The organism is Rhodococcus sp. KRD175 (assembly GCF_017168275.1).
Classification (GTDB): domain Bacteria; phylum Actinomycetota; class Actinomycetes; order Mycobacteriales; family Mycobacteriaceae; genus Rhodococcoides; species Rhodococcoides fascians.
In genome coordinates, this window is the sequence record NZ_JABFAQ010000004.1 from 737,291 (window position 1) to 778,879 (window position 41,589).

39 protein-coding genes (1 of these 39 running past the window's edge) are annotated in these 41,589 nt (G+C 64.0%); 16 read left to right on the forward strand and 23 right to left on the reverse strand.

Going from position 1 to position 41,589, the window contains the following annotated elements:
- A protein-coding gene (locus J1M81_RS07930) for a tripartite tricarboxylate transporter permease (protein ID WP_032381592.1) crosses the window boundary here: on the forward strand, positions 1-1,167 show its 3' portion. Its footprint begins 339 nt before the window's first position; the window shows 1,167 of its 1,506 coding nt (coding positions 340-1,506); its start codon lies off the left edge, out of view; its stop codon occupies positions 1,165-1,167.
- Positions 1,168-1,264: 97 nt separating this feature from the next.
- On the opposite strand, the gene J1M81_RS07935 is transcribed toward J1M81_RS07930, so the two are convergent.
- Together J1M81_RS07935 and J1M81_RS07940 are read right to left on the reverse strand one after the other, a co-directional pair.
- Positions 1,265-2,338, reverse strand: coding sequence for an alkene reductase (locus J1M81_RS07935; protein ID WP_027495761.1), 1,074 nt, complete (start codon positions 2,336-2,338; stop codon positions 1,265-1,267).
- 98 nt (positions 2,339-2,436) lie between these two features.
- Positions 2,437-4,617, reverse strand: coding sequence for a glutamine synthetase III (locus tag J1M81_RS07940; RefSeq protein ID WP_094621566.1), 2,181 nt, complete (start codon positions 4,615-4,617; stop codon positions 2,437-2,439).
- 195 nt (positions 4,618-4,812) lie between these two features.
- Between J1M81_RS07940 and J1M81_RS07945 the strand changes: the two genes are divergently transcribed.
- Together J1M81_RS07945 and J1M81_RS07950 are read left to right on the forward strand one after the other, a co-directional pair.
- Positions 4,813-5,280: an SRPBCC domain-containing protein gene (locus tag J1M81_RS07945; RefSeq protein ID WP_094718041.1), complete on the forward strand. Its 468-nt coding sequence runs from the start codon at positions 4,813-4,815 to the stop codon at positions 5,278-5,280.
- Positions 5,281-5,301: 21 nt separating this feature from the next.
- Positions 5,302-5,739, forward strand: coding sequence for an SRPBCC family protein (locus J1M81_RS07950; RefSeq protein WP_027495758.1), 438 nt, complete (start codon positions 5,302-5,304; stop codon positions 5,737-5,739).
- Between the two features lie 31 nt (positions 5,740-5,770).
- Here J1M81_RS07950 and J1M81_RS07955 read toward each other — a convergent pair whose 3' ends face one another.
- Positions 5,771-6,610, reverse strand: a complete 840-nt coding sequence (locus J1M81_RS07955; RefSeq protein WP_206497867.1) for a class I SAM-dependent methyltransferase — start codon at positions 6,608-6,610, stop codon at positions 5,771-5,773.
- A gap of 145 nt (positions 6,611-6,755) precedes the next feature.
- Here J1M81_RS07955 and J1M81_RS07960 point away from each other — a divergent pair, with 145 nt between their 5' ends.
- Entirely contained in the window at positions 6,756-7,643 is an 888-nt protein-coding gene (locus J1M81_RS07960) for a DUF5996 family protein (RefSeq protein WP_206497868.1), read from the forward strand.
- Between the two features lie 122 nt (positions 7,644-7,765).
- Positions 7,766-9,118: an MFS transporter gene (locus J1M81_RS07965; RefSeq protein ID WP_027495755.1), complete on the forward strand. Its 1,353-nt coding sequence runs from the start codon at positions 7,766-7,768 to the stop codon at positions 9,116-9,118.
- An 85-nt stretch (positions 9,119-9,203) separates the two neighbouring features.
- Here J1M81_RS07965 and J1M81_RS07970 read toward each other — a convergent pair whose 3' ends face one another.
- The 4 genes from J1M81_RS07970 to J1M81_RS07985 form a co-directional block, all read right to left on the reverse strand.
- Entirely contained in the window at positions 9,204-10,646 is a 1,443-nt protein-coding gene (locus tag J1M81_RS07970; protein WP_206497869.1) for an acyl-CoA desaturase, read from the reverse strand.
- Positions 10,647-10,670: 24 nt separating this feature from the next.
- On the reverse strand, positions 10,671-11,768 hold the full coding sequence (locus J1M81_RS07975; protein ID WP_045842078.1) for a ferredoxin reductase: 1,098 nt from the start codon (positions 11,766-11,768) through the stop codon (positions 10,671-10,673).
- A 99-nt stretch (positions 11,769-11,867) separates the two neighbouring features.
- Positions 11,868-13,361, reverse strand: a complete 1,494-nt coding sequence (locus J1M81_RS07980; RefSeq protein ID WP_206497870.1) for an FAD-dependent oxidoreductase — start codon at positions 13,359-13,361, stop codon at positions 11,868-11,870.
- A gap of 53 nt (positions 13,362-13,414) precedes the next feature.
- A complete protein-coding gene (locus tag J1M81_RS07985) occupies positions 13,415-14,320 on the reverse strand; it encodes a diiron oxygenase (RefSeq protein WP_206497871.1) in 906 nt (301 codons plus the stop codon).
- A gap of 154 nt (positions 14,321-14,474) precedes the next feature.
- Here J1M81_RS07985 and J1M81_RS26795 point away from each other — a divergent pair, with 154 nt between their 5' ends.
- The 8 genes from J1M81_RS26795 to J1M81_RS08025 all read left to right on the forward strand — a co-directional run bounded on the left by J1M81_RS26795 (position 14,475) and on the right by J1M81_RS08025 (position 22,720).
- Positions 14,475-16,031 carry an adenylate/guanylate cyclase domain-containing protein gene (locus tag J1M81_RS26795; protein WP_206497872.1) on the forward strand — a complete coding sequence of 519 codons (1,557 nt, stop codon included), beginning with the start codon at positions 14,475-14,477 and terminating at the stop codon, positions 16,029-16,031.
- Between the two features lie 115 nt (positions 16,032-16,146).
- Positions 16,147-16,812, forward strand: a complete 666-nt coding sequence (locus tag J1M81_RS07995; RefSeq protein ID WP_032374847.1) for an HAD-IA family hydrolase — start codon at positions 16,147-16,149, stop codon at positions 16,810-16,812.
- Between the two features lie 57 nt (positions 16,813-16,869).
- Positions 16,870-18,081, forward strand: coding sequence for a sedoheptulose 7-phosphate cyclase (locus J1M81_RS08000; protein WP_206497873.1), 1,212 nt, complete (start codon positions 16,870-16,872; stop codon positions 18,079-18,081).
- Positions 18,078-18,887: an O-methyltransferase gene (locus J1M81_RS08005; RefSeq protein WP_230592884.1), complete on the forward strand. Its 810-nt coding sequence runs from the start codon at positions 18,078-18,080 to the stop codon at positions 18,885-18,887. The genes J1M81_RS08000 and J1M81_RS08005 overlap by 4 nt, the downstream gene beginning before the upstream one ends.
- Complete coding sequence (locus J1M81_RS08010; protein ID WP_032389083.1) at positions 18,884-20,170, forward strand: ATP-grasp enzyme; 1,287 nt, start codon at positions 18,884-18,886, stop codon at positions 20,168-20,170. The genes J1M81_RS08005 and J1M81_RS08010 overlap by 4 nt, the downstream gene beginning before the upstream one ends.
- On the forward strand, positions 20,170-21,195 hold the full coding sequence (locus J1M81_RS08015) for a D-alanine--D-alanine ligase (RefSeq protein ID WP_027495746.1): 1,026 nt from the start codon (positions 20,170-20,172) through the stop codon (positions 21,193-21,195). The genes J1M81_RS08010 and J1M81_RS08015 overlap by 1 nt, the downstream gene beginning before the upstream one ends.
- Positions 21,192-21,944, forward strand: a complete 753-nt coding sequence (locus tag J1M81_RS08020; protein ID WP_206497874.1) for a TauD/TfdA family dioxygenase — start codon at positions 21,192-21,194, stop codon at positions 21,942-21,944. Before J1M81_RS08015 ends, J1M81_RS08020 begins: the two co-directional genes overlap by 4 nt.
- Before the next feature lie 50 nt (positions 21,945-21,994).
- Positions 21,995-22,720: a YoaK family protein gene (locus J1M81_RS08025; protein ID WP_045842079.1), complete on the forward strand. Its 726-nt coding sequence runs from the start codon at positions 21,995-21,997 to the stop codon at positions 22,718-22,720.
- Positions 22,721-22,735: 15 nt separating this feature from the next.
- On the opposite strand, the gene J1M81_RS08030 is transcribed toward J1M81_RS08025, so the two are convergent.
- Complete coding sequence (locus J1M81_RS08030; protein ID WP_051365040.1) at positions 22,736-23,350, reverse strand: TetR/AcrR family transcriptional regulator; 615 nt, start codon at positions 23,348-23,350, stop codon at positions 22,736-22,738.
- An 80-nt stretch (positions 23,351-23,430) separates the two neighbouring features.
- Here J1M81_RS08030 and J1M81_RS08035 point away from each other — a divergent pair, with 80 nt between their 5' ends.
- A complete protein-coding gene (locus J1M81_RS08035; protein WP_237606161.1) occupies positions 23,431-24,363 on the forward strand; it encodes a DAPG hydrolase family protein in 933 nt (310 codons plus the stop codon).
- Positions 24,364-24,381: 18 nt separating this feature from the next.
- On the opposite strand, the gene J1M81_RS08040 is transcribed toward J1M81_RS08035, so the two are convergent.
- The 3 genes from J1M81_RS08040 to J1M81_RS08050 are packed head-to-tail and all read right to left on the reverse strand — an operon-like array spanning position 24,382 to position 26,692.
- Positions 24,382-24,957, reverse strand: coding sequence for a hypothetical protein (locus tag J1M81_RS08040; protein WP_051365039.1), 576 nt, complete (start codon positions 24,955-24,957; stop codon positions 24,382-24,384).
- Between the two features lie 40 nt (positions 24,958-24,997).
- Positions 24,998-25,339 (reverse strand): GNAT family N-acetyltransferase, encoded by a 342-nt coding sequence (locus J1M81_RS08045; protein ID WP_032366803.1) that lies wholly within the window; start codon positions 25,337-25,339, stop codon positions 24,998-25,000.
- 54 nt (positions 25,340-25,393) lie between these two features.
- Positions 25,394-26,692, reverse strand: a complete 1,299-nt coding sequence (locus tag J1M81_RS08050) for a glycoside hydrolase family 16 protein (protein ID WP_032367295.1) — start codon at positions 26,690-26,692, stop codon at positions 25,394-25,396.
- Between the two features lie 454 nt (positions 26,693-27,146).
- On the opposite strand from J1M81_RS08050, the gene J1M81_RS08055 reads away from it, so the two are divergent.
- Positions 27,147-28,388: an acetyl-CoA carboxylase biotin carboxylase subunit family protein gene (locus J1M81_RS08055; protein ID WP_027495739.1), complete on the forward strand. Its 1,242-nt coding sequence runs from the start codon at positions 27,147-27,149 to the stop codon at positions 28,386-28,388.
- A gap of 41 nt (positions 28,389-28,429) precedes the next feature.
- Positions 28,430-30,436: a hypothetical protein gene (locus J1M81_RS08060; protein ID WP_032389164.1), complete on the forward strand. Its 2,007-nt coding sequence runs from the start codon at positions 28,430-28,432 to the stop codon at positions 30,434-30,436.
- On the opposite strand, the gene J1M81_RS08065 is transcribed toward J1M81_RS08060, so the two are convergent.
- From J1M81_RS08065 to J1M81_RS08120, 12 genes are all read right to left on the reverse strand, one after another.
- Positions 30,418-31,626 carry a ricin-type beta-trefoil lectin domain protein gene (locus J1M81_RS08065; protein WP_230595365.1) on the reverse strand — a complete coding sequence of 403 codons (1,209 nt, stop codon included), beginning with the start codon at positions 31,624-31,626 and terminating at the stop codon, positions 30,418-30,420. The two genes, J1M81_RS08060 and J1M81_RS08065, sit on opposite strands and share 19 nt — an antisense overlap.
- Positions 31,627-31,818: 192 nt before the next feature.
- Positions 31,819-32,034 carry a DUF2945 domain-containing protein gene (locus J1M81_RS08070; protein ID WP_027495736.1) on the reverse strand — a complete coding sequence of 72 codons (216 nt, stop codon included), beginning with the start codon at positions 32,032-32,034 and terminating at the stop codon, positions 31,819-31,821.
- A 64-nt stretch (positions 32,035-32,098) separates the two neighbouring features.
- On the reverse strand, positions 32,099-33,094 hold the full coding sequence (locus tag J1M81_RS08075) for an alpha/beta hydrolase family protein (protein ID WP_206497907.1): 996 nt from the start codon (positions 33,092-33,094) through the stop codon (positions 32,099-32,101).
- A 110-nt stretch (positions 33,095-33,204) separates the two neighbouring features.
- Positions 33,205-34,362: an RNA polymerase sigma factor gene (locus J1M81_RS08080; protein WP_206497875.1), complete on the reverse strand. Its 1,158-nt coding sequence runs from the start codon at positions 34,360-34,362 to the stop codon at positions 33,205-33,207.
- A 6-nt stretch (positions 34,363-34,368) separates the two neighbouring features.
- Positions 34,369-34,779, reverse strand: coding sequence for a YciI family protein (locus tag J1M81_RS08085; protein ID WP_206497876.1), 411 nt, complete (start codon positions 34,777-34,779; stop codon positions 34,369-34,371).
- 93 nt (positions 34,780-34,872) lie between these two features.
- A complete protein-coding gene (gene fbaA, locus J1M81_RS08090; protein ID WP_032367298.1) occupies positions 34,873-35,895 on the reverse strand; it encodes a class II fructose-bisphosphate aldolase in 1,023 nt (340 codons plus the stop codon).
- Between the two features lie 32 nt (positions 35,896-35,927).
- A complete protein-coding gene (locus J1M81_RS08095) occupies positions 35,928-36,938 on the reverse strand; it encodes a LacI family DNA-binding transcriptional regulator (protein WP_206497877.1) in 1,011 nt (336 codons plus the stop codon).
- Positions 36,939-36,974: 36 nt separating this feature from the next.
- Positions 36,975-37,625 (reverse strand): nucleoside/nucleotide kinase family protein, encoded by a 651-nt coding sequence (locus J1M81_RS08100; RefSeq protein ID WP_206497878.1) that lies wholly within the window; start codon positions 37,623-37,625, stop codon positions 36,975-36,977.
- Entirely contained in the window at positions 37,615-38,541 is a 927-nt protein-coding gene (locus tag J1M81_RS08105) for a PfkB family carbohydrate kinase (protein WP_206497879.1), read from the reverse strand. The genes J1M81_RS08100 and J1M81_RS08105 overlap by 11 nt, the downstream gene beginning before the upstream one ends.
- Positions 38,519-39,301 carry an ATP-binding cassette domain-containing protein gene (locus J1M81_RS08110; RefSeq protein ID WP_027495729.1) on the reverse strand — a complete coding sequence of 261 codons (783 nt, stop codon included), beginning with the start codon at positions 39,299-39,301 and terminating at the stop codon, positions 38,519-38,521. The genes J1M81_RS08105 and J1M81_RS08110 overlap by 23 nt, the downstream gene beginning before the upstream one ends.
- Positions 39,298-40,287 carry an ABC transporter permease gene (locus J1M81_RS08115; RefSeq protein ID WP_206497880.1) on the reverse strand — a complete coding sequence of 330 codons (990 nt, stop codon included), beginning with the start codon at positions 40,285-40,287 and terminating at the stop codon, positions 39,298-39,300. The genes J1M81_RS08110 and J1M81_RS08115 overlap by 4 nt, the downstream gene beginning before the upstream one ends.
- Before the next feature lie 34 nt (positions 40,288-40,321).
- Positions 40,322-41,320: a substrate-binding domain-containing protein gene (locus J1M81_RS08120; RefSeq protein WP_027495727.1), complete on the reverse strand. Its 999-nt coding sequence runs from the start codon at positions 41,318-41,320 to the stop codon at positions 40,322-40,324.
- Positions 41,321-41,589 lie beyond the last annotated feature (269 nt).

Consider the following 41,589-nt stretch of genomic DNA (forward strand, 5'->3'; position numbering starts at 1 on the left):
GCCATCGGCGCGTTCATCGGCGGCATCGTCGCGACGACCCTGGTGGTGTTCTTCGCCCCGACGCTCGCATCGTTGGCGACCAACTTCGGTCCGGCCGAGTACCTCGCGCTGGCAGTGTTCGCCTTCATCGCCACCTCCGCGGTGGTCTCCGACTCCGCTCTCAAGGGGTTGACCGCACTGCTGATCGGTCTCACTTTGGCCGTGATCGGTATCGACGGTCCGTCGGGCGCTTCACGATTCACCTTCGAAGTACCTGCCCTGTTCGACGGCATTCACATCGTCGTGATCACGGTCGCGATGCTCGCACTCGGTGAGGTCATCCACATCGCCTCGAAGATCGGCCGCCCCGAGGACCGGTCGTTGATCAAATCGCAGGGCCGCCCCTGGCTGAGCAAGGCCGAGTTCCGCGACGCACTGCCGGCCTGGCTGCGCGGCACGGCATTCGGCGTGCCGTTCGGTGTCATTCCTGCCGGAGGTGCGGAAGTGCCGAGTTTCCTCGCGTACGGCACCGAGCGCAGGCTCGACCGCAAGCGCGAGAAGCCGATGTTCGGCAAGGGTGCCATTCGCGGTGTCGCAGGACCGGAGGCCGCTGGAAACTCCACAGCCGGAACGGCAATGGGAGCGCTACTGGCGCTGGGGCTGCCGACGTCGGCGACAGCGGCCATCATGTTGGCTGCATTCCAGCAGTACGGCATGCAGCCCGGACCACTGTTGTTCGAGCGCAGCGGCGACATCGTCTGGGCCCTACTGGCGAGCCTGTTCGTGGCCATGATCGTGCTGCTGATCCTCAACCTGCCGTTCGCACCGTTGTGGGCGCAGCTGCTGAAGATCCCGAAGAACTACCTGTACGCGGGTATCTCGGTGTTCGCCGCCCTCGGCGTCTATGCGTCCAGTGCGTCGATCGTGGATCTGATCTTCATGCTCGGGCTCGGCATCGTCGGATTCATGATGCGGCGCTACGACATTCCGCTCGCACCGGTGTTGATCGCCGTGATCCTCGGCCCACTCGCCGAGGAATCACTTCGACGCGCACTGGCCGTCAGCGAGGGCGACCCGTCGATTCTGGTCAGTAGCGGCATCACCATCGTGCTCTACGCACTGATGATCATCGCCGTGGTGTTCTCGATCGTCAGCAAGATCCGCGCCCGCAAGACCGCCGACTTCTGAGTGCCCTCCGCGCAGTGGTGTGGCTCTGTTCTCGGGTCGTTCCGCAGGCTCCACTCCTGCGCGCCCGCAGGCGCATAACCACACCACTGCGAAGCACTCAGTGCTGCAGAGCCGGGTAATCCGTGTAGCCCTTGGCACCGTCGGTGTAGAACGTGCTCTGGTCCGGCTCGTTCAGCGGCAGATCCTCACGCCAGCGGTAAGCGAGATCGGGGTTCGCGATTGCCGGACGTCCGACCACGACGGCGTCGCCGACATTGTCGTCGAGCAGCGACAGCGCTTCGTCGCGAGTGGTGATCTCACCGAAGCCGCTGTTGACGAGCACGGCGCCGCCGAACGCCTGCCGCAGATCCTGTACCAGCTCGCCCGACGGATCCTTGTGCAGCACACTGAGGTACGCCAGACCGAGCGGTGCGAGCCGCTCGACCAAGGCGCGGTAGGTGGCACGCACGTCGTCGGAGTCCGTCTCGAGCGCATCCTGAATGTTGTGCTCGGGCGAAATGCGGATGCCGACCTTGCCGGCTCCGAGCGCCGCGGCCACGGCCTCGACCACCTCGGCCACGAACCGTGCCCGGTTCTCCGGTGAACCGCCGTACTTGTCGTCACGCTGGTTCGAGGCGGGCGAGAGGAACTCGTGCAACAGGTAACCGTTGGCACCGTGAACCTCGACGCCGTCCATACCGGCAGCGACCGCATTCTTCGAGGCCTGTACGAAATCGGCGATCACCGAGGGCAGTTCGTCCTCCCGCAGTGCACGCGGGGTGGGGTATGCCTTCTTTCCCTCGTACGTGTGAGTCTCGCCGTCGATGGCGATGGCACTGGGCCCGACGACCTCACGGCCACCCGTCGTCGCCTCGTGGGTCACGCGCCCGGCATGCATCACCTGAGCGAAGATCAGCCCGCCGTCGGCGTGCACTGCGTCGGCGACATTGCGCCACCCCTCGATCTGCTCGTCGGTCACCAGACCGGGCTGACCGGGGAAGCCCTGGCCCGCATGGCTCGGGTAGGTGCCTTCACTGACGATGAGACCGAGGGATGCCCGCTGCTTGTAGTGCTCGACCACCAGCGGACCCGGCACTCCGTCACGTCCTGAGCGCACCCGCGTCAGCGGAGCCATCACCAACCGGTTGTCGAGCTTCAGGTCACCGAGCGTCAACGGGGAAAACAACTTCATGGATCTCTATCTCCTTACGAGTGCGTGCACAGTCCTTGCCACTGATCACTCGAACCACCGAGATCCATGAAGCTATTCCGATCCGAGACATTGCTCACTCACAGGATGTACAGCATCTCCTGGTACGTCGGCAGCGGCCAGAGATCGTCGGCCACCATTGCCTCGAGGGTGTCGGCCGCAGAACGGACAGCCGCCATTGCAGGCAACAGTTCGTCCTTGGCGTGGGTGGCCTCGGCCAGAGCGTCGCCGCCCGGATCCGCTTCGAGGGCGGCCTTCAATGTCGCCAACGCTGCGCGCAGCTCCGACAGTGGAGCCGAGACTGCGTGCAGCGCAGTCATGTCCACGTCGTCGACGCCCGCGCCCTTGAGCGCACTGACGTTCTGCGCCAATTCCGTCTGGTATCGCACGGCAGCGGGCAGGATGGATGTCTGACCCATCTCCAGCGTCAACCGCGCTTCGACGAACACCGTCAACGCGTACTGCTCGAGCCCGATTTCGTAGCGCGAGTGCATCTCTCGGTGGTTGAACACCTTGTACTTCTCGAACAGTTCCATCGCCGACTCGGAAATCAACTCCGGCAACGCGTCGAGCGTCGTACGCAGGTTCGGTAGGCCGCGTGCCTCGGCCTCGATCTGCCAGTTGTCGGAGTAGCCGTCGCCGTTGAACACCACCGCGCCGTGTTCGGTGATGATCTCGGTCAGCAGATTCTGCACGGCGGTGTCGAAATCGGTGCCGTCGGCGACGGCCGCTTCGAGGTTGGTCGCCATGTAGTCGAGCGCCTCGGCCATGATCGTGTTGATCGTGACCATCGGGCCGTTGACGGTCTGCATCGAACCGGGGGCGCGGAACTCGAACCTGTTGCCGGTGAAGGCGAACGGGCTGGTTCGGTTGCGGTCGCCGGGATCGGTCGGCAGTACGGGCAGGGTGTCGGCACCGATCATCATGGTGCCCTTGCCTTTCGAGGATGTGGCTGCGCCCTTGGCGATCTGGTCGAACACGTCGGCGAGCTGATCGCCGAGGAAGATCGAGATGATTGCCGGCGGTGCCTCGTTGGCACCGAGGCGGTGATCGTTGGTCGCCGACGCCACGGATGCGCGCAGCAGACCGCCGTACTTGTGTACCGCGCGGATGACAGCGGCACAGAAGACGAGGAACTGCGCGTTGTCGTGCGGATTGTCGCCGGGCACCAACAGCGATCCCAGGTCGGAGTTGCCGAGCGAGAAGTTGACGTGCTTGCCCGAGCCGTTGACGCCTTCGAAGGGCTTCTCGTGGAACAGGCACTCCATGCCGTGCTTCTTGGCGATCGTCTTGAACGTCGTCATCAGCAGTTGCTGGTGATCGGCCGCGATGTTGCCGCGCTCGAACATCGGGGCGATCTCGAACTGTCCGGGTGCGACCTCGTTGTGCCTGGTCTTGGCCGGGATGCCGAGCTTGAACAGCTCCCGCTCGGTGTCCATCATGAAGCCGAGCACGCGCTCGGGGATGGCACCGAAGTAGTGGTCGTCGAATTCCTGGCCCTTGGGCGGCTTCGAGCCGAACAGGGTGCGACCTGCATTGAGCAGGTCGGGACGGGCCAGGAAGAAGTGCCGGTCGACGAGGAAGTACTCCTGCTCCGGGCCACAGAACGAGACGATGTTCTCGATGTTCTCGTGTCCGAACAGCTTCAGGATGCGCTCGGCATGTCCGCCCATCGCCTGCTGCGAACGCAACAGCGGCGTCTTGTGGTCGAGGGCCTCACCGGTCATCGAGACGAACACCGTCGGGATACACAGGGTGTTACCGTTCGGGTTCTCGAGGACGTACGCCGGGCTGGTGACGTCCCAGCCTGTGTATCCGCGTGCCTCGAACGTGTTGCGCAGGCCGCCGTTGGGGAAGCTCGACGCGTCGGGCTCGCCCTGAATCAGCGTCTTGCCTGCGAATTCGGCGAGCGCACTGCCGTCACCGACGGGATCGAAGAAGCTGTCGTGCTTCTCGGCCGTCAACCCCGTGAGCGGGTAGAAGACGTGCGCGTAGTGCGTTGCGCCCTTCTCCAGAGCCCAGTCCTTCATCGCCGACGCCACCGCGTCGGCCACCATGGGGTCGAGCTTCTTGCCCTTGTCGATCGTGGCCATCACCGACTTGAAGACCGACTTGGGCAGTCGCTTCTGCATGACGACCTTGCTGAAGACGTTCTCACCGAATATCTCGCCCGGCTTCTCGTCTCCGACGAAGCTGACCGCAGGCGGCACGTACGCCTCGACGTCTTTGATCGCCTGCAGGCGGACGGTATTTCCACTCATGGCTACCCCTTGGCAAGGTGCGCTCCGCACCTGGTGTGTGCGGAGTCCGACTCGGCGACTGTACGAATGCCTCGTGGCGGTGGTGTTTCGTCGCTGTGTCCACTGCAATGCAAAACCGTCGGAAGGCAGGAGTTTCCTTCCCCGCAGACGGGGGTAACTGCGTAGCCAGCGTAATCAACCGGAAAGCGTGGCCCCATGACCGACGAACTGACCGTCCGCCGCGTGATCGACGCTCCTCCCGCCTCCGTCTTCACCGCGCTCGCCGATCCCGAGGTCCAGGCCGCGGTCGACGGCTCGGACATGCTGCGCGGTCCGATCGATCCGACGCCGCTGAACGCGGTGGGCGACACCTTCACGATGGGTATGTATCAACCGGAACTGGGCGAGTACGTCATGGAGAACACCGTGTTCGTGTTCGAGCAGGACCGACGCATCGGTTGGATTCCCAATCGCCAGGGCATGGAACCCCGTGGCACGCGGTGGTCCTGGGAACTCGAGGAGGTCGCCCACGACAGGACAGCACTGACGCAGGTCTACGACTGGTCCCGCGTCACCGATCCGGAGTTCCGAAAGATGGCCGGCTTTCCGAGGGTGACCGAAGAACAGATCGTCGGCACGATGCGCCGTCTCGCAGAACACCTCGGCGTCACCGTCGAGAACTGATCCATCGAAAGAGAGAACCTCATGGTCGACGTCACCCGAACCTTCACCGCCGCTGTCGCGCTCGACAAGGCCGCCGCATTCCTGCGCGACTTCTCCAATGCGTCGGCGTGGGATCCGGGAACCGAGAGCTGCACCCAGGTCTCCGACGGCCCGGTGGCCGTCGGAACGCAGTGGCACAACGTCTCGAAGTTGTTCGGAGTCACTACCGAACTGACGTATACGTTGGTCACCGACGAGCCCGATCACGTCGTGCTCGAGGGGAAGAACAAGACGGCAACCAGCGTCGACGACATCACGCTGACAGCCGAGGGCCCCGGGTCGACCCGGATCGACTACCACGCGCACGTCGAATTCAACGGTGCGGCAAAGGTTGCCGGCCCGTTCCTGAAGGCGGGCTTCGAGGCAAAGGTCGCTCCGGAGACCGTGGAGAAGATGACCGCCGCGCTGGAAAGACTGTGACCTCGGCGCTTCCGAGCTCAGTACCTCGAAGTCACTTTCGTTCCAGCGCAGGCTTTTTCGCGAGGACGGTGAAGTTGTCGGCCGCGGACTCGTGTCGGTCCGGCGCGATGCGTTCGCCGTCGTCGCCGTAGACGGCGATCAGTTCGAGGCCTGCGGCGGCCACCAGAGTGCGGACGTCGTCGAGGGTCGAGAAGTGCATGACGAGTGCGAATTCGTGGGCTTGCAACGGGGCCAGAGCCCACGATCGGTGATCCTCGGCTTTCGACCGATTGACGAGCCAGTTCCGCACACCGCGCACCTGCGCAGACGGATCGAGCAGACGACGTCCGACGGCGACGAGAAGTGCTCGCAGCGAGAACTGTGGCCGAGTCGTCGGTCGCCGTAACTGAAACGGGCTCTCCAGATACGACCGGCCACCTCGATTGAGCGTCGAGAAGACCACGACGCCTGTCTCGTCGGTCACCCGCGCGAATTCGGCCAGTACGCGGCGGCGTTGCTCGTGGGCCACGGTATCGAGTCCGTTGTTGCTGAAGACGACCAAGCCGAACTCACCGTCCTCGAACGCCGCCAGGTCACGAGCGTCGGCGACGTGCGCAGGCAGATCGGGAAAATTCTTCCGGAAAGCGTCGATCATGTTGGGGGCGTAGTCGATTGCCACGTAGCGGTCGGACAGCAGTCGCAGCAGCGGCGTGGTGCGGCCGCTCCCCACACCCACGTCCAACACCGGAACCCCGCGGGCCAGGTCTGCGGCGGCGACCAAGGCTGCGGCCTCACCGCGATCGAGAAATCCGTCGGTGGGTCCCATGAATTCCACGTACGTGGCGGCGACCCGAGCATCGTCGAAAACACCCCGGTTGGAGTCGGTGGACAACTCGGACACCTCCCCGTTCACGAGCTGCGGACGTACCGCAACTGCCGACGACCGTACCGACGAATCCTGAGGCGCGCCTGAGGTGCTGCCCCGGCGTCTCGGCACAGGTATGGTCTGGTTCCCCTCGTCCGTGCATCATCGACATATGACGAATTCGTACGACGCGTGGCCCGAACTTCGAGTCGACAGCTGGGCGGACACGCGCGACACGGTGCAACTGTGGACCCAGATAGTCGGCAAGACCCGAATGGCGTTGTCTCCCCCGCTCAACCACTGGTGGGGAGTTGCGCTGTACGTCGACGCCTCGGGCCTGACGACGTCGCTGATGCCACTCGGCGATCGAGGCCTCGAGATTCGCTTCGACTTTCTCGCACACCAGTTGATCCTCGCCACCACCGATGGCGAGCGCCGAACCATGAAGCTCGAGCCTCGAACCGTTGCCGACTTCTACGCCGAGTACACCGATCTGCTTTTCGGGCTCGGCGTGGAGGCTCCGATCGTGGCAGTGCCGGTCGAACTGCCACACGCGACACCGTTCGCCGAGGACGTCGAGCACGCGTCGTACGACGCCGATGCCGTCCAGAAGTTCTGGCGAGCGCTCGTCAGCGCTGATCGGGTGTTCTCGGAGTTTCGAGCCGGCTTCCGCGGCAAATCCAGCCCGGTCCACTTCTTCTGGGGCGCTTTCGATCTCGCTGTCACACGATTCTCCGGAAGGCCTGCACCACAACATCCCGGTGGTGTTCCGAACTGTCCCGACTGGGTGATGCACGAGGCATACAGCGACGAGGTGTCGAGCGCCGGGTTCTGGCCGGGCGGGGCCGCGGAGGGCGCGTTCTACGCGTACGCCTACCCGAACCCGGACGGCTACGACAGTCATCCGGCCGTCACCGCCCCCGCGTACTTCGATCGTGATCTCGGCGAGTACGTACTTCCGTACGAGTCCGTCCGCACCGCCGAGGACCCCGACGCACTTCTGCTCGCCTTTCTCGAGAACACCTATCGCGCTGCTGTCGAGACCGCCCACTGGGACTAGCTCGGGTGGGGGCGGTCATCGTTCCCCCCATTCGGGGGTATCCCACGGGTGACCCGGATCACTACCGTTCGTCGCATTCGGTATCGCACATATACCCGATACCCGACAAAAACGGAGGAACCATGACCGCTGTCTCGCCCGAGGATCCGGGCGTCGCCACTCCGACCCCACCGGCGGTGCAGACGAAGACGAGCGTCCGCCGAGTAGCGGTTGCCAGTGGCATCGGCACCACGATCGAGTTCTACGACTTCTTCATCTACGGCACTGCCGCCGCACTCGTCTTCCCCACGATTTTCTTCCCGGCGCTCGGATCGACCGCGGGCACCGTGGCGTCGTTCGCGACGTTCGCCGTCGCGTTCATCGCCAGGCCCGTCGGTGCGGTGCTGTTCGGCCACTTCGGCGACCGCATCGGTCGTAAGAAGACCCTGATCTCGACCCTGCTGTTGATGGGCGTGTCCACCTTCGCGATCGGTCTACTGCCCGGCGCAGCCACCATCGGAGTCGCAGCCCCGATCATTCTGGTACTGCTCAGATTCGGGCAGGGATTTGCCGTCGGCGGAGAGTGGGCGGGTGCCACGCTGCTCACTGCCGAGTACGCACCGGCCGGCAAGCGTGGGTTCTATGCGATGTTCCCGCAGCTGGGACCCTCGGCCGCGTTCATCTTCTCCAGTGCGACCTTCCTCGCCACCGGCCTGCTGTTCGGCGATACCAACGAGACCTTCCTCAACTACGGGTGGCGAATTCCGTTCCTGCTCAGCGCTGTTCTGGTCCTCATCGGCCTCTACATGCGGTTGGCCATCGAAGAGACCCCGGTCTTTCGAGCCAACAAGCTCGCCGAGGAGCACGCTCCGGCGAACTCGGCACCGACCAAATTGCCGATCTTCGACGCTTGGCGCATCCAGAAGCGCGAAATCATCACTGCGGCAGGTGCATTGGCGTCCCTCTTCGCCTTCTTCTACATGGGCACCGCATACCTGACGAGCTACGGCACCAAAACCCTCGGGTTCGACCGCCCGTTCGTGTTGGTCACCGGGATAGGCGCTGCGGTGATCTTCGGTATCGCCATCGCCACCTCGGCAACCTATTCCGATCGCGTCGGCCGACGCCGGGTCATCATGGCGGCGTGCATCGTCGCGGTGCCGTGGTCGATAGCACTGTTCCCCTTGCTGGACTCGGGCTCACCGGTCGCGTTCGTGATCGGCATGTGCGTGACGCTCGCAATCTTCGGTGTTGCGTACGGGCCGACCGGAGCTCTGCTTCCGGAGCTCTTCCAGACCCGATTCCGTTACACCGGAGCCGGTTTGGGCTACAACCTCGCCGGCGTTCTCGGTGGCGCGATTCCGCCGATGCTTGCCGCACCGCTCACGGCTGCGTTCGGCAGTATCTCGATCGGCGTGATGCTGGCTCTGCTGTCGGTGCTGAGTCTGGTCTGCACCAAGAGACTGATCGAGACCAAGGATGTCGACATGGCGTAAGGGCCCACAACCGACATACACAAAGAACCGCGGCCACCCGGAAGTCGGGTAGCCGCGGTTCTTGTCAGCTGTCCTGGTACGAGACTCAGTCGTCGCCACGGGGCGGCGGCTGAACGTCGACGCCACCGGAGTTGTGCTCCGGTCCCGCCGCGGGGTGCTCGGCCGGTACGCGACCGCGAGTCTTGGCGGCCTCACTGTCCTTGGTGGCACCCTCGGCGAACTTGCGACGCCAGCTCTCCTCGGGACGGTAGGGGCCCGGCTTCGGCCGAACCTTGCCACCCGGGAAGGCCAATCGCGCGATGGTCCGCTGGACCATGCCCCACTGCTGAAAGAACGGCCCGGTGTTGTACGGCAATTCGTAGCGCTCGCAGATGTCCTTGATCTTCGGCGCGACGTCCGAATACCGAGTGCTGGGCATGTCCGGGTACAGGTGGTGTTCCACCTGGTAGCTCAGGTTGCCGCTCATCAGGTGGAACAGCGGTCCGCCGTCGATGTTGGCGGCACCGACGAGCTGGCGGACGTACCATCCGCCGCGGGTCTCGTTCTCGACCTCTTCTTGGCTGAAGGTGTAGGCCTGGTCCGGGAAGTGACCGCAGAAGATGATGGCATTCGACCAGACGTTACGAATGATGTTGGCAGTGAAGTTCGCGACGACCGTCGAGAGGAACGTGCTCTCGACACCGCTGAGGCGACTGTCCAACAGGGCGGCCGTCCGGCGGTTCTTGCCGAAACGCGCGGATCCCCGCAGCTTGGACGCGAGGCGAGACCTCTTGCTCTCGGGTAGACGACCACCCGCGGCGAGCTGCGCCAGCGCGAATGCCCCGGCACTGATCAGCGGCCAGCCCACGTAGTCCTTGACGAACTGCTTCCGTGCCTTGACGCCGATGCCCTTGAGGTCCTCGACGAGCTCCTTGACGGGCTTCTCACCGCGACGGATAGCCTCGATGTCGAGATCGTGCAGGGCGACGCCCCACTCGAAGAACGCCATCAGCAGCACGTTGTAGAACGGCTGGGCCAGGTAGACGGGGCTCCACTTCTGACGCGGATCGATACGCATGATCTCGTAGCCGAGATCCTTGTCCTTGCCGCGAATGTTCGTGTACGTGTGGTGCACGTAGTTGTGGGAGTGCTTCCACGAGTTGGCGGTGGACGCGGTGTCCCAGTCCCACACGGAGGAGTGGATTTCCGGATCGTTCATCCAGTCCCACTGGCCGTGCATGACGTTGTGGCCGATCTCCATGTTCTCGAGGATCTTCGCGATGCCGAGGCATGCGGTGCCGGCCAGCCACGCCGGCTTGCTGGTGGAGCCGAGCAACAGCACGCGGCCGGCAACCAGCAGCTGACGCTGGGCTGCGATCACCGAGGTGATGTACTTGCGGTCCTTGTCACCGAGGCTGGAGTACACCTCGTCGTGAATGGCGTCGAACTCCTTGGCGAGTTCGGCGATCGTCTCGTCACTCAGGTGCGCCAGCGGGTTCACCGGCTCATCGGTGTCGGTGACGCGCCTGGTGGTTTCGTCGATAGACATACATTCCCCTGTTCGAATGGAAGATCAGAGTTCGATTTCGATGTCGCCCTCAGCAGTGTTGACACAGATCCGAACCGCTTGCCCCGTAGGTTCGGAGATATCCCCGTTACGTAGGTCACGTAAACGCCCCTTCCTCAGGGTACCTACGCACGTATGGCAGATGCCGATTCGGCAGCCGTACGTCAGATCCAGGCCGGCTTCCTCGCCCGCGGCGAGAATCGTTGTGCCGCCGTCGCACTCGACGTCCTTCTCGCTGTTGACGAAGCGCACGGTTCCGCCCTCACCGGCGTCGTCTCCACCGCCGATGACGGGCTGGAAACTCTCGTAATGGAAGCGTTCCGACTCGCCCTGGTCTTTCCAGTACGAGCGCAGATCGTCGAGATGCTCACCCGGACCGGAGCAGAATGCTTCTCGCTCACGCCAATCCGGGACCAGTTCGTCCAGTTCCGACGCCTTCATTCGACCTTCGTCACTGGTGATGCGTAGCTTCACCGTCAGCCCGCCGTGCTTGGCTTCCAGTTCCTCGAGCGTGTCCGCGAACATCAACTGTTCACGGTTGTGCACCGAGTGCACCACGACCACGTCGCGGACCTGGTCGTGATGATCGAGGGAGCGCAACATGCTGATGATCGGCGTGATGCCACTACCGGCGCTGATGAACACCATCTTGTCCGGAACCGGACTCGGAATCGTGAACTCACCCTCGACCTCGCTGAGCCGGACGATATCGCCGGTTCTGATGGTGCCCACCAGATAAGGCGACACGGTCCCCGACGGCACCAGCTTGGGACTGACGCTGACCAACCCGTCCTCGGGGTCCGGATCGGACGTCAAGGAGTACGCCCGCCAGTGATAGCGGCCGTCGATGAGCACCCCGAGCCGTACGTACTGGCCCGGCGTGTGACCCTGCCACTCGAAACCGGGACGGATGTACACCGACACGGCCTCGGATCCCTCGGGAACCACACGTTCGACCTTGCCGCGGAGCTCACGAGTGGTCCACAGCGGATTGATCATCGACAGATAGTCGTCGGGCCGGAGCGGATTGAACAACGATCGGACTGCGCGCAGCATCGTCCGTCTCACAAAAGAAACCTGGGGCTTGGCCCCCCGTTCAGCCATACTCAACGGTAACCCCGGGCGGCCTGCCGCGCGCCGGAATTGCTCAGACTCGAATGAGACTGCTACACAACATGAACAGAACCGGGAAATACCGACCGGTCAGCGTGCTCGCGACACTCGGTCTCCCAAGGCGGCGCTGACTTTGCCGTACCACCCCAGCGGGCGGGTACCGCGAGTGGGTACATCCGCCAACAACGCCTCGGCTGTTTCCTCGGCATCGATCTTGTTGTCACCGATGCCACCGGTCGCGCCGCGCTTGGCCCACCCCACCACGTAACACCCGGGCACCGGAGTGCCGTCGGCTGCGGTGACGCGGCCGCCCTCGTTACGGATGGTGCCGGTGATGTCGTCGAACGGGACGCCCGGCGACGGTGTTCCGCGATAACCGATCGCGAGCAGCACCAGCTCCGTCGGGAGAGTGACCGCGTGTTCACCCACACCCACCTCGATGGACTCCACCGAGCCCTGCCCGTGCACAGCAGAAGGTGCCCGCCCGAAGGCGAACACGATGCGACGCCCGTGCGCGCCGGATCCGAGATCGACTCGGGCCGCGCCGGCCAGCGCCGATGCAGGAGCGGACAACGGCAGCCGGTCGATCGCGTCGAAAATTCCGTCCGGTCCCGCCACGACGACGTCGACTCCGGCGCGATCGACGAGCGCCTTGCACTCCGATCGCGTGAATGCCGCGAACTCCGGTCCTCGTCGCGCCAGGACGACCACCTCCCGCACGCGATTGCGACGGAGCTCTGCCAACGCGTGTGGGGCGATCTCGGTTCCGTTCAGAGAATCGGGATCGGCCGTGAGAATGCGCGCGGCGTCGAGGGCGACGTTGCCGTTGCCGATGATGGTGACGCGGTCGACGCCCGTGAGATCGATGGCGTCGGCGGGGACGTCGGGATGCCCGGTGTACCAGCCGACCAGGGTGCGCGCGCTGACAGAATTGTCGAGATCGACACCGGGAATGTCGAGCGCTCGGTCCTTGTCGGCACCGACGGCGTAGACGACGGAATCGAACTTTCGAGCCAACTCGACGTGATCGACGTCCTTGCCCACCTCGATGCCGAGCTTCATCGTCACGCGTGGGTGCGCGAAGATTCCACGAAAGTGCTCGCTGATGCGTCGAGTGCCGAGGTGGTCCGGTGCCACGCCGTAGCGCGCCAGACCGCCTGCGGTCGGCAGCCGGTCGTAGAACGTGATCGTGGTTCCCGGCACGCGCAGCAGGGCTTGCGCCGTGTAGCAGGCCGCCGGACCGGTGCCCACGATGGCGATACTGACCGGAGGCAGCTCGTTGACCGTCGCCACCGGAAAGCGCGGCTCACCCCACTCCGCAACCGCCTTCTTGTCGCGGTAGTAATCCGCGTTGATCTCGGCGTAGATCTGCTGGTCCGGAGTCAACCGGGACACCCGGGTGATCGCGTCGACCGGGCACGCATCCGCACACGCCCCGCAGTCGATGCACGATCGTGGATCGATGTACAGCAGCTCGGTCTTACCGAAATCCGGCTCGTCGGGGGTCGGATGAATGCAGTTGACCGGGCACACCGACAGGCAGGATGCGTCGTTGCAACAGTTCTGCGTGATCGCGAACGGCATGGGTTATCGGATGTCCTTCACGGCCTCGAACAGTGTTTTCTCGAACAGTGTGGTCAGAGCATGTGCAGACGACGGTAGATCATCTCCGCCGGCTTGGTGATCAAACCGCAGTCGAGAAGAAATGCCATCAGGTGCTCGCTCGAGGTGCGCATCATCGTGTGGTGGTGGGCGTTGTTCTTCGCTTCCTTCACCGCACGGTCGACATCGAGGCCCGCTGCTGCGTAGACCTCTTTGTTGACCATGTTGGACACGATCATGCGGGCGGCGATCGCGACGACGAGCGCGCTGGCCTTGCGGCGAGCCGGACTCTTCTCCGCGATCTCTTCACGCATCTGCGCGCGTGCGAAGGTCATGTGCCGCGATTCCTCGACGACGTGGATCTTGCTGGTGGTGCGCACGAGGGGCAGTACGTTCTCGCCGCGCATCCAGTCGCGCTGCATGACATCGAGCACCTCTTCGGCGACGAGGATGCCGCCGTAGGCGACCTCGGCGGATGCCAGAGCCTTGAATCCGCGGCCGAGTTCGATGCTCGACCGGCGCGGCAGGTACGCCTTGATGCCCATCTTCTGGCAGGCCCGAGCGAACATGATCGAGTGACGGCACTCGTCGGCGATCTCGGTGAGCGCGAACTGGAAATCCGAGTTGGACGAGTCCTTGCAGTACTGATCGCGCAACACCATCTGCTGCAGGATCATCTCGAACCAGATGCCGGTGCTCATGATCGAGCAGACCTCGTGGCGAGTGAGCGTGATGCGCTGTTCTTCGCTCATCTCGTCCCACAACTTCGTGCCGTAGAGCGTGCTCCACTCCGGATTGAGACCGTAGAGGGACGGATCGAGATCGGCCTCCCAGTCGACCTCTTCGGCCGGGTCGTACGACAGCTGGGCGGCGGAATCGAGCAAACGTGCGGAAACATCCTCGGGCTCGAGGACATCGTTCCTGGAGAGTGTGCTGGTCATCGCCGTCGTTCCTTTCATCGTCGAACAGGAGTGGTTAGCTGTTACGGAGATTACCAGGTACTTGTCGACACAGATAGTCACTCGGGCAGAATCGACCGAATTCTTTTCGTCGGGGCACCTAGAGTTCGAGCGTGCAGAGAACGAAGAAGCGCCAGTGATCGCAGCACTGAGGTCCGCCCTCGCCCGCACCCCGATGCGCCTCTACGCGGCGGGAATGGTGTCGGCCAACGCCATCGGGGCGGTCATCGTCTTCGTGTTGGCGCGGTTCATCCTGCCGCTGCCGGTCGGATCCGAAGAGATCTTGTTTTGCTCTGGAGGTCACTCCGCAGGCTGCGCTCCTGACCGCAATTACCTGGCGTTCTTCGTCTATCTGCCGGTCGCAATCGGGCTCGGCATCGCGCTCGGTCTCCATGTGGCGAAGCCGCTCGTGCTGTGGCTGCACACGGGCGGCACACCGTCGGACGAGACCACGATCGCAGTGATCCGGCTACCCCTCCGGCAACTCGGCGTGCACGTTCTGTTGTGGGCGCTCGGTGTTGCGGTGTTCGTCGGCGTCAACGCCTCGGCCGGGGCTGCGCTGTCGATCATCGTGGCCATCGCCGTCAGCTTCGGCGGACTGGCGACCTGCTCGCTGGGCTACCTGGTGGCCGAACGCACCCTGCGGCCGATCACCGCCGCGGTGATGGAAGTCAGCGAGGTCACCGACGCCGCGGCGCTCGGCGTGAAACTGCGCGTCGTCCTGATCTGGATACTGAGCACGGCCATTCCCATCCTGGGGCTCGGGCTGATCGGACTCGGCCGCCTGATCGATACCGTCATACCCCCGGACGTCGACCTGTCCCCCGCGATGGTCTCGCTGTCTGCCATCGCCCTCGTCGTCGGCTTCGGCGGCATGTTCCTCGTCGGTCGCTCGGTGTCCGATCCGCTGCATCAGGTGAGCTCTGCCATGCAGCGAGTGGAGGCCGGTGCCACCGATACCCGCGTCGACGTCTACGACGCGTCCGAGATCGGAAGACTGCAGAACGGGTTCAACAAGATGGTCGTCGGTCTCGACGAGCGGGAGCGACTCCGCTCGCTGTTCGGCCGGCACGTGGGCCACGACGTCGCCCAGCGCGCGTTGGCCAGCGCGCCCCGTCTCGGCGGCGAAAACCGAACCGTCGCCGTCCTGTTCATCGACCTGGTCGGCTCCACCGCACTGGCCGAGCGCGAATCCGCCGCGACGGTAGTGGACCTGCTCAATCGATTCTTCGCAGTGGTCGTCGAACACGGCGAGCGCAACGGCGGCTTCGTCAACAAGTTCGAGGGCGATGCCGCCCTGCTGATCTTCGGCGCTCCGGTCGATCATCCCGACCCGGCCACCGCGGCACTACGCACTGCACGCACGCTCGCCGCCGCGCTTCGAGCCGACGGCGGATTCGAGATCGGTATCGGCGTCACGTACGGGCCGGTGATCGCCGGCAACATCGGGGCCGAGTCCCGTTTCGAGTACACCGTCATCGGCGACACGGTGAATCAGGCTGCGCGGCTCACCGATCTCGCAAAAGACGACCCCGACACCGACGTGCTCACATCGTCGACGGTGCTCGAACACGCAACCTCGGACGAGCGGCAACTGTGGGAATCGGGTCGGTCCGTGACCCTTCGCGGGCGATCCGCACCGACGGTTCTGGCGGCTCCGATACTGCGCGGCGAACAGGCGAGCACGCGGTAGAAAATTCGAAGGTTTCCCTTTCGGTGCCGATGGGGCATACCCCCCGAACCAACCCACCCATCGCGCTGGCGCGAGACATTTGCTGGTACAACGTCTCTCGCTCCGAAAGGCACCCATGCCCGCAATTCTGTTCGGCTCCATCAGCACTCTCGTCGACACCTCCGAGCTACAGCGACGCTCGTTCAACGAGGCCTTCGCCGCCCACAATCTGAACTGGAACTGGTCGCAGGACGACTACCGGTCCATGCTCGGATCGAACGGCGGTGCCGACCGCATCAGCGAATACGCGTCGAGCACCGGAACCGAGGTGGACGCGGCCGCAGTGCACGCCACCAAGTCCGAGATCTTCCAGCGATTGATCGGCGAATCCGACGTCAAGACGCGACCGGGCGTGGCCGACACGATCGACTCCGCGAAAGCGAACGGGTTGAAGGTCGGCTTCGTGACCACGACCTCGCGAGAGAACATCGACGCACTGCTCGCTGCCCTGTCTCCCGAGCTCACCGCCGATTCGTTCGACATCATCGTCGACGCCTCCTCGGTCGACGCAGGCAAGCCCGACCCCGCGTCGTACGAATTTGCCTTGAAGACGTTGGGCGAGAACGCGTCCGACAGTGTGGCCATCGAGGACAACGCCGGTGGAGTGCAGGCGGCAGCGGCAGCGGGCGTCACCTGTGTCGCGTTCCCGAACGAGAACACTGCCGGTACCGATTTCGGCTCGGCCACCGACACCGTCGATGCACTCGATCCCGAGCGCGTCCGCGCCCTGATTTCAGCCTGAGCGGAGCCTGCGGAGTGAGCATTTTGCCTGACCCTTCATACATCTCAGGAGCAACAAGTGAGTAATCTTCAGGCCCAGGTCGTCGCCGGCGACAGATCGTTTCGTGTCGAGGGATACGAGCGGATCGAATACGACTTGATCTACGTCGACGGAGTGTTCGCGATCGAGAACACCGAATTGGCCGACAGCTACCGTCCGTACGGGCGCGCCCTGATGGTTGTCGACGAATCGGTGCACGCCATCTACGGCGACCGGATCGGTGCATACTTCGATCACCACGGTATCGCCCTGACAGTGGTGCCGGTGCACATTGCGGAGACCGCGAAATCACTGGAGACGTTCGAGCGCATCGTCGGCGAGTTCGACGCGTTCGGTCTCGTGCGAACCGAGCCGGTCCTCGTGGTGGGTGGTGGATTGACCACGGACGTAGCCGGTTTCGCGTGCGCGAGTTACCGCCGAAACACTCCCTACATCCGCATTCCCACCACGTTGATCGGCCTGATCGATGCGAGCGTCTCGATCAAGGTGGCCGTCAACTACGGCAAGCACAAGAATCGTTTGGGGGCCTACCACGCCTCACAGAAGGTGCTGTTGGACTTCTCCTTCCTCGGCACATTGCCCGAGGATCAGGTCCGCAACGGGATGGCGGAGCTCATCAAGATCTCCGTAGTCGGCAACCTCGAGATCTTCGAGTTGCTCGAGCAGTACGGCCCGGAACTGCTACGCACCCGGTTCGGCCACCTCGACGGAACTCCTGAGTTGCGTTCGGTCGCAGACCGTTTGACGTACTCGGCAATCGCGACGATGCTCGAGCTCGAGGCACCCAACCTGCACGAGATCGACCTCGACCGAGTCATTGCATTCGGGCACACGTGGAGTCCCACGCTCGAGCTCACGCCGCCCGCGCCGTTCTTCCACGGCCACGCGATCAACATCGACATGGCCCTGTCGACGACGGTCGCCGAACAACGCGGCCACCTGTCGACGGCCGATAGAGACCGCGTGCTCGGAGTCATGAGCAGCATCGGACTGGCATTGGACAGCCCGCACCTGACACCCGAGTTGCTCACCGAGGCAACAGCATCCATCCTCAAGACTCGGGACGGGATTCTGCGTGCCGCGGTGCCCGACCCGATCGGCACCTGCCGCTTCCTCAACGACCTGGAACCTCGCGAACTGGCCGACGTCCTGTCGTTGCACAAGAAGATCTGTCTGGACTTCCCACGGGCGGGCGAGGGTCTCGACATGTTCACCGCACCCACGCCGTGACCGATGCAGCCATGACGCCGCGTCCGGTCACCCCGACGACGATCCTGGCGCGCGAGCTCAGCGAGATAGCCGCGCTACTCGACGCCGACGCCGGGGTGACCGACGAGCTGACCACCCGTATTCATCGGGCACGCGATCTCGCCGCGGGACTCGACCCGTATCTCGACACCTGCACCACCTCCGAATCTGCGGCACTGGCCACGTTGGCGTCGCGGACCCGCTCTGCGGATTGGGGATCACGCGACGTGGTCTCCGGTTCCGGGCCCCTGGAGATGGAAATGCTCTCCGGCCATGTGGAGGGACGTTTCCTGGCGTTTCTCGTGCACATGACGCGGGCGACTCGGGTGCTCGAGATCGGTATGTTCACCGGTTACTCGGCGTTGGCCATGGCCGAGGCGCTGCCCGCGGGCGGCGAGGTCGTCGCCTGCGAGGTGGATCCGTACGTGGCCGAGTTCGCGCAGTCCTGCTTCGCGGAATCGACTGCAGGATCTGCCATCTCGGTGCAGGTAGGGCCTGCGCTGGATACTCTGCACGGGCTCGACGGGACGTTCGATCTGGTGTTCGTCGACGCCGACAAGAGCGGATACCGCGGGTACGTGGAGTACCTGCTCGAGAGCGATCTGCTCTCCGACGGTGCCGTGATCGCCGTCGACAACACCCTGTTGCAGGGTCAGCCCTACGCTCCGCAGCCGAACGAGAACGGCCGGGCCATCGCCGAGTTCAACGACTATGTCGCGAACGACCCTCGCGTGGAGCAAGTTCTGATTCCGTTGCGCGACGGTGTGACACTGATCCGGCGCACATGATCCGCACCGTTGCGGCGCTGATCGGCCTCACGGTCACCCTCCCCGTCGACCTCGCGGCGGTCGGGGTGGCCGCGCTGCGCGGTACCCGGCCCGTCGCCCATCGAACCGATTCGCCCAGAACGATTCTGATCAGTGGCGGCAAGATGACCAAAGCCTTGCAACTCGCACGGTCCTTCCATCTCGCCGGCCATCGGGTGATCCTCGTGGAATCGACGAAGTACCGCTGGACCGGACATCGTTTCTCCCGCGCTGTCGACCGTTTCCATTGCATTCCCGACCCGGGTGATTCGGGATATGCGCAGGCTCTGCTGGACATCGTGCGCCGCGAGGGCGTCGACGTCTTCGTGCCCGTGGCAAGCCCGGCCGCGAGTATTCACGACGCCGACGCGCGTGCACTCCTCGATGCGCACTGCGAGGTGATCCACGGCGACGCGGATACCGTACGGATGGTCGACGACAAGTCCCGATTCTCCGAGCACGCAGCGTCATTGGGACTCCGGGTTCCCGACTTCAAGCGCATCACCGACCCCGCCCAGATCGACGAATTCGACTTCGCGCCGGGCCGTGAGTACATCCTCAAGCGGATCTCGTACAACCCGGTTGGCCGAATGGATCTGACGCGGTTGACGGCGCACACGCCGGAACGCAACTCCTCGTTCGCCCGGAGCCTGCACATCACCGAGAACGACCCGTGGATCCTGCAGGAATTCATCGCCGGACAGGAGTACTGCACGCACGGCACGGTGCGCGAGGGTCGCCTGCAGGTGTACGGCTGCTGCGTGTCGTCCGCCTTCCAGGTCAACTACGAGATGGTGGACAAGCCCGAAATCCTGCGCTGGGTAGAGACATTCGTCTCCTCGCTCGACACCACCGGGCAGCTGTCGTTCGACTTCATCGAGTCCGCCGCCGACGGCCGGATCTACGCCATCGAATGCAACCCGCGCACCCACTCGGCCATCACGATGTTCTACGACCACCCCGACCTGGCTGCCGCGTACCTCGACGACGGTCACCCGATGACCGTGCCGCGTGCGACGGCCCGGCCGACGTACTGGATCTACCACGAGCTGTGGCGTCTGATCACCGAGGGTGATCGAGTATCTCGGCTCCGCACCATCTTTCGAGGCAAGGACGCCATCCTCACCGGTTGGGATCCCCTGCCGTATCTGTTGGTACATCATCTTCAGATTCCGTCGTTGCTGATCCGGAACCTCCGCGAGCGGCGTGGCTGGTCCCGAATCGATTTCAACATCGGCAAACTCGTGGAAAACGGAGGCGACTGATGACGTTGTCTGTCGTGGTGCTCGTCGGGTCCTCGGTGGACCGCTTTCACAGTGACCTCTCTCGGGTCTACGCCGGCGGCTTCCTGGATGCGCTCGGCACGAACCCGGCGTACAGCTTCGAGATCGCATTCGTCTCCCCGGGCGGCCTCTGGAGTTTTCCCACCGGTCTCGAGGATTCGAGTATCGCTGCGGCGCAGCAGATGCCGTTGGCACAGGCGGTGGAGCTCATCGCGGCGCGCGACTTCGACGTCATGGTTCCGCAGATGTTCTGCATGCCGGGTATGACGACGTACCGCAGCCTGTTCGACCTACTGGGCGTGCCCTACCCTGGCAACGGTCCGGACCTCATGGCGTTGACGGCGAACAAGGCCCGCGCCCGCGCCGTCGTCGCGGCAGCCGGCGTGGGTGTTCCCGACGGCGTGGTCGTCCGATCCGCCGACGACGTGATGGACCTCGCCCTGCCGGTCGTGGTCAAGCCCGTGGATTCGGACAACTCGATGGGTGTCTCGCTGGTCCACGGGTCCGACGGGCTGGCACCCGCGATTCGAGAGGCTCTGACGTATTCGCCTGCTGCACTGGTGGAGACGTACGTTCCACTGGGTCGTGAAGTTCGGTGCGGGATCATCGTCCGAGATGGCGAACTCGTGTGCTTGCCCCTCGAGGAGTACGCCGTCGACTCCGTCCGCAGTAGTGCGGACAAGCTGAATCGCACATCCGACGGCGATCTCTACCTGGTGGCGAAAGAGCAGACCAGAGCCTGGACGGTCGACGTCACGGATCCGATCACCGAAAAAGTCTGGGCAGCAGCACGATCGAGTCACATCGCACTGGGATGTCGGCACTACGGCCTGTTCGACTTTCGCATCGACCCGGACGGCGAGCCGTGGTTTCTCGAAGCCAGCCTCTACTGCTCCTATTCGCCGTCCAGCGTGTTGGCGGTGATGGCCGCAGCCGCGGGCATCACCGTCGAAGAATTGTTCGCATTCGCGCTCGAAGAACTGCCGGTGAAGGAGTCGTCGTCATGACGTTGGGAATCGAGATGGCCGATCTGAACTTGGAATCGGTTTCGGTAGAGCAACTTCGAGAGCTCCTCGCCGAACACGGGGTGTTGATTCTGCCGAACCAGCCCGTCGACGATCAGCGCTTCCTGGCGTTCCTGCGCCGATTCGGAGAGTTGATGTTCACCGGAGGCGAGACGCCTGTTCCCGACTGTCCGGATCTGAACGTCATCAGCAACGTCGGCCGTTCCACGCCGCCGAAGTCCACGTTCCACGTCGACACCACCTACATTCCGAATCCTCCCGCCTACACCGCGTTACGCGCGGTCGAAGTTCCCGCGGCCGGCGGCAGTACGTTGTTCAGCGACCAATACGCCGCATACGAGACGCTTCCAGCGGAAGTGAAGGAGCGTTTGGCCGGGCGCACGGTGACGCACCGAGTGACCGGCGTGGCGTCGGATTCCGATTCTTCCGCCGACCATCCACTCTTCGCCGTTCACCCGATATCGGGACGCACCGCGCTGTCGCTGTCCGCGCCCGCTCGCTGTGTCGCGATCAGCGGACTGACCGAAGACGAAGCACGAGACACCGTTCGCTACCTCGTGGAGCATTCCACGAGGGAGGACAACCTGCTGCGGCACAACTGGTCCCCCGACGACATGGTGATGTGGGACAACAGGTGTGTGATGCACCGCGCCGATCACAGCGGGGTGGTCGGCAACCGGGTGATGCACCGCGGGATGGTGGCGAGCACCCACCCGACTGCCTCGGTGTGACCGATGACTCAAAGATTTGCCGCCGCGGCTCACGCCCGGAGAATCGAGTCATGACTTCCCCCTTGGCGATCAGCCGCGAAACAGCCGTCGGCGCCGAAGCTCGTCTGTCCTGGATCCTGTCCGGACTGGCAGGCATGGTGGGTGCGGTCGCGTTCCTGCATTCCGCCGGCTACTTCGTGACCTTCATGACCGGCAACACCGAACGAGCCGTCGTCGGACACTTCGGCCATCCGGAGGGCAAGGAGGTGGCACCTGGGGCGTCACCCTGGGCCGCATTGGCCCTCATGGCCGCGTTTCTCGGCGGCGTGATCGTCTCGTCGATCTGTCGGCGCCGCTACTGGTCCAACCACCCCCATGGAGCGACGGTGTTGACCACCGTTGCGCTGGGAGCTGCGGGTCTGATCGACATCGCTGTCTCCGGGTGGTCGTCGGCAAACGTGAACTTCTACCCGATCCTCCTCGTCGCCTTCGCGCTGGGCGCGTTGAACACCGCGTTCACGAAGAAGGAGGAGACGTACATCCCGCTCAGTTACGTCACCGGAACGGTGGTCAAGCTCGGCCAGGGAATCGAGCGTCACCTCTTCGGCGGCGGAACACACTACGACTGGCTCTGCTACGCAACGCTTCTGGGCTCCTTCGCGGCGGGAGGTGCTGTCGGTGCGTTCATCGGCGTCGTGATCACCGGGCCGCAGGTGCTACTGCTCACTGCGCTCATCAGCTTCGGTGCAACGATCTTCACGTTCACCCACACCGAACGGAACTCGTTGCTCGGCTGATCGGTGGCTGATCGGCTAATCGGTGACCATCGGGGATGCGCCGACGATCGTGCGCAGCATTCGGTCGACGACGGGACGTGGCAGCCGCGATCCGATCAGCACCTGCCTCCCCACGAGACCCTCGATCATGACCACGAGCATCTCCGCATCCCCCTGGGGGTCTTCGGATTCCAACGACGCGACTATCCACTGGGTGTACGCGACGAACGCGGCCCGCTGGGAGTCGAACAGATCGCGGATTTCCCGATCGTGTTGCGCTTCACCGAGCAGGATGCTGCGCGCGATCACTCTTTTCGTCGCTTCTCCGGTGGTCATCGCCTCGATGAAGTCGATGATGCGGTTCACGACGATGTCCACGGTGAGTGGTTTGACATCGACCAGACCACCGAAGGTCGCGCCGGCAGTGTCGTAGTCGCGGGCGAACAACAGCTCGAGCGCCAGGTGCAACAGTCGTCCGCGAGTGGGCGCGTGGTAGTTGACCGACCCGGGGCTCAATCCTGCTGCAGCGTCGACCGCCCGGTGCGTCAAGCCGCGAAAACCTTGCGTTGCCAGCACTTCGATTGCTGCCGCGGCGATTTCGTCGCGCCGACGCACTCTCGACTCGTCGTCCTTGGGACGGGCAGGACTCATACCACGGAGTCTAGTGCCCCACCATTGACAGTTGCCGAAGTCACGTCATAGTCTCAACCGATGTTGAGGAACCCCGCCCGATGAGCCGCGGCCCGTCGCGACGACAAATGATGGTGGGTGCCGCCGCGGCTGCAGCCACGGCTGTGTTCGGCCCCGCGGCACGAGCGGTCGCAACTCCCGGCACCGGTTCGAGTGAAGACTGCGGCGAGCGGTACCAGGGCTACCGCGACATCGACCGAGGACGGCCCTATGCCCATTTCTTCGCCGCACGGACGACACCGGCACCGGCCGTCGTGACCGACGCAGTCGGCGGGCCGCCGATAGCACCAGAGTGGGTCCCGCACTTCGATTCCATCACAACCGATCTCGCGCCCACGGGATATTCGGCGATCGAAACCGGCTACGGACAACGCGCCGACGGCATGACGTTCGTGGCGGTGCTCACCGCGATGCCCCGGGTCACGGCAGCGATGTGGGATTGGTGGTTCGGTTGGCATTCCGCCGAGGCGGCCCGCTACAAACTGTGGCACCCCGATGCCCACCTCCACGCCGCACTCGCCGAGGACCGGACGGCCCACGCGATTCCGGACAAGGCGAAGTACATCGGCAACACATCGTTCGTCGACGAGTACGTCGGCCCGAAGCTTCAGCAGCTGGGTATCGGCTTCCGTGACCCTGTTGCACACGGTTTCGACGTTCCCGCAGACCAGACGGTCGTCTTCGGCCGAGTGGGAAGTTCCATCGCACCGGTGGATCTGGGCTGGCTCGCCCATCAGGTTCGGCCGGTACAGGGCGGTGCCGAGATGCGCAGCCGCTTTTATCTGAACCTACGAGGATTGCACGTTCCCGATCCGAAGCAGGCCGTGTGCGCAGTTCGCCGGGGTACGTCCGTGGATCCGAGCGACCTCGTTCTCGGACTCGACCTCGCCCGAGATCTGCTGCTGCACTGCGGACAGGAGATGAACCACCTCGCAGGGTTTTTGCCGGAGCTGCACGCAGAGTTCGGCGGTTGATCCGTCCACGAGGGGCAGCTAGTGACCCAAGAAGACTTTCGCCAGCACGATGAGCGCCGCGACGACGGCAGTGGCAAGCCCGATCACCAGGGCCCGAAACGTCGGACGGTTCCCGCGAACTCGTTCCGTGACAATCGGTATGGTGGCGATTCGTACGACGATCACCGCACCGGCCAGCAGTTCGGCCCATTGTGCCGGAAGCACCGACAGCCACCCGAGCGCCAGCATCGCCGCCGGAAACGTCCCGGAGCTCAGAATGGGGACTGCATCCCGGAATTCCTCGATGGCCTCGAATGTGCGCTGTTCGTCCGTTGCATCACCGTGCGCCTCCGGTATCTGGCTCCCGGCGACGAAATCTGCGAACACATGCGCGAGAAAAGTCGTTGCCACAGTGGCCGCTACGAGAACGGCCGCCGTCCCGTGCCCGATCGAACTCGGCGTGGAGGCGGCAACCGCGGCGAGGACCAGGATGTTGCCGTAGATGTACGCCGAGAGCCTCCTGGCCGCCCGAACGGGCGACAAGGGGCCGTCGGACCGGGTGACCAACCGACGGTAGAGATGTGTGCCGCCGGGGCGGTGTCCGGGATCGGTCATGCTGCAGATCGTCGCACGTGGCCGGCGATCGGTCGACGAATCATCCCTGCTGGTCGGCCAGCCACTGCCGAATGTCGTCCGTGACGGGCTCGACCATGTCGTCGTACTCGTGATGTTCGCCGACGAACGCGGCCACCAACGGACAGATCGGAACGGCGTGCTTGTTCTCGGAACGCGTCGCGTCGAGCGCGTGCCGAACGACGATCGTGGCCAGACCACGTCCGCCGTAGGCCGCATCCACTTCGGTGTGGAAGAAGACGCGCCTGCCCTGCTCGTCGTCGGCGAACTCGGTGAAGCCGACCTGTGTGCCCTCGACCGAAATCGTGAACCTGTCTGCCTGCTGGGCGATCTCGACTTCGGCACCGGTTTTGTCGACCGTCATCGACGCTCCCCTTCTCTCGATGGCACGCCCCAGTCGGTTGGGTACGCGGTCGGGTCAGCCTACCCAGCTGTACACCGAAACCCAGTCCAGCAACAGATGCCCGTTGCTGTTTCCGGTGCCGTTGGTCTCGGTCTGCAGTTCCCAGCGCATCGGACCCGAGGGAACCCACTTGGTGCTGTCCAGAACCACGGTGTCGTCGAGGATGTAGCGAACGCGGCCCGGGGACCACTCGATGGTGTACGTGTGCCAATCGGTGAAGTTCGCGCCGATGTTCCGAGCGACGTCCTGGCAGCCGCCGACGCACGAACCGGCACCCGAGTAGTGATGGAAGCCGCCGACCTGCCCCGCGAGACTTCCTTCGGGGAAGTCCATTTCGCCGTCCGCAGGCCATCTTTCGGACTGCGGCCACAGCAGCCATGCAACGTAGTACTCGGCCAGAGTTGCCGAATCGACCTTGAATCGCGCTGTGTATCTTCCGTATGTCTGGTTCTGCCCTGCCGCGTTGATCACCGGCGAGACGCTGGCACCGGCCGGGACACCGTCGACATTGTGCAATCCGTAATCGAGCAGGCCGTCGTGCGTGGACAGCACGGCGTCCGCTCGGTACGGGCGCTTCTGATAGGTGTCCTTGTAGCACTTGGGGTATGTGCGCCACTTCTGATTCTGAGCACCGACGTAGACGATCTTGGTGGGATCGCAGTCGTTGGCCCAACTGCCGACGGCGGAAGGCTTCGCGAAGTCGTCGACGAAGATCTGCTTCCAACCGGGTAGGTCGCCCACCGGCGCTGCCACCCCGCTGGGAGTGGTGGACGGAGTGGTCGGTGGCGTCGTGGGCGGCGTCGTCGTGGGCGGTGTCGTCGGAAACGGCGTGGTCGCGGTGATCCACTTCTGAGCAGCAGACCCGTTGCATTTCGCCAACACCGGTCGGTTTCCGTTGACCTCACGCGAATTCTGAATGCACAGGCCGGTCTTCTGCAGCAACGAGATCGAGCCGTCCCCACGGATCGACCATTGCTGCGCGGGCTTGCCGTTGCACGCCCACGTCGTCAACGCGACGCCGGCCGCCGCGTAGCCCGATGCCGGCGACAAGCATCGGCCCTGCACTCGAATCGTGGCGTCCTCGGTACCGGTCCACGTCTGCGCGCCGGTACCGTTGCAATCCCAGATCTGGACGGGATTGTTCTGTCCGGTGAGACCGCCCTTGTTGTCCAGGCAGAACCCTGCGGGCGTCTTGATCTGTCCCGAGGTGGCGGCCGCGGCCTGTGGCGCGTGAACTACGAAAGCCGAAAGTAATACGGTGGTTCCGAGCGTCACCAAGGAACGCTTCAGAACAGCACGGCCCGAAACAGTCATGGTTTCATCCTTCGAGAGACCGAACATCGCATTGGATACACGGCGGATAAATACAATTGATTGCCGGCATCTCGAATCATAGGGATGATTCAGACATTGCGCAGTGAATTCGCATTCACCCTGAAACGCCAGGTCAGAGGCGTAATTTAAAGAAATACGACCGGTACGAATTGGAGATTAAATATTAAACTAGTTGCTCCGGATCGAAAATCTATTCACACGAATCGAATTGTCGAGCAAATCGTGCATCTGGACTTTTTATGATCTTGTATCCATCATTTCGCTGGCAAACGAGCGCATTGCCAGCCCTGCGCAGGATCCGGCCCGTCAGTTCGAGGGACGGTGCACATCGCGTCCCGGCTTCCCGAGCACCGGGTCCGGAAAGCGGCACCGAACACCCTCTGTACGGTGGAGCGAAGGACCTCGACCGCGCATCACAAGGGAAAGGAACTTCATGGATCGGCCACAGAGGCTGGAGAAAGACCCGAACAAAGGCTTCGTAGCGCTGCTGGGCTGGAGTTTGGCCGCAGTGGAAGCCCTGGACGCGTTCGATCGACGCTACGTCGTCGTCGCGCCAGAGTGGGCCGAGGCGTACTGCACCGAGCATGACATTCCGTACCTACCGTGGAACTTCGAGCGACTCAACGACAGGTCGCTCGAGATCGCGGAGACTCTCCGAGACAAAGGCGTCGATGTAGCGATACCGCTGTACGAGGAGACAGTCGAGTGGGCCGGTGCCATCAATTCCGTGCTGCTGGGCAATCCGAGGTTGTTCGGCCAGGCGATGCTGCTCCGAGACAAGGCACTGATGAAGCGCCGCGCACAGCTCGGTGGCATTCGTGTCGGCATCTTCGAGGAAGCACACGATCGTGAGGACGTCATCCGCTTTCTGCGTCGGGTGAACCAGACGCTGCTCAAACTCGACGGCGACCCGAACGACCCCATCCACCTCAAGGCCTTCGACAAGGCAGGATGCCTGGGCCACCGCGTCATTCGGACCCCCGACGAAGTCGACTCCATCCCGGACGAGGAGTTCCCGGTACTGATGGAGTCGCATCTCGACGGCTGGGAGTTCGCTGTCGAGGCGTGGATCCACAACGGAAAGATCAAGTTCCTCAACATCTCCGAGTACGTCACGCTCGGGTATTCGGTGTTCGTCCCCGCGACGCCGGAGCTCGAGAAGTACCGCGAGCAGATCACGGTTCAGATCGAGAAGCTCATCAAAGCGTTCGACATCGAGTTCGGGTTCATCCATCCCGAGTATTTCGTCACCAGCGACGGCGAGATGTACTTCGGCGAGGTTGCCTACCGCCCACCAGGTTTCAAGGTGTTCGAGCTCCTCGAGCGGGCGTACGGCTTCAACGCGTACCAGGGCCTGGCTCTCGCCTTCGACCCGAAGACCACCGAAGAAGAAATCGACGCCTTCTTCCCGCGCGAGGTAGTCGATGCCACCGGTCACGCGGGATGCTTCGGTGTGTACCCACGGCGACGCGTCGTCAGCGATCTCGTCATCCCCGACGTGACCGCCGACGACGACTACTACGAGACCAACGACCTGTCGGCACCGGTCGAGGAAACCGTCACCAAGAGAACGGCTTTCGGTACCCACTGGGGCTTGCTGTACTTCTTCGGCGATGATCCGTACCGGATGCGCGACCTGCTCAAGCAACAGGAAGAACTGGACTTCTACGTGTGAAGCAGCAACTCGGCAACGACCACGAACCCACGACGCAGACGATGAACGACGCTGCACCGATCGACAAGGCTCTGGTGTCGCGGCTGGCGCAACTCGATCACGCCGTCGACGCGCTGGCCGCCGCACCGGAGTTCAGCAAGAGCACCAAGGTGCGACGGGTTCTGGATTCTGTGCACCGAGTGTTGTTGCAGCCCGGCGGTTGTGGCGCGGTACGCGAACGCGCCGCGGCGCTGGAGAACGCCGGGCTGTTCGCCGGTACGGACTGGGCGCAGCCGGACATTCTCGTTCCCGCGTTCGTGGGTCCGAGCCTGCGCAGTGGCAACGACGACACCGTGGTTCTCGAAGCAGCCAGCGAGTTGCGGATGGTCGCGATCGTCGCCGGTGAGTACGAGCATCCCGCAGTGACAGCTGACGATGCGCGACGCTTCCTCTCCCAGGTACTCGCCCTGAACCTCGAGGTGTTGTTCACCCCGCCCTCGGAATCGGAACGAGTCCGTTCGGGTCGGACCGCACATCTGATCCGCGATCTCTTCGGCTACGTTGCCGGGGAAATCGGCTACGACAGTGTGCTGGACGAATTGCTCGAAGAGATCTGGCGGATTCTGCGTCAGCGTCCGATCCAGGTCGACACCATCAAGTCCATGGTCACGCGCATTGCGATCTATCGCGACGACCCGACCGTCGATCTCGGCACGTCCGGTCAGGGACTCGATCGGTTGACCACGGCGTTGTTCGGCACCACGGACGCGTGCCGCGAGGACCCGGGCGTGGAGGTCTACCGGAACCGGCTCGAGGCCATGGACGTCGAGGCACTGCAGTTCGAGGCCCGCGGTTTCGCCCGGGCGATGCACGACACCGGTCTCGTTTCGCCGTACCACGCCACACTCACGCAATATCTCGTCGACCACTACTCGTATGTCCTGCCCGAGGCCTTGGGGCTGTCCGACACCGGGCGTACGTGCCTCACTCGCTACCCGGAATTGGTCCACCGTCTGATCGAAGAAACCGTGTATCCCGAGACGGCGCAAAGTCTCTACGGATTGGCACTGCTCCTCGACCGCGGAATCCTGCATCAGCCGCCGATCGTGCCGTCCCTGTGGCGTCAGCTATCGCTCACCCTCGCGCCCGCAGTGCGAGAACGCTTGATCACCACTTTCGGTCCGGTTCCGGCACCGGAGTCGCGATTGCTCGGTGGGTTGCTCTCCATGCTCGGTCAACCGCTCGGTGTCGGCCAGGGCGACAATCCCACGTGCCAGTCGGCGCGCGCGCTGTCGATGTGGGCGTACAACGATCCCGACTACCTGCTGCAGATGGTGGTGTGGGCGGCACGAGACGAAGAGATCGTCATGCACTTCGAGGGCCAGTCGATCTCGTCCGTCGACAGCGAAAGTGGTGTCGCGACCTCGGATCCGGTCGATCTGGACCCGGCATCGCTGATTCTGGTTCCGCACCTGGACCGGATCTACGCCGAGATGGTCCGACGCTGCGCCGACAGACCGGGCGATCCGCATCGCTGGGTCAATCCCGAGTTCCACGGGTGGTGGTCGGCCCGCGAGTTCCATATCGACGTGGACGTCGCGACCGGAAATCTGGTCGATCTCGATGGTTTCCTGCGGCAGTTCCATGCCGCTTATCACCCCGAGTACAACGGCCATCAGCCGCTGATCCACCCGCAACCCGCCGGGGTGGCCGTAACCGACAGCGCTGCACGGTATGTGGGGTGGCACGCCATCGCCATTCTGCGTGTTGCCCCCGATCCCGACGGCGTCATGCGGGTCTACTTCTTCAATCCCAACAACGACAGTGGGCAGGATTGGGGTGACGGAGTCGTCGTCGGAACGGCAGGGAACGGCGAACGCGCGGGCGAAGGCTCGCTACCGTTCGAGCAATTCGCGTCTCGCCTGTACATCTTCCACACGGATCCGTTGGAAAAGGGTGAGCCGGAGAAGATTCCGAACGCGGACATCGACACGATCGTCGGTTACATCGAACGCAGTTGGGGTGCCGAGCGCTCGGCGCGGGCCGCGTATCAGCCGTTCCAGGAGTAGACCGAGACCCAGTCCAGGATCAGATTGCCCTCGCTGTTTCCGTCTCCCTTGGTTTCGGTCTGCAGCTCCCATCGCATCGGCGTGGACGGCACGAAGTCGGTCGAGTCCAACACGACCGTGTCGTCGAGGAGGTACCGGATCCTTCCCGGTGACCATTCCATGGTGTAGGTGTGCCAGTCGGTGAACTGCGCGCCGATGTCGAGGGCAGGCGTTTTGCACCCGTCGGCGCACGAGCCTTCGCCCGAGAAATGATGGAACCCACCGACGTTGCCCGACAGCGCACCTTCCGGGAAATCGAACTCGCCGTCGTACGGCCAATTCTCGGATTGCGGCCAGAGCAACCATGCCGCGTAGTACTCGGACAGATCCGGTGAATCGACTTTCAGACGCGCCGAATATCGTCCGTACGTCTGATACTGGTCGGCACCGATCAGTGGGGAGATACTCGCTCCGGCCGGAACGCCGTCGACCTGACCGAGGTGGTACTGCAGAGCGCCGTCGGCAGTGGACAGCACTGCATCGGGCCGATACGGCCGTTTGTCGTAGGTGTCGGAATAGCACGACGGATACGTGCGCCACCGCTGGCCCTCGGCTCCGGTGTAGACGACCTTCGAGGGGTCGCACTGATTGGACCAACTGCCGGTGGCGGACGGGGCGGTGAATTCGTCGACGAATATCTGCTTCCAGCCGGGCAGATCCCCGGTGGGTGCAGCAATTCCTCCGGGGTTGTCGGCGGTCGGTTCTGCGGCCGCTACCGGTGTCCACGTCTGCACCGACGAGCCGTCGCATTCGGCCAGCACGGCCACACGCCGAGAGGTCTGCCGTGCGTCGTCCGCGAGACAGAGGCCGGTGCCCGTCAGCCCGATCGCACCGGATTCGCCCGCTGTCCAACTGGCGACCGCACTGTCGTCGCAACTTCCGAGGACAACAGGTACACCGGCTGCGGTCTCGCTGTTCTTCGGCACCAGACACTGCGATTGCGACCGAACCGTGCCGTCGGCCTCGGCGACTACTTGCTGCGCCGGCGTTCCGTTGCACGTCGCGAGACGGACGGTGTCGGTGTCACTTCCATCGAGGCAGAGCGTGTCGGGAGACTCGATCTGCCCGGTGAAGGTCACTGCAGACGGTGTGTCCGCGTCCGTGGTCGAGTCCCCGGAGAACACGCCGCAGCCCACGACGAGTACGGACACGGTCGCCAGCGTCCCCGTAGCGACAAGAGCCCTCCCCGTGCGGCAACCGCTACCCCACCGACCGAGACGCGAACGTGCACGAACAATCCGCATCGGGGTCGTCCCCATCGTTGCCTCCAAAGTGACGATCCGTCCCAGCCGAGGGTACAGATCGTCAGCAGGAGCAACTTTCGAGCAGCTTAGGGAGCGAGATCAGTCCTTCTTGTCGAGCGATTCGGGCTTGTGCACTGCGTCCTTTCCGGACTTGTCACTTTCGACGCGGTACTGCGGGTCGTCTTTCGAGGCCTTGACCTTGCGGCCGGCGGCTTCGGTCTCGGAGGTGATCTTCTCCTGCACCGTTCCCTCGGTGGTAGTTCCGTGGGTCTGCCATTCGACCTTGTCGCCCTTGTGCAAATCGTCCTTCGACATGTTCCGGTGATCCCTTCGTCGGTGGTCTGTCCATCGACACTTACCCACGAGCGCGTCGGCGCAGTCAGCTGGTTCCCAGAGCCGGAGCCAGTGTGGTGAACCAGGCCTCTCGCAACTGGTCCTCGAACAGCGGCCAGGTATGCGCACCTTCGTCGCGCATGGATACCGTCGCCGGAACGTCGGCCCGACGCAGGGCGTCGACGAAGATGGATGTGCAGTAGTTGACCATCGCTTCGACCGCCATGCCGCCGAACGGCGGAACGGCACCGTCGGGAATGCGATCCACGGCGCCGGGCGCACCGCGTGACGAGCTCACGTACACCGCCGTTCCACGAAGTCGTTCGACATTGAGCGACGGGTCGTGGTCTCGCCATCCCTGACTTCCCGGCAACCCCCACATGTTGAACGGGTTGTTGAGTCCGCCGGCGATCATGGCCGAGATGCCTGCGGTGGCAAGCGGATTGGACGGTGCCGGGCATCCGCTGAACGACGCGGCCGCGTCGAACACGTCGGGAGCCTGGATCGCCAGATCCAACGCCGGGCCACCGCTCATCGACAGGCCCGCGACGCCGCGCTTGCCCGTCGAGCCGTAGGCGGCGTCCACGGCCGCGGGTAGTTCACGGCTCAGATAGGTCTGCCAGAGGTTGGTCCCCAGCACCGGGTCGGTTGTCTGCCAATCGGTGTAGAAGCTGAACCGACCGCCGATCGGTGCGACGACGGTGACGTTCTTGTCGAGAAAGAACTGTTCGACGCCGGAGTTGTTGAGCCAGCCGACCCCGTCCTCGTTGCCGAGGGCACCGTTGAGCAGAACCAGCGTGGGCGCGGGACCACCTCCGGGCGAGTGCAGCACCTCGTTGGAGATGACACGATTCATGGACGGAGAGAACACGTTCAGCACCGCGCGCGTTGCCGACACCTGGTGGATTCCGACGGCCCCGACTGCCGCGTCGGCCGATCCGGTAGTGCCCGGCAGCGCCTGCGCCGGGTTTCCGGCCAACACTATCGACGCCAGTACGGCCGTCGTCACCACCGCGGTGGATCGAGTCAGCTTCTTTCTCATCTGTCCCACAGGCAACATCAGCACCATACGAGGGTTGCACGAATTCCGCTTTCGACCGCTAACGATCCGATTACAAAACCGCCCGGTCCGTTCGCTGTTTCCAGGTATCTCTACGAACCTGCGGTACGAATTCGAGTGGCGCGCAGCGTCAGATGATGCCGCTCGGCCACCGAGGACGCCGACTCGGCCGCCCGCACGAACAGCTCGGCCGCCAACCGGAGATCGCCGGCCTTCTCGTGCAGATGCGCAGCCACCGCGTGGTACCGCGGTACTGCGGAATCGACGGCGGCGAGCGCCGCGAGTCCGGCGGCCGGGCCGTCCGCTTCCCCCACCGCGACAGCTCTGTTGAGCCGTACTACCGGACTGTCGGTGATCGCGAGCAACTCGTCGTACCACTCGACGATCTGTACCCAGTCCGTGTCCTCGACCCGTTGTGCATCGGCATGCAGGGCGGCAATGGCGGCTTGTATCTGGAACTCGCCCAGCCGATCCCGAGCGAGCGCCGCCTGCAGAATCCGAACTCCCTCGGCTATCGAGACGGTGTCCCAGCTCGACCGATCCTGCTCGGCCAAGGGAATCAGCCGGCCGTCGGATCCGGTTCTCGCAGCGCGCCGGGCGTGGTGCAACACCATCAACGCCAACAGTCCAGCGGTCTCCGCGTCGTCGGACAGGGTCGCGAGCTGCCTGGTCAACCTGATCGCCTCGGCCGCGAGATCGACGTCGCCGGTATACCCCTCGTTGAACACCAGGTACAGCACCCGCCGAACCGTCGAGAGGTCACCCGGAGCGTCGAAACGGACGTCACGCACCGCCCGTTTGGCTCGGCTGATGCGCTGGGCCATGGTTTTCTCCGGCAGCAGATACGCCTGCGCGATCTGCCGCGTCGTCAGACCCCCGACGGCACGCAACGTCAGCGCTACCGCTGCTGCGCGTGTCAGCACCGGTTGCGCGCAGAGGAAGAACAACTGCAGTGTGTCGTCGACGCCGTGGACACTGCCCGGTTCCGGCTCGGCCGCAACCCGGTTCTCTCGATCCCGTCGAGCCTTCTCCGACCGCTGGGAGTCGAGAAACTTGCGCCACGCCACGGTGACGAGCCATCCCTTCGGGTCGGACGGCGCGTCACCCGCCTCTGCCGACGCTCCCCACACCGAGGCCGCCTGCACCAACGCCTCCTGGACGGCGTCCTCGGCCGCGGCGAAATCTGCTCCGCGGTGGACGAGAACGCCGATCACGGACGGAGTCAGCTCCCGCAGCAGGTGGGGGTCCACGGCGACCTATTCAGTGTCGATCGTGGCAGGGGCCTCCATGAACGGACGCAGCTCCAGCCACTCGTTGATCGGCTCACCACCGGCGCCGGGTGCTGCCGAGAGCTGCCCCGCGAGTTCGAGTGCGCGGTCGTAGGACTCGACGTCGATGACCATCCACCCTGCGATCAAGTCCTTGGTCTCCGCGAACGGACCGTCGGTGACCGGGGGCTTTCCGGCCCCGTCCGACCGCACCCATGTTCCCTCGGGGGCCAGGGCCTGCGCGTCGACGAACTCGCCCGTCTTCTCGAGCTCGGCGGCGAAGTCTTGCATGAACTGGATATGGTCGTGCACTTCGGCCGGAGTCCACCGGTCCATCGGAATCCAGCCGGCAGGCTCGGGGGCCCCGCGGTAATGCTTGAGCATGAGGTACTTGGCCATGATGTCTCCTAGCGTCGGATGCAGTCATTCTTTCTGCATTCGCCGCTGGGACGGAGCCGGTCGGCCGATTTCTACACACTCGACCGAGAAACTTCACCGCATCGTGCGTCCGACCGAGCCGAGCATCTGGGTTGCCTCGACCACGCGTGCTGCCATGGCCGACTCGGCCGGCTTGCCCCACGATCGGGGGTCGTAGGCCTTCTTGTTGCCGTACTCGCCGTCGATCTTGAGAACCTGGTCGTACTTGCCGATCATGTGACCGGCGATGGACCGTGTGAACGCGTACTGGGTGTCGGTGTCGATGTTCATCTTGATCACCCCGCTCGCCACTGCCGACGCGATATCGGCGGCACTCGAGCCCGATCCACCGTGGAAGACGAGATCGAACGGCTTGTCCTTTCCGGTTTCGGCACCGACGACCGACTGGATCTCGTCGAGAATCTCGGGACGTAGATGTACCGAGTCCGGGTTGTAGACACCGTGGACATTGCCGAAGGTCAGCGCCGTCATGTAGCGACCACGCTCGCCTGCACCGAGCGCAGCGATCGTGGCGCGGGCGTCGTCGACGGTGGAGTACAGCTGCTCGTTGATCTCGTGAGACACCCCGTCTTCTTCCCCGCCGATCACTCCCACCTCGATCTCGAGAATGGTGTCGGCCTGGACCGACAGATCGAGCAGTTCCCGTGCGATACGCAGGTTTTCGTCGAGCGGCACGGCGGAGCCGTCCCACATGTGTGATTGGTACAGCGGTGCCAGGCCGCGCGAGCGTCGTTCGATCGCGTCGGACAGCAGTGGGCGCACCCAATCGTCGAGGTTCTCTGCGGGGCAGTGATCGGTGTGCAGCGCCACCGAGATCGAATAGTGTTGCGCCACTTCGTGGGCGTACTGCGCGAGCGCCTTGGAGCCGGCGAAGCGGTTCTGCACGGCATTGCCGGACAGGTACAGCGCGGTACCGACCGACACCTGGATGATGCCGTCGCTCTCGGCTTCGGCGAATCCCTGCAGCGCCGCGTTGAGCGTCTGTGAGCTGGTGACGTTGATCGACGGGTACGCGAACCCGCCCTCCTTCGCGCGGTCCAACATGGCGACGTACTGTTCCGGACTGGCAATCGGCATGGGCTGTTCTCTCTTTCGGGTGCGGCTGGTCTTCAGCGTGTTGCTGCAGCGCAGCCGCACGAATTGCGGTGGGTGAACGTAGTCGGTACCGAAATGGACCGCGGCGCGTCGTCACGGCCTTCGATTCGACCGATCAACAGGTCGGCGGCGGTTCTGCCGATGGTCTGCACGTCCTGCGCGGCGGCCGTCAGGCGCGGCTCGAACAGATCGGACCACTCGAAATCGTCGTAGCACACGAACGCCAGGTCGTCGGGGATCGACAAACCAAGCGCGCGAACCGCTTTGAGGGAACCGATGGTCATCGAGTTGTTCATCGACACCAATGCCGAAGGCCGGTCCGCGCCCGTCAGCAGTCGACGTACCTCCGTCTCGGCCACCTCGACGTTGGACCTTCCCTCGAGGATCAACCGAGGGTCGAGTTCGATTCCCCGGTCGGCGAGCGCCCTGGCATAACCTGCGAAACGCTCTGTGGTGGACGAGATTCCCTCGATGCCGCGGACGATCGCAATTCGCTCGTGACCGGCGTCGAGCAGATGGGCCGTCAGCTCGTACGCGGATTGCTCGTTCTCCGGGCCCACCTGATCGCACGGAATATCCAGCATACGGTCGATCAGCACGAGAGGTGTTCCGCTGCGCATGATCTCGGGAATCGTCGACTCCTCCGAGCCGGCCGCAGGCGCAAGGATCATGCCGTCGACCTGACGGTCCAGCAGAGAATCGGTGACGCGCCGCTCCGACGTCGGCTCGTCGTGCGAGTCACCGAGAATCAACACGTAGCCGGCCTCCGACAACCGCTGCTCGACGGCATAGACGAGGCTGCCGAAGTACGGATTGGTCAGCGCCGCGATCGACAGTCCCACCGTGTGGGTTCGACCGGCCGCGAGAGAACGCGCCACGACGTTACGCCGGTATCCGATCTCGACGATGGCAGCGTCGACGCGTTGCCGGGTCGCCGGGTTGACCTTACGAGTTCCGTTGAGCACGTGCGAGACCGTCGACACCGACACTCCGGCGATCCGAGCGACGTCGTCCATGGTGGGCATGTCAGTCGTCTCCGTGGGTATCGGACGCCGGCGGTCTCATGTCAATCGCAGGATTCGATCGGCGCGCTGGGCGGTCGAACCGATGAGCTCGGCGTTGCGTTCGTCCGAACCCAATGCCCAGAACTGCGCTTCCTCGGGCGATTTCCCGTACGCCTCGTGCCGCGCGACGAGACGCTCGTGCCGAACGGCCGTGTGCGGAGCCAGGAACCACACCTCGTCGATCATCGCCCGTGCAGCAGGCCATGCGTCGGATTGCATCAGCAGGTAGTTGCCCTCGGTGATCACCAGCGGAACGTCCGACGGGACCGGTACGGCGGACCCGATCGATTCCTCGATCTCTCGCCTGAACTTCGGTGCGTACACCAGCGGATCGCCGGGGCGCTGATCGTGAATCGCGGCGACGAGACGCGCATAGCCGCCGTCGTCGAAGGTATCGTGTGCGCCCTTGCGATCGAGCCGGCCCAGTTCGATCAACACCTCGTTGGCCAGGTGGAATCCGTCCATCGGAACCAGCACCGAAAGCTCGGGGCCCAGTGCATCCACCAACTGCTGTGCCACGGTCGACTTTCCGGCACCCGGTGCACCGGTCAGGCCGAGTATGTGCCGCTCTCCCGGCAAGGCGAGCCGCCCGGCCAGCTCCACGAGTTCGTCGAGGGATGCTTCCTGCACCTGTCGGTCATTGCTCACTGTTGTCGCTTTCGAGTACGTGGGTGGGAAGTTCGCGTAGCCACGCTCTGGGGCCGATGACCGAACAGCGCAGCGCCGCAACGCGAGCCGACCGTCGGATACGCTCCTGCACGGAGCCGGACTGCGTCGAGTAGTACGCGTACGCGCCGTGGAAGACGTCGCCGGCTCCCAGTGTATCGACCACGGTGACCGCCTCGACGGCCACGGAGCCGGAGTTGCCCTCGGACCAGAATTCGACGGGCTCTCCGCCGTGGGTGGTGACAACCGTGCGTACGCCCGAGCGCACCAACGTCGCTGCAGTGGCAGCTGTGTCCGACGCTCCGGGCGTGCGAAAGTCCGCTGAGCACACCATGTCCGTGACGAACGGAATCAGCTCGCTCATCACGGGTTTCCAGCGTCCGGCGTCGACGACCGACGTGGTATCCCGCGCCGCCGCAAGTTCCACGGCGGCGCGGGCGATCAGGGGGTGGTGGCCGTCGACGAGTACGACGTCGGCACCGGCGAGCACGGCATCGAGATCGTTCGGCGGCGCGGCGTCGGAGTGCACGGCGTCGGCCGAGACGACGGACCGGTCTCCCGTCGACTCGATCACCGTCACGGCCGAGACGGGTACAGACCTCACGGTGCCCGCGATCGAGTCGATCACGCGCACATCGCATTCCGCAAGTTCTGCCTTGATCAAGGCAGCCACCGGATCGTCCCCGAGCGCAGTGACGAGAACGGCCGTACCACCCAGTGCGGCGAACGTGACGGCGGCGTTGGCGGCAGGACCACCGGCCGCAACGAACTGCGCGTTCGAGGTGATCTTCTGGTTCGACGCCGGCGCCGTCGACACTCGATGAATCACATCGAGTGTCGCCAGCCCGACGAAAACGCCGACCGGGCGAGACGCATCAGAGGCCGGCGCGTTCCTCATCGGTCGGCTCCTCCGCGCCGGTCATGAGCGCAACGACCTCGGACATGGTGCGCTTCTTCGGATCCACGACGCCTGCGCGTTTGCCGAGGCGGTGGATGTGGATGCGGTCGGCGACCTCGAACACGTGCGGCATGTCGTGGCTGATGAGCACCACGGGTATCCCACGGTCGCGAATCGTTCGGATCAGGTCGATCACCATGCCCGATTCCCGCACGCCCAGAGCTGCGGTCGGCTCGTCCATGATGATCACCCCGCGGCCGAATGCCGCTGCTCGCGCCACTGCGACACCCTGACGCTGCCCACCGGACAACGTCTCGACGGCCTGGTTGACCGACTTGATGCCGATCTTGAGGTCCTGCAGATGCTTCGACGACTCGTCGCGCATTCTCGGCATGTCCAATCGCCGAAAGATGCTGCCGCTGATGCCTTTGCGCTTGATCTCGCGTCCGAGATAGACATTCGAGGCGATGTCGAGCGCAGGAATGACGGCCAGGTCCTGATAGACCGTCTCGATCCCGGCCGCCCGGGCATCGCGGGTGTTCTTGAACGACACCGGCGAGCCGTTCATCAGGATCTCTCCCGAATCCGGAATGACAGCTCCGGCCAAAGCCTTGATGAGACTTGACTTTCCGGCACCGTTGTCGCCGATCACTGCCAGTACCTCACCGGCCCGCAGCTCGAAATCCGCGCCGTTGATGGCCGTCACGCTGCCGTAGGTCTTGACCAGACCACGTGCTTCCAGAGCGAGGGGGGCAGTCACTGTGACCTCCTGCGTGCGAATTGATCGACGGCCACCGCGACGATGACGAGAATGCCGGTCGCGACGTTCTGGTACAGGCTGTCGACGCCGGCCTGGGTGAGCCCGTTGCGCAGCACCCCGACGATCAGAGTTCCGATGAGAGTCCCGATGACGGTGCCGCGGCCACCGAACAGGCTGGTTCCACCGATGACGACCGCGGTGATCGTTTCGAGGTTGGCGTTCTGATAGGCGTTCGGGTCGGCATTGGGGATCCGTCCGAGCGCTGCCCATGCCGCGATCGCGGCGATGACACCGGTGACGATGTAGACCGAGAACAGCACGCGACCGGACTTGATGCCGGAGCGGTCCGAGGCCTGCGGGCTACCACCCACCGCGTATATGTGCCTGCCCCAGGATGTTTGGGACAGTGCGTACCACATCACGGCGTACACCAGCAGCATCACCACCACGCCGTAGGTGGTGGAAAAACTGCCGATTTTGAACGACGTCCCCAGCAGCGTCAGCGGTCCGCTCGGCACCTGGTACGTCTCGGATCCGGCCAACAGTCTCGTGGCCGCCTGGATCGCGGTGAAGGTACCGAGGGTGACGATGAACGGCGGCAGTCTCAGTACCGTCACCAAGCCGCCGTTGATCGCGCCGAATGCGACACAGACGGCGAGCGTCGAGCCGAGCGCCACGATCGGGCCGTTGGCACCTGCGGTCTGCGCCATGACGATGGTGCCCATCACGGCCACCGCGCCGATCGACAGATCGATACCGGAGGTGAGGATGATGAGCGTCTGGCCGACGGCCAGAATGCCGACCACCACGGACTGCTGCAGAATCAGAGAAACGTTCTGCGGGTTGAGAAACGAGCTCGAAATCGAGCTGAACACGATGATGGCGATGACGAGCGCGGCCATGGGCCCGAGCAGCGGTTCACGCAGGATGGTTCCTACGTTGAACCGGCTCGGAGCCTTGGGAGGCGCGGCAGTATCGGTACTCACGAATCAGTTCCTGGTCCTCGACGGATTTCTGCGATCAGCCCCAGCAATTCGCTTCGCCCCATGCGGTGTCCTGGGATTCGATTCCGGCAACAGGCTTGTCGGTGACCAGCTGAGAACCGGTGTCGTTGAAGCCACTGGGCTTGGTGCCGTCCTGGGCGAACTTGACCACAGCGTCGACGCCCTGCTCGGCCATCTTCGCCGGGAACTGCAGCACCGTCGCACCGATGATGCCCGACTTGACGTTCGCGATACCGGTGCAGCTACCGTCGATCGAGCCGATGGTGATCTGATCGGCGCGGCCTGCGGACTGAATCGCCTGGTAGGCACCCGCCGCGGCGGGCTCGTTGATCGTGTAGAGCGCATTGACACCCGGAGCGCGCTGCAGCAGGTTCTCCATGGCCGTCTGCGCCTTGGTCTGGTCGCCGTTGGTGTTCTCCTGGCCGACGATCTCGGGAGAGCTGTCGGTCAGGCCCATTCCTTCGAGGAAGCCGTCGTGACGGAACGTGTCGACGGTGCCGCCCGCGGTGCCGTCGAGCATGATGACCTGGGGTGCAGTGGTTCCCAACGTGCCCTTGACCCACTCGCCCTGGCTGACGCCTGCCGCCTTGTTGTCGGTCGCGAAGGTCGCGTCCACCGCGTCCTCGGGATCGGTGGCCGTGTCGAGGGCGATGACGACGACGCCTGCGTCGCGTGCCTTCTTGATCGCGTCGAGGACTCCGGTGGAGGAGTTCGGGGTGATCAGAATGCCTTTGACACCCTGGCCGACCAGGTTCTCGATCGCCGCGACCTGACCCTCGTTGTCACCGTCGAATGCACCTGCGAGAGCGACCAGTTCGGCTCCACTGGAGTCCGCCTTGGCCTGAGCTGCCTCGCGGAGCTTCACGAAGTACGGATTGGAATCCGTCTTGGTGATGAGTCCGACCTTGACGCTGTCCGAATCCGAACCGCTGCATGCAGTCAGTCCGAGTACGAGGGAACCGGCCATCAACGCGGTTCCGATCGTCAGCGTGGTCTTCCGACGGTGATTGAACATCTGGACTCCCTTGTCCTCGCTACGCAGGTCGCGTCGCTCGATTGCAGGAGCGTACGACCAATACAAGCGCTTGCGCATGCGCTTTCGCGAAATAATTCCGAAAACTTTTCCGACCGGCCGGCGTCAGCTCGATTCAGCCCGATCAGCCCCAGTTCCCGCAAACGCGCGCGCGTTTGCCATCCGCGCGCGAAATAGTGCCCGATCGCCCCGCTATTCCGCGCGCATCCAACGAATGCGCGCGCATTTGCGGAGCCGATCAGTCCCCGCTC

What these genes read in the sequence shown, in the direction of transcription:
- J1M81_RS07935 (WP_027495761.1), bottom strand. Translation starts at nt 2,338, where the DNA reads ATGAAGTTGTTTTCCCCGTTGACGCTCGGTGACCTGAAGCTCGACAAC.
- J1M81_RS07940 (WP_094621566.1), bottom strand. Translation starts at nt 4,617, where the DNA reads ATGAGTGGAAATACCGTCCGCCTGCAGGCGATCAAAGACGTCGAGGCG.
- J1M81_RS07945 (WP_094718041.1), top strand. Translation starts at nt 4,813, where the DNA reads ATGACCGACGAACTGACCGTCCGCCGCGTGATCGACGCTCCTCCCGCC.
- J1M81_RS07950 (WP_027495758.1), top strand. Translation starts at nt 5,302, where the DNA reads ATGGTCGACGTCACCCGAACCTTCACCGCCGCTGTCGCGCTCGACAAG.
- J1M81_RS07960 (WP_206497868.1), top strand. Translation starts at nt 6,756, where the DNA reads ATGACGAATTCGTACGACGCGTGGCCCGAACTTCGAGTCGACAGCTGG.
- J1M81_RS07965 (WP_027495755.1), top strand. Translation starts at nt 7,766, where the DNA reads ATGACCGCTGTCTCGCCCGAGGATCCGGGCGTCGCCACTCCGACCCCA.
- J1M81_RS07970 (WP_206497869.1), bottom strand. Translation starts at nt 10,646, where the DNA reads ATGTCTATCGACGAAACCACCAGGCGCGTCACCGACACCGATGAGCCG.
- J1M81_RS07975 (WP_045842078.1), bottom strand. Translation starts at nt 11,768, where the DNA reads ATGGCTGAACGGGGGGCCAAGCCCCAGGTTTCTTTTGTGAGACGGACG.
- J1M81_RS07980 (WP_206497870.1), bottom strand. Translation starts at nt 13,361, where the DNA reads ATGCCGTTCGCGATCACGCAGAACTGTTGCAACGACGCATCCTGCCTG.
- J1M81_RS07985 (WP_206497871.1), bottom strand. Translation starts at nt 14,320, where the DNA reads ATGACCAGCACACTCTCCAGGAACGATGTCCTCGAGCCCGAGGATGTT.
- J1M81_RS07995 (WP_032374847.1), top strand. Translation starts at nt 16,147, where the DNA reads ATGCCCGCAATTCTGTTCGGCTCCATCAGCACTCTCGTCGACACCTCC.
- J1M81_RS08010 (WP_032389083.1), top strand. Translation starts at nt 18,884, where the DNA reads ATGATCCGCACCGTTGCGGCGCTGATCGGCCTCACGGTCACCCTCCCC.
- J1M81_RS08015 (WP_027495746.1), top strand. Translation starts at nt 20,170, where the DNA reads ATGACGTTGTCTGTCGTGGTGCTCGTCGGGTCCTCGGTGGACCGCTTT.
- J1M81_RS08020 (WP_206497874.1), top strand. Translation starts at nt 21,192, where the DNA reads ATGACGTTGGGAATCGAGATGGCCGATCTGAACTTGGAATCGGTTTCG.
- J1M81_RS08025 (WP_045842079.1), top strand. Translation starts at nt 21,995, where the DNA reads ATGACTTCCCCCTTGGCGATCAGCCGCGAAACAGCCGTCGGCGCCGAA.
- J1M81_RS08030 (WP_051365040.1), bottom strand. Translation starts at nt 23,350, where the DNA reads ATGAGTCCTGCCCGTCCCAAGGACGACGAGTCGAGAGTGCGTCGGCGC.
- J1M81_RS08035 (WP_237606161.1), top strand. Translation starts at nt 23,431, where the DNA reads ATGAGCCGCGGCCCGTCGCGACGACAAATGATGGTGGGTGCCGCCGCG.
- J1M81_RS08040 (WP_051365039.1), bottom strand. Translation starts at nt 24,957, where the DNA reads ATGACCGATCCCGGACACCGCCCCGGCGGCACACATCTCTACCGTCGG.
- J1M81_RS08045 (WP_032366803.1), bottom strand. Translation starts at nt 25,339, where the DNA reads ATGACGGTCGACAAAACCGGTGCCGAAGTCGAGATCGCCCAGCAGGCA.
- J1M81_RS08050 (WP_032367295.1), bottom strand. Translation starts at nt 26,692, where the DNA reads ATGACTGTTTCGGGCCGTGCTGTTCTGAAGCGTTCCTTGGTGACGCTC.
- J1M81_RS08055 (WP_027495739.1), top strand. Translation starts at nt 27,147, where the DNA reads ATGGATCGGCCACAGAGGCTGGAGAAAGACCCGAACAAAGGCTTCGTA.
- J1M81_RS08060 (WP_032389164.1), top strand. Translation starts at nt 28,430, where the DNA reads ATGAACGACGCTGCACCGATCGACAAGGCTCTGGTGTCGCGGCTGGCG.
- J1M81_RS08070 (WP_027495736.1), bottom strand. Translation starts at nt 32,034, where the DNA reads ATGTCGAAGGACGATTTGCACAAGGGCGACAAGGTCGAATGGCAGACC.
- J1M81_RS08075 (WP_206497907.1), bottom strand. Translation starts at nt 33,094, where the DNA reads ATGAGAAAGAAGCTGACTCGATCCACCGCGGTGGTGACGACGGCCGTA.
- J1M81_RS08085 (WP_206497876.1), bottom strand. Translation starts at nt 34,779, where the DNA reads ATGGCCAAGTACCTCATGCTCAAGCATTACCGCGGGGCCCCCGAGCCT.
- fbaA (WP_032367298.1), bottom strand. Translation starts at nt 35,895, where the DNA reads ATGCCGATTGCCAGTCCGGAACAGTACGTCGCCATGTTGGACCGCGCG.
- J1M81_RS08095 (WP_206497877.1), bottom strand. Translation starts at nt 36,938, where the DNA reads ATGCCCACCATGGACGACGTCGCTCGGATCGCCGGAGTGTCGGTGTCG.
- J1M81_RS08105 (WP_206497879.1), bottom strand. Translation starts at nt 38,541, where the DNA reads ATGAGGAACGCGCCGGCCTCTGATGCGTCTCGCCCGGTCGGCGTTTTC.
- J1M81_RS08120 (WP_027495727.1), bottom strand. Translation starts at nt 41,320, where the DNA reads ATGTTCAATCACCGTCGGAAGACCACGCTGACGATCGGAACCGCGTTG.